General features: G+C 69.9%; 54 protein-coding genes (1 of these 54 running past the window's edge). 11 read left to right on the plus strand and 43 right to left on the minus strand.

The genetic code is table 11. The features are described from left to right. From VGB75_19165 to VGB75_19175, 3 genes are all read right to left on the minus strand, one after another. A partial coding sequence (locus VGB75_19165; protein ID HEY0169169.1) for a DNA translocase FtsK 4TM domain-containing protein occupies positions 1 to 1485 on the minus strand: 1485 nt, incomplete at its 3' end. A 296-nt stretch (positions 1486 to 1781) separates the two neighbouring features. Then, complete coding sequence (dapA, locus tag VGB75_19170) at positions 1782 to 2693, minus strand: 4-hydroxy-tetrahydrodipicolinate synthase (protein ID HEY0169170.1); 912 nt, start codon at positions 2691 to 2693, stop codon at positions 1782 to 1784. 95 nt (positions 2694 to 2788) lie between these two features. Further along, positions 2789 to 3433, minus strand: coding sequence for a nucleoside/nucleotide kinase family protein (locus VGB75_19175; GenBank protein ID HEY0169171.1), 645 nt, complete (start codon positions 3431 to 3433; stop codon positions 2789 to 2791). An 87-nt stretch (positions 3434 to 3520) separates the two neighbouring features. Between VGB75_19175 and VGB75_19180 the strand changes: the two genes are divergently transcribed. Together VGB75_19180 and VGB75_19185 are read left to right on the plus strand one after the other, a co-directional pair. After that, the gene (locus VGB75_19180) at positions 3521 to 3883 is read left to right on the plus strand and encodes a trypco2 family protein (protein ID HEY0169172.1); all 363 of its coding nucleotides are present in this window, start codon (positions 3521 to 3523) and stop codon (positions 3881 to 3883) included. 17 nt (positions 3884 to 3900) lie between these two features. After that, positions 3901 to 7908, plus strand: a complete 4008-nt coding sequence (locus tag VGB75_19185; protein ID HEY0169173.1) for a tetratricopeptide repeat protein — start codon at positions 3901 to 3903, stop codon at positions 7906 to 7908. On the opposite strand, the gene VGB75_19190 is transcribed toward VGB75_19185, so the two are convergent. Then, a complete protein-coding gene (locus VGB75_19190; GenBank protein ID HEY0169174.1) occupies positions 7905 to 9134 on the minus strand; it encodes a crosslink repair DNA glycosylase YcaQ family protein in 1230 nt (409 codons plus the stop codon). The two genes, VGB75_19185 and VGB75_19190, sit on opposite strands and share 4 nt — an antisense overlap. A gap of 79 nt (positions 9135 to 9213) precedes the next feature. On the opposite strand from VGB75_19190, the gene VGB75_19195 reads away from it, so the two are divergent. The 3 genes from VGB75_19195 to VGB75_19205 all read left to right on the plus strand — a co-directional run bounded on the left by VGB75_19195 (position 9214) and on the right by VGB75_19205 (position 10806). Then, on the plus strand, positions 9214 to 9768 hold the full coding sequence (locus tag VGB75_19195; GenBank protein ID HEY0169175.1) for a GNAT family N-acetyltransferase: 555 nt from the start codon (positions 9214 to 9216) through the stop codon (positions 9766 to 9768). Next, positions 9768 to 10424: a DUF2461 domain-containing protein gene (locus tag VGB75_19200; GenBank protein ID HEY0169176.1), complete on the plus strand. Its 657-nt coding sequence runs from the start codon at positions 9768 to 9770 to the stop codon at positions 10422 to 10424. The genes VGB75_19195 and VGB75_19200 overlap by 1 nt, the downstream gene beginning before the upstream one ends. Before the next feature lie 100 nt (positions 10425 to 10524). Then, entirely contained in the window at positions 10525 to 10806 is a 282-nt protein-coding gene (locus tag VGB75_19205) for a hypothetical protein (protein ID HEY0169177.1), read from the plus strand. Here VGB75_19205 and VGB75_19210 read toward each other — a convergent pair. The 18 genes from VGB75_19210 to aroC all read right to left on the minus strand — a co-directional run bounded on the left by VGB75_19210 (position 10803) and on the right by aroC (position 29448). Next, a complete protein-coding gene (locus VGB75_19210) occupies positions 10803 to 11288 on the minus strand; it encodes a hypothetical protein (GenBank protein ID HEY0169178.1) in 486 nt (161 codons plus the stop codon). The genes VGB75_19205 and VGB75_19210 overlap by 4 nt on opposite strands. Further along, positions 11285 to 12037: a 4-hydroxy-tetrahydrodipicolinate reductase gene (dapB, locus tag VGB75_19215; protein ID HEY0169179.1), complete on the minus strand. Its 753-nt coding sequence runs from the start codon at positions 12035 to 12037 to the stop codon at positions 11285 to 11287. Before dapB ends, VGB75_19210 begins: the two co-directional genes overlap by 4 nt. 26 nt (positions 12038 to 12063) lie before the next feature. Further along, on the minus strand, positions 12064 to 13374 hold the full coding sequence (locus VGB75_19220) for a pitrilysin family protein (GenBank protein HEY0169180.1): 1311 nt from the start codon (positions 13372 to 13374) through the stop codon (positions 12064 to 12066). Positions 13375 to 13383: 9 nt separating this feature from the next. Next, the gene (locus VGB75_19225) at positions 13384 to 13962 is read right to left on the minus strand and encodes an O-acetyl-ADP-ribose deacetylase (protein ID HEY0169181.1); all 579 of its coding nucleotides are present in this window, start codon (positions 13960 to 13962) and stop codon (positions 13384 to 13386) included. Then, a complete protein-coding gene (locus VGB75_19230) occupies positions 13959 to 14420 on the minus strand; it encodes an Rrf2 family transcriptional regulator (GenBank protein HEY0169182.1) in 462 nt (153 codons plus the stop codon). The genes VGB75_19225 and VGB75_19230 overlap by 4 nt, the downstream gene beginning before the upstream one ends. A gap of 131 nt (positions 14421 to 14551) precedes the next feature. Then, the gene (locus tag VGB75_19235) at positions 14552 to 15601 is read right to left on the minus strand and encodes a sulfate ABC transporter ATP-binding protein (protein ID HEY0169183.1); all 1050 of its coding nucleotides are present in this window, start codon (positions 15599 to 15601) and stop codon (positions 14552 to 14554) included. Between the two features lie 3 nt (positions 15602 to 15604). Next, positions 15605 to 16516: a sulfate ABC transporter permease subunit gene (locus VGB75_19240; protein HEY0169184.1), complete on the minus strand. Its 912-nt coding sequence runs from the start codon at positions 16514 to 16516 to the stop codon at positions 15605 to 15607. Continuing rightward, a complete protein-coding gene (gene cysT / locus VGB75_19245) occupies positions 16509 to 17369 on the minus strand; it encodes a sulfate ABC transporter permease subunit CysT (protein ID HEY0169185.1) in 861 nt (286 codons plus the stop codon). Before cysT ends, VGB75_19240 begins: the two co-directional genes overlap by 8 nt. After that, a complete protein-coding gene (locus tag VGB75_19250) occupies positions 17362 to 18387 on the minus strand; it encodes an extracellular solute-binding protein (protein ID HEY0169186.1) in 1026 nt (341 codons plus the stop codon). Before VGB75_19250 ends, cysT begins: the two co-directional genes overlap by 8 nt. Before the next feature lie 942 nt (positions 18388 to 19329). After that, positions 19330 to 20166 carry a HipA domain-containing protein gene (locus VGB75_19255; protein ID HEY0169187.1) on the minus strand — a complete coding sequence of 279 codons (837 nt, stop codon included), beginning with the start codon at positions 20164 to 20166 and terminating at the stop codon, positions 19330 to 19332. Further along, positions 20163 to 21779: a DUF262 domain-containing protein gene (locus VGB75_19260; protein ID HEY0169188.1), complete on the minus strand. Its 1617-nt coding sequence runs from the start codon at positions 21777 to 21779 to the stop codon at positions 20163 to 20165. Before VGB75_19260 ends, VGB75_19255 begins: the two co-directional genes overlap by 4 nt. A 309-nt stretch (positions 21780 to 22088) precedes the next feature. Beyond that, complete coding sequence (locus tag VGB75_19265; GenBank protein HEY0169189.1) at positions 22089 to 24341, minus strand: polyribonucleotide nucleotidyltransferase; 2253 nt, start codon at positions 24339 to 24341, stop codon at positions 22089 to 22091. A 335-nt stretch (positions 24342 to 24676) separates the two neighbouring features. Next, the gene (gene rpsO / locus VGB75_19270; GenBank protein HEY0169190.1) at positions 24677 to 24946 is read right to left on the minus strand and encodes a 30S ribosomal protein S15; all 270 of its coding nucleotides are present in this window, start codon (positions 24944 to 24946) and stop codon (positions 24677 to 24679) included. 135 nt (positions 24947 to 25081) lie between these two features. After that, complete coding sequence (locus tag VGB75_19275) at positions 25082 to 26032, minus strand: bifunctional riboflavin kinase/FAD synthetase (GenBank protein ID HEY0169191.1); 951 nt, start codon at positions 26030 to 26032, stop codon at positions 25082 to 25084. Positions 26033 to 26042: 10 nt separating this feature from the next. Then, positions 26043 to 26531: a type II 3-dehydroquinate dehydratase gene (gene aroQ / locus VGB75_19280; GenBank protein HEY0169192.1), complete on the minus strand. Its 489-nt coding sequence runs from the start codon at positions 26529 to 26531 to the stop codon at positions 26043 to 26045. Between the two features lie 96 nt (positions 26532 to 26627). Next, on the minus strand, positions 26628 to 27716 hold the full coding sequence (aroB, locus tag VGB75_19285; protein HEY0169193.1) for a 3-dehydroquinate synthase: 1089 nt from the start codon (positions 27714 to 27716) through the stop codon (positions 26628 to 26630). Next, positions 27713 to 28231 (minus strand): shikimate kinase, encoded by a 519-nt coding sequence (locus tag VGB75_19290; GenBank protein HEY0169194.1) that lies wholly within the window; start codon positions 28229 to 28231, stop codon positions 27713 to 27715. Before VGB75_19290 ends, aroB begins: the two co-directional genes overlap by 4 nt. Next, positions 28231 to 29448: a chorismate synthase gene (aroC, locus tag VGB75_19295; GenBank protein HEY0169195.1), complete on the minus strand. Its 1218-nt coding sequence runs from the start codon at positions 29446 to 29448 to the stop codon at positions 28231 to 28233. Before aroC ends, VGB75_19290 begins: the two co-directional genes overlap by 1 nt. A 74-nt stretch (positions 29449 to 29522) precedes the next feature. Between aroC and VGB75_19300 the strand changes: the two genes are divergently transcribed. Beyond that, positions 29523 to 30635, plus strand: a complete 1113-nt coding sequence (locus VGB75_19300; protein HEY0169196.1) for an NTP transferase domain-containing protein — start codon at positions 29523 to 29525, stop codon at positions 30633 to 30635. Here the strand turns inward: VGB75_19300 and VGB75_19305 are convergent. The 6 genes from VGB75_19305 to VGB75_19330 are packed head-to-tail and all read right to left on the minus strand — an operon-like array spanning position 30559 to position 35331. After that, a complete protein-coding gene (locus tag VGB75_19305) occupies positions 30559 to 31410 on the minus strand; it encodes a shikimate dehydrogenase (protein HEY0169197.1) in 852 nt (283 codons plus the stop codon). The genes VGB75_19300 and VGB75_19305 overlap by 77 nt on opposite strands. After that, a complete protein-coding gene (gene mltG, locus VGB75_19310) occupies positions 31411 to 32568 on the minus strand; it encodes an endolytic transglycosylase MltG (GenBank protein ID HEY0169198.1) in 1158 nt (385 codons plus the stop codon). It abuts the gene before it with no gap. Between the two features lie 23 nt (positions 32569 to 32591). Next, the gene (gene ruvX, locus VGB75_19315; GenBank protein ID HEY0169199.1) at positions 32592 to 33098 is read right to left on the minus strand and encodes a Holliday junction resolvase RuvX; all 507 of its coding nucleotides are present in this window, start codon (positions 33096 to 33098) and stop codon (positions 32592 to 32594) included. A gap of 11 nt (positions 33099 to 33109) precedes the next feature. Further along, positions 33110 to 33499 (minus strand): hypothetical protein, encoded by a 390-nt coding sequence (locus tag VGB75_19320; GenBank protein ID HEY0169200.1) that lies wholly within the window; start codon positions 33497 to 33499, stop codon positions 33110 to 33112. Between the two features lies 1 nt (position 33500). After that, a complete protein-coding gene (locus VGB75_19325) occupies positions 33501 to 33911 on the minus strand; it encodes a DUF948 domain-containing protein (GenBank protein ID HEY0169201.1) in 411 nt (136 codons plus the stop codon). A 52-nt stretch (positions 33912 to 33963) separates the two neighbouring features. Continuing rightward, positions 33964 to 35331, minus strand: a complete 1368-nt coding sequence (locus VGB75_19330; GenBank protein ID HEY0169202.1) for a replication-associated recombination protein A — start codon at positions 35329 to 35331, stop codon at positions 33964 to 33966. Positions 35332 to 35503: 172 nt separating this feature from the next. Between VGB75_19330 and VGB75_19335 the strand changes: the two genes are divergently transcribed. After that, a complete protein-coding gene (locus tag VGB75_19335) occupies positions 35504 to 36361 on the plus strand; it encodes a formate dehydrogenase accessory sulfurtransferase FdhD (protein ID HEY0169203.1) in 858 nt (285 codons plus the stop codon). A gap of 93 nt (positions 36362 to 36454) precedes the next feature. Here the strand turns inward: VGB75_19335 and VGB75_19340 are convergent, their stop codons facing one another. Continuing rightward, positions 36455 to 36655 (minus strand): helix-turn-helix domain-containing protein, encoded by a 201-nt coding sequence (locus tag VGB75_19340; GenBank protein ID HEY0169204.1) that lies wholly within the window; start codon positions 36653 to 36655, stop codon positions 36455 to 36457. 402 nt (positions 36656 to 37057) lie between these two features. Here VGB75_19340 and VGB75_19345 point away from each other — a divergent pair, with 402 nt between their 5' ends. Then, complete coding sequence (locus tag VGB75_19345) at positions 37058 to 37597, plus strand: helix-turn-helix transcriptional regulator (protein HEY0169205.1); 540 nt, start codon at positions 37058 to 37060, stop codon at positions 37595 to 37597. Between the two features lie 28 nt (positions 37598 to 37625). On the opposite strand, the gene VGB75_19350 is transcribed toward VGB75_19345, so the two are convergent. From VGB75_19350 to VGB75_19385, 8 genes are all read right to left on the minus strand, one after another. Beyond that, positions 37626 to 37814 carry a hypothetical protein gene (locus tag VGB75_19350; GenBank protein ID HEY0169206.1) on the minus strand — a complete coding sequence of 63 codons (189 nt, stop codon included), beginning with the start codon at positions 37812 to 37814 and terminating at the stop codon, positions 37626 to 37628. Positions 37815 to 37839: 25 nt separating this feature from the next. After that, positions 37840 to 38847, minus strand: a complete 1008-nt coding sequence (gene bioB, locus VGB75_19355; protein ID HEY0169207.1) for a biotin synthase BioB — start codon at positions 38845 to 38847, stop codon at positions 37840 to 37842. After that, on the minus strand, positions 38844 to 39626 hold the full coding sequence (locus VGB75_19360) for a dethiobiotin synthase (protein ID HEY0169208.1): 783 nt from the start codon (positions 39624 to 39626) through the stop codon (positions 38844 to 38846). Before VGB75_19360 ends, bioB begins: the two co-directional genes overlap by 4 nt. Continuing rightward, positions 39623 to 40789, minus strand: coding sequence for an 8-amino-7-oxononanoate synthase (locus VGB75_19365; protein ID HEY0169209.1), 1167 nt, complete (start codon positions 40787 to 40789; stop codon positions 39623 to 39625). The genes VGB75_19360 and VGB75_19365 overlap by 4 nt, the downstream gene beginning before the upstream one ends. Positions 40790 to 40795: 6 nt before the next feature. Further along, positions 40796 to 42094 carry an adenosylmethionine--8-amino-7-oxononanoate transaminase gene (locus tag VGB75_19370; protein HEY0169210.1) on the minus strand — a complete coding sequence of 433 codons (1299 nt, stop codon included), beginning with the start codon at positions 42092 to 42094 and terminating at the stop codon, positions 40796 to 40798. Then, entirely contained in the window at positions 42091 to 43884 is a 1794-nt protein-coding gene (aspS, locus tag VGB75_19375; protein ID HEY0169211.1) for an aspartate--tRNA ligase, read from the minus strand. Before aspS ends, VGB75_19370 begins: the two co-directional genes overlap by 4 nt. A gap of 62 nt (positions 43885 to 43946) precedes the next feature. Next, a complete protein-coding gene (hisS, locus tag VGB75_19380; protein ID HEY0169212.1) occupies positions 43947 to 45335 on the minus strand; it encodes a histidine--tRNA ligase in 1389 nt (462 codons plus the stop codon). Next, positions 45332 to 46021 (minus strand): MBL fold metallo-hydrolase, encoded by a 690-nt coding sequence (locus VGB75_19385; GenBank protein ID HEY0169213.1) that lies wholly within the window; start codon positions 46019 to 46021, stop codon positions 45332 to 45334. The genes hisS and VGB75_19385 overlap by 4 nt, the downstream gene beginning before the upstream one ends. Positions 46022 to 46254: 233 nt before the next feature. Between VGB75_19385 and VGB75_19390 the strand changes: the two genes are divergently transcribed. Both VGB75_19390 and VGB75_19395 read left to right on the plus strand, forming a co-directional pair. Further along, complete coding sequence (locus VGB75_19390) at positions 46255 to 47139, plus strand: peptidylprolyl isomerase (GenBank protein ID HEY0169214.1); 885 nt, start codon at positions 46255 to 46257, stop codon at positions 47137 to 47139. A gap of 375 nt (positions 47140 to 47514) precedes the next feature. After that, complete coding sequence (locus VGB75_19395; protein ID HEY0169215.1) at positions 47515 to 49557, plus strand: M4 family metallopeptidase; 2043 nt, start codon at positions 47515 to 47517, stop codon at positions 49555 to 49557. A gap of 209 nt (positions 49558 to 49766) precedes the next feature. Here VGB75_19395 and VGB75_19400 read toward each other — a convergent pair whose 3' ends face one another. Further along, positions 49767 to 52076, minus strand: a complete 2310-nt coding sequence (locus VGB75_19400) for a bifunctional (p)ppGpp synthetase/guanosine-3',5'-bis(diphosphate) 3'-pyrophosphohydrolase (protein HEY0169216.1) — start codon at positions 52074 to 52076, stop codon at positions 49767 to 49769. On the opposite strand from VGB75_19400, the gene VGB75_19405 reads away from it, so the two are divergent. Continuing rightward, a complete protein-coding gene (locus VGB75_19405) occupies positions 52075 to 52488 on the plus strand; it encodes a hypothetical protein (protein ID HEY0169217.1) in 414 nt (137 codons plus the stop codon). The two genes, VGB75_19400 and VGB75_19405, sit on opposite strands and share 2 nt — an antisense overlap. Positions 52489 to 52682: 194 nt before the next feature. On the opposite strand, the gene VGB75_19410 is transcribed toward VGB75_19405, so the two are convergent. From VGB75_19410 to ruvB, 5 genes are all read right to left on the minus strand, one after another. After that, positions 52683 to 53228 (minus strand): adenine phosphoribosyltransferase, encoded by a 546-nt coding sequence (locus VGB75_19410; GenBank protein ID HEY0169218.1) that lies wholly within the window; start codon positions 53226 to 53228, stop codon positions 52683 to 52685. Next, the gene (gene secF / locus VGB75_19415) at positions 53225 to 54325 is read right to left on the minus strand and encodes a protein translocase subunit SecF (GenBank protein ID HEY0169219.1); all 1101 of its coding nucleotides are present in this window, start codon (positions 54323 to 54325) and stop codon (positions 53225 to 53227) included. Before secF ends, VGB75_19410 begins: the two co-directional genes overlap by 4 nt. Further along, a complete protein-coding gene (gene secD, locus VGB75_19420) occupies positions 54325 to 56466 on the minus strand; it encodes a protein translocase subunit SecD (protein ID HEY0169220.1) in 2142 nt (713 codons plus the stop codon). Before secD ends, secF begins: the two co-directional genes overlap by 1 nt. 155 nt (positions 56467 to 56621) lie before the next feature. Further along, positions 56622 to 57020 (minus strand): preprotein translocase subunit YajC, encoded by a 399-nt coding sequence (locus VGB75_19425; protein HEY0169221.1) that lies wholly within the window; start codon positions 57018 to 57020, stop codon positions 56622 to 56624. Positions 57021 to 57132: 112 nt separating this feature from the next. Continuing rightward, on the minus strand, positions 57133 to 57671 hold the 3' portion of the coding sequence (gene ruvB, locus VGB75_19430) for a Holliday junction branch migration DNA helicase RuvB (GenBank protein ID HEY0169222.1). Its footprint extends 496 nt past the window's final position; 539 of the gene's 1035 nt are visible here — the last part of the coding sequence; the start codon falls outside the window, past its right edge; its stop codon occupies positions 57133 to 57135.

The raw sequence follows: 57671 nt of genomic DNA on the forward strand, positions 1-57671 counted from the left end.
CAGCGCCTCGGCGGCCTTCTTGGGGCTGGTGATGATCGGCGTGATCAGGTGCGGGATGCCCTCGTAGATCGTCAGCTCGACCCGCTGGGGGTCGACGAGCACCAGCCGCACCTCCTCGGGCGTCGAGCGCAGGAGGATGGAGACGATCATCGAGTTGACGAAGCTGGACTTGCCGGAACCGGTGGCCCCGGCGACCAGCAGGTGTGGGGTCTTGGCCAGGTTGGCCACCACGAAGCCGCCCTCGACGTCCTTGCCCAGCGCGGCCAGCATCGGATGGTGATCGCGCAGCGCCACGTTGGAGCGCAGCACGTCGCCCAGCATCACGATCTCGGGATCGGTGTTGGGGATCTCGACGCCGACGGCGGACTTGCCGGGGATCGGGCTGATGATCCGGACGTCCGGGCTCTTCACGGCGTAGGCGATGTTGCGGGCCAGCTGGATGATCCGCTCGACCTTGACGCCGGGGCCCAACTCGACCTCGTACCTGGTCACGGTCGGCCCGCGGCTGAAGCCGGTCACCGCGCAGTCGACGTTGAACTCCTCGAACACCTGCGACAGCGAGGCGATCACCTCGTCGTTGGCCTTGGTGTGCTCCAGGTGCTGGGAGCCGACGCCGAGGATGTCGGACGGGGGCAGCGTGTAGGCCGCGCCGCCGTGGAGCTCCAGCTGGGTGGGCCGGGTCACCGGCGGCAGGTCATCGACCTCGGCCGGTTTGACGACCCGGGGCTTGCGCGGCTTGCGGGCCGCCGCGATCGGCTCGGCGTCGTCGCCGAAGGCTGCGGGGTCCGGGACGGGGAACGGGTCGTCGAGGAACAGATCGACCTCGCCGTCGGCCGGGGCTGCCTCGGCGTCCGGCGCGGGCGCCCGGCCCCGGCCGGTGGTCGGGGCCGTCTCCTCCCCGGGAGCGAACAGCTCGCGCACCAGGCCAGGCAGTTGGTTCAGCGGGGTGGCGGTCACCACGAGGGCGCCGAACGCGCCGAGCAGGAAGAGGACCAGGACGACCAGGCCGGCCGGCAGGACCCGCTCGAGCTGGCCGGCCAGCATTCCGGTCACCCCGCCGGCAGCCGACCAGCCGGTCTCGTCGGTGGGCGAGCCGGCCCCCAGGTGCAGCATGCCGGTGACGGTCACCAAGATCGCCAGTCCGCCCACCAGCAACCGGCCACGGCGCTCAGGATGGGGCTGCTGGCGCAGCAGGTGCACTGCCCAGACGATCAGCAGCGGCGGAAGCAGCAAGGCCAGGTCGCCGACGAGCAGCCGAAACAGGCCGGTGATCGCGGCGCCGAGCGGGCCGGCCGCGGCGAACCACAGCGCGATCGCTGAGATCAGGCCCAGTGCCAGGACCGCCAGTCCCGCGCCGTCCCTGCGGTGCGCCGGGTCCAGCTCGCGGGCGGTGGCCGCGTTGCGTCCCACCGCGCGGGCCAGCGTTCCGGCGGCTGCGCTGAGCACTCGCCAGAGCTGGGCGACCAGTCGGCCCAGAGCGGCCAACGCTGGCTGCTGCCGAGCCGGCTGCTGCCGGCTGGGCCGTGGCGCCGCCCGACCGGTGGACCGGGCGCGGCCGGCTGGGGCCGAGCTGGCGCCGCGGGCACGTCCGGGCCCCGACGCCTTTTTCGATGCCGGCTGTCGGGTCCTGGTTCCAGGTGTCGCTGCCACCTGGCAACGGTAACGCTCAACTGCAAGTTGAGGGCGCATCGACACCGAAGCGGGCGGCAGCGGCCTCGGCCGGTTAGCTCGGGCGGTTAGCCGCCCGGCCGGTTAGCTCAGGCGGTTAGCCGCCCGGCCGGTTAGCTCAGGCGGTCCCCGCCCAGGCCAGCGTCGATGAGGTCCTGGCGCAGATGGCTCAGCTCGTGCTCGGTGGCCTCGACCATCGGCAGCCGGACCGGCCCCGCCGGCCGGCCCAGCAGCGCCAGACCGGCCTTCACCAGGATCACGCCCTGAGTGCGGAATATGCCGGTGTAGATCGGCAGCACCTGCCGGTACAGCCGCAGCGCCTCGGCCCTGTCACCCCGCTCATGGGCGTCGAGCACCTGCTTGGTCACCGCGCCGGAGAAGTGGGTGGAGGTGCCGACCACGCCGACTCCGCCCACCGCCAGCAACGGAAGCAGCATCGCGTCGTCACCGGCGTAGTAGGCAAGCTCGGTCTCGGCCAGCACCCGGGCCGAGGCCGTCGGCTCGCCGCGGGCGTCCTTGACCGCCACGACCTGCTCGTGGCGGGCGAGTTCGATGATCGTGTCGCTGGCCAGCTGCACCCCGCTCCGGCCCGGGATGTCATAGAGCATCACCGGCAGGGCGCTGGCGTCGGCGACCGCCCGGAAGTGCTGCAGCATCCCGGCCTGCGGGGGCCGGGAGTAGTACGGGGTGACCACCAGCAAGCCGTCGGCGCCGGCTTTGGCGGCCTGCTCGGCCAGCTGGATCGAGTGCACGGTGTCGAAGGTGCCGACACCGGCCACGACGCTGGCCCGGTCACCGACCGCGTCCACCACGGCGGCCAGCAGCTCGGCCTTCTCACCGTCGGAGGTGGTCGGCGCCTCACCGGTGGTGCCGTTGATCACCAGGCCGTCGTTGTGCTGCTCATCCACCAGATAGCGGGCCAGCTCGCGCGCCACTTGCAGATCCAGCTCACCGGCGACGGTGAACGGGGTGACCATGGCGGTGAGCAACCGGCCGAACGGGCGGGTGCGATCCTGACTCAACATGCCCATACGCTACCGCCGGGTCGGGCAGTACCGGGCGTTAACGCCCATGGTCGACCGGGATCGACAGGGTCGACGGGTCAGACGCCGCCCAGTCCTCAGTCAGCGGTCCAGCCCAGCACCCGGTCGGCCCGCTCCCGGCCGGCGGCGACCGCCTCGGCGTTGCGCTCGTCCGAGCCCAGCACCCAGTCCTCGGCCTCGGCCTCGCTCTTGCCGAAAGCCACGTGCCGGGCGATCAGGGCGTCCCGGCGGGCTTGGGCAGGCGGGTCGAGGTACCAGACCTGGTCCAGCAGCGGGCGGATCTCAGGCCACAGCAACAGGTAATTGCCCTCGGTGACGACCAGCGGCGCTTCTGGCGGCACCGCCACCGCCGCGGCGATGGAGTCCTCGATCGCACGGTCGAACGCAGGCGCGTAGACGGTTCCCGGCTCGCGGCGCAACCGGTCCAGCAGGGACGCGTAGCCAGCGCGGTCGAAGGTGTCCGGCGCGCCCTTGCGAGCCCGCCGGCCGGTGCGGCGCAACTCGGCGTCGGCGAGGTGAAAGCCGTCCATGCCCACCAGCACGGCCCGCTGCGGTCCGAGCGCGGCCACCAGCCGCTGCGCCAGCGTGGACTTGCCCGCTCCGGGTGGGCCGGTGATGCCGAGGATCTGCCGCCGGCCGGCGTCGCTGAGCCGCCGGGCGTCGTCGAGCAGCTCGGGAAAAGCCGTCATCGCCTGCCTCTCTTGCCGCCTAGCCGGGCACAGCTACCTCTTTGCCATGTGCATTGTGATGGACCAACCTGCCGATGGCATGATCAATTCGACGTTACCAAGGTCGCCTCGGGGGTCATTGTGGACATAACGCAGGAGCCAGTTCCGCTGGTCGACTTCATCTCCGCGCTGCGCGATCAACTGCGCGCCGCGCACGCCGAGCGTGATCCAGCCTTTCCGATTGAGGTCGGGCCGATATCGGTCGAGTTCACCCTGCTGACCCGCCGGGAGGCCGAAGGCCGGGCAGGGGTCAAGTTCTGGGTGGTCGACGCTGGCGTCAGCGGCAAGCACGCCGCCGAGTCGACCCAGAAGGTGACCATGCAGCTGACTCCGCTGGACCCCGCCGGCGGAAAGCTCAGGGTCAGTGACCAGGAAGTGCGCCAGAGCGGCTCGCTCCGAAGCGGCCAGGAAACCCAACGCGGCGACCGCGAAGAACGCCGCTGAGGGCCGGGCGCTGAGTCATGGTGGGTGTGCCGCCCGAGAGGGTGCTGCTGGTCAAGGCGGACCTGCCGGGCGGTGAGAAGGTGTCGGTCGGCTCAGCCACGTTGATCGCCGCCCGGCTGGTCCTCACGGCCGCTCATGTGGTGTTCGACGAGTCCTCCGGCGCGCCGTTGACCAGCATCGTCGTCGGGCCGCCGGAGGCGCCTCGACTTTTCGAGGCACGAGTCTGCTGGCCGGCTGAGCACCGCAGCAGCGCCAGCGCAGCCGATCTGGACGTAGCCCTGCTGGAGATCATCGACCGGGACTGGTCACCGCCTCCGATGGGACCGGTGCGATGGGGCCGGCTGACCGGCCGATCCCCCGACGTGCGGTGCGAGGCTACCGGCTTTCCGCGGGTGCAGCGCGAGCCCAACGGTGTCCGGGAATCCGATCAGATCAGCGCCACCATCAATCCGGCAGGCGGAGTGGTAACCGGACGCCATGATCTGAACATCACCTCCGCTGCGCCGGTGCCCAACGACAAGTTTCCATCGCCGTGGTCGGGCTCGTCCGGAGCTGGGGTGTTCTGCGACGGGTTGCTCACCGCGGTCCTGGTGATCGACACCGACGGGTACGGTCACGGCCGGCTCACCGCGATCCCGGCCTACCGCTTCATGGCCGACGAAGGGTTCCGCACGCTGCTGATCCAGCACCAGGTGCCCGCTGTGCTGGATTCTGTCGAACTGGCTCCCTTGCTGACCACGGCCGCCCAGCAGAGCCAGATCCGCCGTCGCCGTCCGGAGCGGACCTCACCGGCGATGCTGTTGCGCGCGGACTACGAGACCGTCGACTTCTACGGCCGCACCGAGCTGCTCACAGAGCTCGTCGAGTGGTGCACCGACTCCCACGCGGACATTGACGTCCGGCTGATCACCGGGCAGGGCGGGCTCGGCAAGACCCGGCTGGCCCGCCAACTGGTGACGGCTGTCAACGGCCGGCCCAGCGCCCATGGCCAGCACAGTGCCACCCAGCACGCCGGCCGAGCCTGGCTCGCCGGTTTCCTCTCCGAACCCACCGCCCAGAACCAGCTGCCGGTTGATCGGCTCGCCGACACGGCCGCGCCGGTGTTGCTCGTCATCGACTACGCCGAGACCCGCGCCGCCGAGATCGCTGACCTGCTGCGCCGCTTGTGGGCAGGTGATGGAGCGCCGGTCCGGCTGCTGCTGCTGGCCCGCGCCGCCGGGGAGTGGTGGGATCAGCTTGCCCGTGACCTGGCCGGCCCTGTCGGCGCCACCGAGCAGCTCGCGCCCCTGGACACCACTGCGACCGCCCGGGCAGCGGCGTTCGAAACCGCGGTGTCCGCGTTCGCGACCCGCCTTCCCACGCTGCCCACGATCGTTCCTGGCGTGGACTGGGCCGCTCACGCCCAGGCCCTGACCCCGCCATCTGACCTGGACGATTCGGGCTACGGCAGCCCGCTCACACTTCAGCTGGCGGCCCTGCTCCGTCTGCTGGCCACCGCAGACGCCAACCCACCTGCCAGTGGGTCACCCGGGAGCGTGGCCGCCGAGCAGGAGCTGATCAGTCGGCACGAGCAGAAGTACTGGGCTGCGACCGCCCCCGCCCGGCTAGGCCTGCACCGGGATAGCCTCGCCCAGGCGGTCACCGTAGCGACTCTGTGCGGTGCCGCGAGCCGCGATGAGGCGCTGGCGGTGCTCACCCCGCTACCGGGGATGCAGCAGCGGACCGAGGACGACCGCAAGGCCGTCGCGGACTGGCTAAGCGAGCTCTACCCCGCCGCGTCCGGCCATGAGTGGGGCGGCCTGCAACCCGACCGGATGGGTGAGCACCTCGTTGCCGACATCCTCAGCCGCCGACCGTCACTGCTCCTCCAACTCATGAACGCAGCTAGTCACGCCCAGCAACACCAGGCGCTGACTGTGCTCGCTCGAGTCCTTGCCAACCCCACCGTCAGCGACAGCACCAAAGATCAGCTCCATCAGCAGCTGATCGACCTGTTCAGCGGCAGCGACCTCGGCCTCGCTCTTGCCGGCCTTGCCCTGCAGGTAATCACCGAAACGGCGGAACCGCAGCCGTTGCTCGCCGCAGTCACCACCGCAGCTGACACGTTCGGCCCCCGCCAGCTCAGTTCTTTCGCCAACCAGATGCCCGACCAGAGTCTCATCCTCGCTGAAGCCGCCGTACACCTGTCCGCAGCCCTCGTCCAGGCACTTCGAAGGCTTCCAAACAGCGACACCAAGCCTCATTTGTCCTCTGCCTTGAACAACCTCTCCATCCGGCTGGCGGATCTGGGCCGCCGCGAAGAGGCCCTGATCGCGATCACCGAAGCCACCGACCACTACCGCGCCCTGGCCACCGCCCAGCCCGAGGCGTTCACCTCTGACCTCGCCACCTCGCTGAACAATCTGTCCAATCGGTTGGCCGATCTGGGCCGCCGCGAGGAGGCCCTTACCACGATCAACGAAGCCGTCCGGCTGCGCCGCGCCCTAGCCGACGCCCAGCCCGACGCGTTCACCCCCGAGCTCGCCACCTCGCTGAACAACCTGTCCAATCGGTTGGCCGATCTGGGCCGCCGCGAGGAGGCCTTGACGGCGATCACCGAAGCTGTTCAGCTGCGCCGCGCCCTGGCCACCGCCCAGCCCGAGGCGTTCACCCCCGACCTGGCCGGGTCGCTGAACAACATGTCCATCCGGCTGGCCGACCTGGGCCGCCGCGAGAAGGCCCTCGCCGCGATCACCGAAGCCGTCCAGCTGCGCCGGGCACTAGCCACCGCCCGACCCGACTCGTTCACCCCCGACCTCGCCACGTCACTGAACAACCTGTCCAATCGGCTGGCCGCCTTGGGCCGCCGCGAGGAGGCCCTCGCCGCGATCACCGAAGCCGTCCAGCTGCGTCGGGCACTAGCCGCCGCCCAGCCCGAGGCGTTCACCCCCAACCTCGCCGCCTCACTGAACAACCTCTCCAACGGGCTCGCCGGCCTGGGCCGCCACGAGGAAGCCCTGGCCGCGATCACCGAAGCCGTCCAGCTGCGCCGCGCCCTGGCTGCCGCCCGGCCCGACGCGTTCACCGCCGACCTGGCCATGTCGCTGAACAACCTCACCGGCGGGCTGGCCGACCTGGGCCGCCACGAGGAAGCCCTGACCGCCATCACCGAAGCCACCGACCTCTCCCGCGCCCTGGCCGCCGCCCGGCCCGAGGCGTTCGCCCCCGACCTGGCTGGGTCGCTGAACAACCTGTCCAACGAGCTGGCCGACCTGGGCCGCCACGAGGAAGCCCTGACTACGATCACCGAAGCCACCGACCTCTACCGCGCCCTGGCCGCCGCCCGGCCCGAGGTGTTCACCCCCGACCTGGCCAGGTCGCTGAACAACCTGTCCAACGGGCTCGCCGACCTGGGCCGCCACGAGGAGGCCCTGACCGTGATCACTGAGGCCGTCCAGCTGCGCCGCGCCCTGGCCGCCGCCCGACCCGAGGCGTTCACCCCCGACCTGGCCAGGTCGCTGAACAACCTGTCCAATCGGCTGGCCGATCTGGGCCGCCGCGAGGAGGCCCTGACCGCGATCATCGAAGCCACCGACCTCTACCGCGCCCTGGCCACCGTCCGGCCCGACGCGTTTACCTCTGACCTAGCCACCTCGCTGAACAACCTGTCCAACGGGCTGGCCGCATTGGGCCACCGCGAGGAGGCTCTGACCGCCATCACCGAAGCCGTCCAGCTGCGCCGCGCCCTAGCCGACGCCCAGCCCGACGCGTTCACCCCCGACCTCGCTCAGAGTCTCGTTAGACTCGGCATCTACCTGTCAGCGCTATCTCAACACGTAGCCGCCAGAGATGCCGACGAGGAAGCAGCCACGTTGTACGTGCGGTTGGCGGCGGAGTTGGACCACTTTGAGGAAGCAGCCACTCGGGCGTTGAAGAACCTAGCTATCGACCTTCGCGAGCTTGGTATGCCGCCCGACGAGATCACGAAGTACCTGGAACGGGTCATCCGAGACGCTGGCGACGGGCCGAGAAGGTCAGCCGGCTAGCCGACCGTGGCGCTTAACGCGGCCGCCAGCGCCGGCGCCAGGTCGCCCGGGCCGGTGACCTGCACGCCGTCGAGCCCGAGCCAGGCCGCCAGCTCGGCCAGCTCCGCGGCCAGCTCGACGGCGACCTCATCGTGCTTGACGTCGGGCTCGCCCCAGGCCGACTGGACCCTGAGCACGCCGGCCTGCCGGTCGGCCTTGAGGTCCACCCGGCCCACCAGAGACTCGCCGAGCAGGAACGGCAGCACGTAATAGCCGTGCACCCGCTGCGCGGCCGGGGTGTAGATCTCGATCCGGTAGTGGAAGCCGAACAGCCTCTTGGCCCGGTCCCGGAACCAGATCAGCGGGTCGAACGGGCTGAGCAGCGCCCTGGCCCGCACCTGGCGGGGCCGGCGCGCCGCCGGCCACAGGTAGCCGGGGGCGTTCCAGCCCGCGACCGTCACCGGCAGCAGCTCACCGGCCTCGACGAGTTCGGCGACCCGCAGCTTCGACTCGGCCCGGGGCAGCCGGAAGTAGTCGCCCAGGTCCGGCTCGGTGGCCACGCCGTAGGCCCGGGCGGCGATCCTGACCAGCTCCCGCTGGGCGTCGGCCCGAGCCGGCGTCGGCTGGCTGTGAATGTGCGCCGGCAACACCCGCTCGATGAGGTCGTACTGCCGTTCGAAGTTCACCCGGCGGGCCGCGCCCACCTCGCCCGCCCAGAACAGGTATTCCAGGGCCACCTTGCCGTCGTTCCAGTTCCACATCTGACCCGGCGTGCGCGGCCGGCGCTCCTGCGTCACGTCGGCGCTGCGGATCGGCCCCCGCTCGGCGATCAGCCGGCGGATCTCGTCCAGCAGCTGCGGCTGCTCCTTGGCGATCCGCTGCATACCGCCCCAGGACTCGTCGTGGGCCCGCGCCATCCGCCAGCGCAACAGCGGGTGGGTGGCCAGTGGGATCAGCGACGCCTCGTGCGCCCAGTACTCGACGTACTCACGCTGCAACCGGCCGGCGGTGTGCCCGGTCAGCCGGTCCAGGATCTCGCGAGGGTAGGGCCCGAGCCGGGCGAACACCGGCAGGTAGTGCGACCGGGACAGCACGTTGACCGAGTCCAGCTGCAACAGCCCCATGGTGTCGACCACCTTGCGGATGTGCCGGGCGGTGACCGCCCCGGCAGGCCGCGGTGAGCCGAAGCCCTGGGCCGCCAGGGCGATCCGCCGCGCCGCCGCGGCGGACAGGTCAGCTGAGGGCATGCCCCATTTGACCATGTCGGTCTGACAGCGGCTTGGCCACGCCGACCGGCGTAGGACCGAGTCGCCTAGGCTGTCTGGCGTGGCAGATGTGAGTGTTCGGCCGGCAAGCGCGGACGACGTGGCCGACCTGGCCCGGATCCAGCTCGACACCTGGCGGCTGGCGTACCAGACAGTGCTGCCCGCCGAGATCCTGCAGGCGCTGAGCGTCGAGGACGTCGCGGCCAGTTGGCACGCCGCGATCACCGCGCCGCCGTCGTTGAGTCACCACGTGCTGGTGGCGATGGAAGGTGAGTCCCGGGTCGGCTTCACCGCCTTCGGCCCGGACGCCGACCGCCAGCCACAGGACCCCGACCCCGACACGACCGCCGCGATCAGCATGCTGCTGGTCGAGCCGCGCTGGGGCCGGCGCGGGCACGGCTCACGGCTGCTGGCGGCGGTGGCCGACACCGCGCGGGCGGCCGGCGCCAGCCGGCTGGTGGCCTGGGTGCCGGTGGCCGACGCCGTCTCGCTGCAGTTCTACCGCTCAGCCGGCTGGGAGGCCGACGGCCTGCGGCGCGATCTGGACACCGGCGCCGGCTCGGTCACCGAACTGCGGCTGCACGCCTCGCTTGCTGAGGCAGAAGAGACGCCCTGATGAGCTTCGACGGGATCTCCTTCGCCGCGCTGGACTTCTACGAAGACCTCGAGGCTGACAACTCCAAGTCGTTCTGGACGGCGCACCGCCAGGTCTATGACGAGCAGGTCAAGGCGCCGCTGCAGGAGCTGGCCGCCGAGCTGGGTCCGGAGTTCGGCACGGCCAAGTTCTTCCGGCCGTTTCGCGACGTCCGGTTCTCCAAGGACAAGACGCCGTACAAGACCCACCAGGGCGTCTACTTCGCCGAGTCCCGGCGCTACCTGCAGGTCTCGGCGGCGGGCCTGTACGCCAGCGGCGGCTTCTACGACATGGCCTCTGACCAGCTGTCCCGCTACCGCCGGGCGGTCGCCGAGGAGCTGCCGGGCCAGGCGCTGACGCAGGTGATCGCCCTCGCCGAGAAGGCCCGGCTGGTGATCAACGGCGAGCAGCTGAGCCGGATTCCGAGCGGTTACCCCAAGGACCACCCGCGCCAGGACCTGCTGCGGCGCAAGTCGATCTACGCCACCCGCGAGTTCGGCTCCCCGGACTGGCTGCGGACCCCGCGCGTGAAGGCCGAGGTGGTCAAGGCCTGGCGCGCGATGCAGCCGCTGATCGACTGGCTGGAGAAGAACGTCGGCCAGTCCGACATCCCCGTGGTGCGCCGCGGCGAGCGCTAGGCAGCCGCGCAATCCCACACCGCGGCGAGCGCTAGCGAGCCGCTGTCAGGGCGTGAGGAGGTCCCACGATGCGGGGGCATCCGCATTACCCTCCGGTCGTGTGAGCGACGACCTTGAGCGAGAACTCGCCGCTGCGGCCGCGGCGTTGAACGAGCGGCATCAGGCGACGGGAATCGAGGTCCTGGTCGAGCGGCGCTGGCGCGGTGTCCTGCGCGCGCACGGACTGTGCGCCTACGACCTCTGGACTGACGTCTTCGAACCGGTGCGTCAAAGGTGGGCGTGGAGTCGCCGATGGCGTTGCTGTCAAGCGCCGGAGGACGCTGCTCGCAAGATCGACTGGTTCCTGACGCACCGGCCGGATCTGCCGCCCGGCGCTGGCTAGCTGCCCTGCCCGGCCTTGTCGATGGCGGTGCGCAGCGCCTCGCGGGCCCGCTTGCGGTCCCCGGCCAGGTCATAGGCCTGGGCCAGCCGGAACCAGGCCCGCCAGTCCTGCGGAGCGCGCTCGACCACAGACCGCTGCTGGTCGAACCAGCCGTCGGCCGCCGCGCGGTCCAGCCGGCCCGACGGCAGCCTGGGCAGCGCCGGCAGCGCGGTGGACTCCCCCGCCTCGCGCATCCGGCGCTCCAGCCGCTGGCTGGCCAGGCCGAAGCGCAGTTCGGCGACCACCACCCAGCCGCCGACCACCGGCAGCACCAGGACGGCGGCCCCCAGCGCCTTGAGGACCCAACGGTCCTCGCCCAGCAGGTACAGCCCGCGGTAGCCGATCAGCGCGAAGTAGAACGCCATCGCCGCCACCAGCACGGCGACCACCGCCAGCGGGTTGACCCGCCTGGCGCGCGCCGGTTCGCCTTCGGCCCCGGTCACAGCCCCAGCAACGAGTCCAGGCCGACGGTGAGGCCCGGCCGGTTGCCGACCTCGCGGACGGCCAGCAGCACCCCGGGCATGAACGAGGACCGGTTCAGCGAGTCGTGCCGGATCGTCAGCGTCTCGCCCTCGGTGCCGAACAGCACCTCTTGATGGGCGACCAGGCCGGTGGCCCGGACCGAGTGCACCCGCACCCCGTCGATGTCGGCGCCCCGGGCGCCGTCGACCTCGGCCGTGGTCGCGTCCGGCGGGGCGCTCATGCCGGCTCGGCCGCGGGCCGCCGCGATCAGCCGCGCGGTGGAGGTGGCGGTGCCCGACGGCGCGTCCACCTTCTGCGGATGGTGCAGCTCGATGACCTCGGCCGATTCGAAATAGGGCGCTGCCAGCTGGGCGAACTTCATCGCCAGCACCGCGCCGATGCCGAAGTTCGGCGCCACCAGCACCCCCAGCTCGGGCTTGTCGGCCAGCCATTGCGCCACGGTGCTCAGCTTGTCGTCGGTGAATCCGGTGGTGCCCACGACGGCGTGCATGCCGTGCTCGACCGCGAAGGCCAGGTTGTCCATCACACCGTCGGGATGGGTGAAGTCCACCAGCACCTTCGCGCCCGACTCGACGGCGGCCGAGATCGGATCGCCGAGGTCGATCGAGGCCACCAGTTCCAGGTCTGCGGCCGCCTCCACCGCGGCGCAGACCTGCTGGCCCATCCGGCCGCGCGCGCCCAGCACCGCCACCGCAATCAGTTCGCTCACTTTCCAGAGTCCCTTCTGCGACCGCTCTAGACGGCAGAGTCGAAGTCGTGCTCGCCGAACGGGCCCACCACGGTCAGGCAGGTCGGCTGGGCGGCCAGCTCGGCGGCCAGCTCGTTGACCTGATCGAGGGTGACCGCCTCGACCAGCCCCAGCAGGTCATCCAGGCCCAGCACGTCGCCATAGGTCAGCTCTGCCTTGCCGATCCTGGTCATCCGCGATCCGGAGTCCTCCAGGCCCAGCACCATGCCTCCGCGCAACTGGCCCTTGCCGCGCTCGATCTCGTCGGCGCTGAGGCCGTCGGCGGCGACCGAGCGCAACACCGACGTCATGATCGAGACCACCTCGTCAGCCTTGCCGGGCTGGCAGCCGGCGTACAGGCCGAACAGCCCGTCGCCGGCGTAGGAGGAGGTGAAGGAGTAGGTGGAGTAGGCCAGGCCCCGCTGTTCACGGATCTGCTGGAACAGCCGCGAGGACATGCCACCGCCGATCGCCGTGGTCAGCACTCCCAGGACGAAGCGGCGCTCGTCGAAGCGGGACAACCCCATCGACCCCAGGACGATGTTGGCCTGCTCGGTGTCATCGGCCACGACGCTGACCGGCCGGACCGGCGCGGTGTGCAGCCGGCGGTCCGGACGGGGCTGGGCGCCGGCGTCGCCGTCGAAGAGCCGACCGGTGAAAGCGGCGCGCACCAACCGGACGACCTCGGCGTGGGAGATGTTGCCGGCGACCGAGACCACCATCTCCGAGGGCCGGTAGCGCCGCGAGTAGTAGCCGTGGATCTGCCTCCGGCTCAGCTGGTTGATCGAGTCCTCGCTGCCCAGGATGGACCTGCCCAGCGGCGAGTCTCCGAACAGCGCGGCGGAGAACTCGTCGTGCACCAGGTCCGAGGGGTCGTCATCGCGCATCGAGATCTCTTCCAGCACCACGGTGCGCTCGACGTCGACGTCGGCGGCGGCGATGGTGGCATTGAGCACCACGTCGGCGATGATGTCGACCGCGATCGGCAGCTGCTGGTCCAGCACGGTGGCGTAGAAGCAGGTGTGCTCCTTCTCGGTGAAGGCGTTGAACTCACCGCCGATGGTGTCCATCGCCATCGCGATGTCCAGCGCCGACCGTTGCCGGGTGCCCTTGAACAGCAGGTGCTCCAGGAAGTGGCTGGCGCCGGCGACCGAGGGCGACTCGTCACGTGAGCCGACGCCGACCCAGATGCCGACGCTGGCCGAGCGCACGCCTGGCATCGCCTCGGTGACGATGCGCAGGCCGCCGGGCAGCACGGTCCGTTTGATCACGCCACCGCCTGAGACGGGCAGGGTCCGGGTCTTCGCACGGGTGCTCACGCTGACAGCCTAAGCGGTGCCGCCCGCTGACCCGGTGGCAGCGGCCAGCACCTCGCGCGCGATGTCGAGCGTCTCGGGCTGCCAGAGCACCAACCGCGCTGTCTTGACGGACGTGCCTGGCGGCCGTGCCGAGCGCAGCACGTCCACGGCCACCTCGACGGCGCTGCGCACCGGCCATCGGTAGGCCCCTGCCGAGACGAGCGGAAACGCGACCGAGCCGGCGCCCAGCTCGTCAGCCACCTGCAGCGACCGGCGGTAGCAGGAGCGCAGCAGGTCGCCGCGGTCCTCGGTGTCGGAGTAGACCGGCCCGACGGTGTGGATCACCCAGCGGGCCGGCAGCCGGCCGGCGGTGGTCGCCACGGCGTGGCCGGTCGGCAGCCCGTGCGGATAGGCGTCGGCGCGCAGTGCCCGGCAAGCCCGGACGATCTCCGGCCCGCCCCTGCGATGTATGGCCCCGTCCACTCCCGAACCGCCGAGCAGGCTGGAGTTCGCGGCATTGACCACCGCATCGACGTGCTGCTCGGTGATGTCGCCGAGAACCAGCTCCAGTCGCATCCGCTCGCCCTCTTGATCGGCTCGCGCCGTCACCGGGCGCGCCGGGCCCAGGCCTGCGGGTCATCCACCATCTTGCGCACGTGCGGCGGCAGCTTGCCGGTGAGCAGTTGCTGCAGCGAGGTCTCGTCCAGCACCTTGCGCAGGCTGGCCCGCACCGCCACCCACAGGCCGGGCAGGTGCTGGGCCAGGCCGGTGTAGTTCATCTCGTCCGGACGCAGGCCCCGGACTTCGGCCAGCGGTCCGTCGACGGCTCGGATCACCGAGCCGATCGAGATCTCGCTGGCCGGCCGGGCCAGGGCGTAGCCGCCCTCGGAGCCACGCATCGACCGGACGATGCCGGCCCGCCGCAGGTCGCCCAGAATCGCCTCGACGAACTTTCGGGGCAGCTGCTGCTCACCCACCACGACGTCGATCTTGACCAGGTCGGGCGCCCGGGCCGCCAGGGCCAGCAGTGCCCGCACCGCGTAGTCACTCTTCGCTGAGATCTCCACCCGCGCATACTCTCAAACCCGGTGGGAAAAGGAGGAAAGCTCGCCCACGCCCCGCCCACGCCCACGCCCCGCCCAGCCCCGCCCCGCCTGGCCGAGCAGCCCGGTCGCGCCCGGCTCAGCCGAGCCCTCGCTCAGCCAGCCGTCAGCACGCTGGCGTGCGGCGAGGGCCGCAACCACACCCGGCTGCCGACCCGCAGGCCCAGCGCGTCGGCCTGGCCGCGGGTCAGCTGCACAGCGGTGGCGAGCTCGTCGGAAGCAGGCCCGCCGAGCTCTGATCCCTGCGTCGCCGATCCGCCGGGTGCCGATCCGCCGGGCGCCGATCCACCCAGCCCGGGCCCGTCCGCGCGCAGTTCGGCCCGGACCTGAAAGCCCACCCGGGTGAGCCGTCGCACGCTGGCCGGCACCGCTCCGACGCTGTCGGCGGTCAGCACCTCGATGTCGTGGGGGCGGACCAGGTGCTCGCCCAGCCGGGTCACCGGGCCGAGGAAGCCCATCACGAAGTCGTTGACCGGATGGTCATAGAGCTCATTGGGGCTGCCGACCTGCTCGATCCGGCCGTGGTTGATCACCACGAGCGAGTCGGCGACCTCCAGCGCCTCCTCCTGATCGTGGGTGACGAACACGGTGGTGACGTGCACCTCGTCGTGCAGCCGGCGCAGCCAGTCCCGCAGCTCCTTGCGCACCTTGGCGTCCAGCGCGCCGAACGGCTCGTCCAGCAGCAGCACTCTCGGCTCGACGGCCAGCGCCCGGGCCAGCGCCATCCGCTGCCGCTGCCCGCCGGAGAGCTGGGACGGCAGCCGGTCGGCGAACTGGTCCAGGTGCACCAGTTCCAGCAGCTCCTGCACCCGCTGCCGGATCTCAGCGGTGGGCCGCTTGCGGATCTCCAGGCCGAAGGCGACGTTCCGGTAGACCGACAGGTGCTTGAAGGCCGCGTAGTGCTGGAAGACGAAGCCGACGTTGCGGCGTTGAGCGGGGATGTCGGTGGCCTCCACGCCGTCGATCACCACCGACCCGCTGTCGGCCTCTTCCAGGCCGCCGATGATCCGCAGCAGGGTGGACTTGCCGCCGCCGCTGGGACCGAGCAGCGCGGTCAGCTGACCGCTCGCGACGTCGAGGTCGATGTCCTCCAGCGCGACGAAGTCGCCGAAGCGCTTGGTGATACCCCGGGTCTGGATGCCCATTGCCTACTTCTCACTCTGCTCGCGAGGACGGATTATCGAGATGATCACGATGCTCAGCGCGGCCACCGCGATCAGCACCACCGAGAGCTGGTACGCGCCCGGCTCGAACTGCTCGGCGCGCTCGTCGACCAGCAGCGTCACCGTCTGGGTCTGGCCGCCGACGTTGCCCGAGACCACCCGGACGGCGCCGAACTCACCCAGCGCTCGGGCGACGCTGAGCACCACGCCGTAGGCCAGGGCCCACTTGATGGTGGGCAGGGTGATCCGGCGGAACCGTTGCACGGCGTTGGCGCCCAGGGACCGGGCGGCCTGATCCTGCTCCAGGCCGGTCTCGGTGAGCACCGGCAGCACCTCGCGGACCACCAGCGGCAGTGACACGAACGCGGTCGCCAGCACCATTCCCGGGGTGGCGAAGATGAGCTGCACGCCGGCGTCCTGCAGCGCCGGACCGAACCAGCCGGTGGTCCAGCCGAACGCCAGGATCAGCGCCAGCCCCACGATGATCGGCGACACCGAGATCGGCAGGTCGATCAGCAGGTCCATCAGCCGCCGGCCACGAAACTGGTAGCGGGCCAGCAGCAGCGCCGCGCCCACCCCGAAGACGGTGTTGATCACCACCGCCGACCCGGCCACGATCGCGGTCAGCCGGAAGGCGGCCATCGCCTCGGGACCGCTGACGGCGTCGACGAAGGCGCCCGCGCCCTGGTCGACGGCGCGCCACAGCACCAGTCCCACCGGCAGGGCCACCAGGATGCCCACGTAGCCCACCGCCACCAGGCGCAGCGCCCACCGACTGCGGCTGGTCCGCCGCCGCCGGGCCGGCCGGCCGGTCACCGGCCGGGACTGCGCTGTGACCGCTCGCTCAGCCCCTGACCGCTCGTCCCCCGCCCGCTCGGCCACTGCTCGCTCAGCCACGGCGCGCCGCCCAGCGCTGCAGGCCGCGCAGCGAGGCCAGCACCAGCACGCTGATCAGCAGCAGCACGGTCGCCGTCGCCGCGGCGTCGGGCAGGTAGCCGCTCTCGATCTGCTGGAAGATGTACTGCGAGGCGACCTGGGTCCGGGGCAGCTGGCCGGAGATCAGGATGACCGCGCCGTACTCCCCCATCGCCCGGCCGAACGCCAGCGAGGCCCCCGCGGCGATCGCCGGCACGATGGCGGGCAGCACGATCCGCGTGAACGTCCGGATGGGACCTGCGCCGAGCGAGGCGGCGGCCTGCTCGGCGTCGGTCTCCAGCGACAGCAGCACCGGCTCGACGGTGCGCACCACGAACGGCAGGGTCACGAACAGCAGCGCCACCAGCACACCCGGCCGGGTGGCGTACCAGTTCACCCCGATCGGGCTGTGCGGGCCGTACAGGGTGTTGAGCACCAGCCCGGCGACGATCGTCGGCAGGGCGAACGGAATGTCGATCAGCACCTCGAGCACCCGCTTGCCGGCGAAGTCCTCGCGCACCAGCACCCAGGCGATCAGGGTGCCCATCACCGCGTTGATCAGGCTGACCGCGACAGCGGCCAGCACGGTCAGCCGGATCACCGACAACGCCTCTGAGGTGGTGACGGCGGCCCAGAAGTCATCCAGCCCGGCGCCGGCTCCCTTGGCCACCACCGCGGCCAGCGGCACCAGCACCAGCAGGCTCAGCCAGAGCACCGCCAGCCCCAGGCCCGCGCCCGAGGCGGCGCCCAGTCGCTGCCGCTCCTCCGAAGGTCGGCTGGCCTGTCTCCGCGGCGCGGGCCTCAACCCGGCCGGCGCGACCCTGAGCTCAGCCACTGGCGCCGCTGATGATCCGGGTCACGATTCCGGTGGTCTTGTCGAAGTACTTCTTGTTCACCGCGCTCCAGCCACCGAGGTCTGCGATGGTCTGCAGCTTGGCGACCTCCGGAAACGGGTTGGCCGGGTCGTTGGCGCCGGCCACGCTGCCCACCGCGACGTCGGAGATCACCGGCCGGAAGCCCTTGGCGATGAAGACCTTCTGCCCCGCCTCGCCGCGCACGAACTCCAGGAAGTCCTTGGCCGATTGCGGCGCGGTCTTGGTGACTGCTCCCGGGTTCTCGATCAGGATCGACTCGGCCGGAACCACGTAGTCCAGCGGCTGGCCCTTCTGCCGCGCCGCGATGGCCTCGTTCTCATAGGACAGCAGCACGTCACCGGTGCCGTTGAGGAACGTCGAGGTCGCGTTGGCGGCGCTGGAGGGCTTGCTGACCACGTTGGCGAAGAACGCCTTGAGGTAGTCCTGCGCCTGCGCCTCGGTCCCGCCGTGGGCGAGGATGTGGGCGTAGGCGGCCAGGACGTTCCACTTGGCCCCGCCGGAGGAGCCGGGGTCGGGCGTGACGATGTCGACATCGGGCTTGATCAGGTCGTCCCAGCCCTTGATCTGCAGCGGATTGCCCTTGCGCACCGCGATCACGACGACCGAGCTCGACACCATGCCTTTGGTGGGGCCGGTGTTCCAGCTCGGATCGACGAACTTAGGCACCAGCTTGGTCATGTCCGGCTCAAGCGAGAGCGCGACGTAGTCGGCTTTCTGGCCGTTGCTGACCGACTGGCTCTGGGTGCCGCTGGCGCCGTAGGAGGCGGCCCAGCTGACGCCCTTGCCCTTGTCGGTGGCCGAGAACGCCGCCGTGAGCGCCTCGTAGGCGGGCTTGGGCACCGAGAACGCGACCAGGGACAGCTGGCCGCCGGCCGAGGCATTGGACGACGAGCAGCCGGTCAGCGCCAGCAGGACAGACACTGCGGCTGCGACTAACGCCGCACCCCTGCGGGAGGTGGCGTGGGTGGTCGTTCTCATCCAAACTCCTATTGGCTCTGTCTTTCCGATCGGACTACAAGACAATACTGCGATCCTCCCCGACAACCAACCGCTCTGCGCGCCCATTCCCGACGCCCTGCATCGGACGGCGGAATGAGCGGCCAACCGGTCAACGCATGCAGTGCCCGTGTCAGTCCAGCCGTGGCTGGCACCGAGCGTGTGCAGCAACCCTCGATGCTTGGCCGCTGGCCGGCTTCGAGTTCCGTTGCTGACACGGGTCCCGCGCTCCAGCCGACCCAGTCAACTAGGACCACCGGCGAGCCGTCCGGGTAGCGGGCCTCTATGCGGTCTGCCTCGTTGTCGGCGGCCATCGACCCGTCCACCGAGCCGAGGCCGTCGCCCGCCGAGTATCAGCAACGCCACTGGAATCGCTAAGCCGCGCACTTCAGAGATTGAAGTTGGGGCGACCGGCTACAGCATGGTGTTCAGCTTTGCGTAGGCTCGCAATGCTTCTGCCGGCAGCACGTTCGCATTGTGGCAATCAATAATTTCGGTACTATAATAAGTACACTTATTCCTTACGTAGTCCAGCGAGTGGAAGCGTTGTGAGACGGCGCGTCAGATGCTCGTACTGTGGCGTTGGCAATGTATCTTTGAGTAGTGACCATGAGTCAAGGACGCGCTCAGCAGCGTTAGTCGCCCTTGAAATTGCGTTAGCTACGCCGTACTCAGTGACGGCACCCATTCGGTAAAAACTCCCGGGAGTCACTTCTTCGAACCCTTTTGAGCCATTTAAATTAAGCCCTAAGTTGTCTGCCTTCATATATAGTACCGTAGGAACAACATCGTACACTGGGCTCAACCGAGGATTCATTCCATCGGGGTAGGTCATTGCCCAATTTTTGAGGTGGGCATCACCGTTGCCAACGAGAACATTAAGAACGATCCGATCGATTACTTCGCTTACAGTTTCTAAGCCTGCTAGCCCTGCGGCAACGTTAGCAATCGCTTCAAAATGGTATAATCATACTTCGATCGCTCCCGCGCTGGAGGTATATCGAGAATTTGTGCAAACTCTTCTGCGTGTACTCGCCGCCCATCTTCTGAACGGTCGAATCGAGCCACCGCAAACGACAGCCGGTTGCTTACTTCCGCCCACTCTCCGAGACCCTTGACCTCACGTGCAGATAACAGCTGTACCTGTGGAATTTGAATACCAACTGCCCCAGCAAGCGTCATAGCAGCGAACTCTGCTTCGGGGACGCCTTGAAAGCCAGGTCGACCATCCGGAAGCTTCAGAATCATATTGCCAGCCGTACCAGAAACCGGAACGGTTAAGCCACGTGCAGATTTATGGATCGAAAATTTCATCTGTAAGCCGGCGAGACTAAATTTAAGCACAGGATCAACGCCCAGTGCCTCTTCATCCTCAGCTTGAACTGCCGGGGCCTCTGTCGCAGAATCCGAGTTCCAAGGAGCTACACGGACAGCTCCCGGCAAGTCTTCACTTCCAAGCGTTGCTAGGAGTTGCCACTCTCTCGTTTCATGGATTCCAGCTGCATTGGCTACCGCATGTCGGAGCTGGCCTTCTGGCAGGAGGTGGGAAAACCACCGAGGAAGTGCCACGTGACTACTTGGCCTCCAGCTAACGGGGCGATCCTCAAAAATCTGTCCAAGAACTGGACGTCGGGGCTGCGCCCAGTAGGAATCGTCTACCTCAAACCAGTTAGTGTTCTCGCGAGATCGAAGGATTCCGACGTCTATCCATTCGCCCGTAGGGCGCTGAAGTTGGACTAACAGCGCATCGACCTTAATCATGCAGACTCAGACTTAGGGTCAGGAACGAGAAGACTCGAAAGCGGTGGACGTGCATTCATGCCACTAGCGAGCTTGCTGTTCACCCTGGCAACGGTGAGGTCCTGCACATGTGCAGCCCGGTCAGCCAGGAAGCTGGTTATATCTCCAGCACGCAAAAAGGCTGCGGCCTCCCGAGTAATCGCGTGACTCGCTAGAATTGCATCATCTTCAAACCCAGAGAGAGGCTCCCAGTCCGGAAGCCAAAAGCCCCGAGCCCCGACATCAGATCGTTTTCGGGGAACCAGGTCACCAACTGCATCTACGCCATACTTACCGAGTGCCGCTGCAACGTCAATTGGCTTCCCTGTCGCTGGATCAAGCGGCTTAAGGGACGCTAACGTGATCAGTACCAAACGTGCATTCGCGTTGTCGGTTCTAAAGGGGGATAGCCCCAGCTCCTCAATTTCCTGATCGCGGATAGGCTCCAAAAGAGCCTTAACAGCTGTGAACTCATCCGGAGCCAAGTGAGGAAGTTTTTTCTTCGGATTTATTGTTCTTACTGCACGCCTGAGTGTAGGGGTTTGACCACCTTCGCGACCGAAGCCGTGAACCCATCCGCGCCATAACCACCGGGAAAGAAGTTTTTCCACCGACGGCTCTGGTTCTGAGTGCAAATGGAAGAACGCGGCAAGCACAGGAAGGGGAAAACTTGAGGGCAATAGAAGCTGGTGCACAACACCCTCTGCTTTAAGGAACTGAATGCTTCTATCCAGGGCATGTTCGGTCTGTTCATACCAATCCGCTGGATCTTCATCGTCCGCGAACTCTTCATGGATGTCGCGCTGAACGTCTCCTCCACGCATTGCCAGAAGACTTTGCACTACACGGCTTTCAGGGATCTCACCGAATCCGGTGCGCTGCAGTTCCTGCACAACCGTGGCAGGACTACCCGGCTGAGACTCGTTAGCAAACAAAGCATGAAATACTTGAGCGCGAGTGATCGGTTTGCCTGCGCTATTCACTCGATCAAAGACTTCGCGGAGCAGCCGCTCGTCGTTCCCCTCGACGATATAAGCAGGCACTCGATAATCCCGAAGGGCACCGCCTAACTCGTCAGCAAGTTCTAAGTCGCTTTCCTCTAGTTGATCGCCGTGACCTCTTAACCAGGCAAGTAGGCTGCGCGATTCAAGGGTCTCGCGTACAGGGATTGAGCGCGGAGGGGGCATCCCCCGGTTCGATCCGACAAACCGCCTGCGCGCCAAGTCGAAAAACACCTCAAAGCGCTCATCTACGAATAGGGGATCTGGAGAAAGCGCCGCTACTAGAGTTGTGATGCGCTGCTGGCCATCCACGACCATGAGTGCGTCACTTGACGCTGGAGCTCTAAGCTGCACACCTCCAAAGGCAATGGACTCAGCCGGCACCTGCTGACGCCATAGCAATAGCGTCCCAATCGGAAAGCCGCGGTAGATACTGTCGAAGAGACGGCGAACGTCGGCCGCGTCCCACACAAACGATCGCTGAAATCGGGGGACGCGCAGCTTGCCGGTCGAGGCTAGGTTCAGCAGCCGCGGGATGTCGTACGTCGCCGAGCTCGACATCGACCGATCGAGTGGTGGCGTCGCTACGCTCATAGCTCATCCCTTCATCGTCAACACGTAAGTCTAGTGTTTCACGCCCGCTTGGCGTGGCTTGGGAAGCGGCTACGGGTCAAGCGCCGGCCCTTGCCATAAGCGCTCCCCGGCATGCGCTGCGATCAGTTGCAGGGCGTCGGGACAAGAACACGCAACATCACAGCTCGATGACCATAAATCTCTCTGAACCGATCTGAGGCTTCGCATAGGTGACTCGATCAATCGAGCTCGTACAAAACGGGTGCCGGACCGAAGTCCGACACCCGCTTCTATGTAAATCAGATCGTAAGACAGAACAGGCAGCGCTGGTTACTCCTCGGTGGCGCCCGATCCGGCCGGAACCGTCTCGCCGGCGTTGGCGGCGTCATCGGCCACCGGCACCAGGCTGATCTTGCCGCGCTGGTCGATCTCGACGATCTCCACCTGCAGCTTGTCGCCGACGTTGACGACGTCCTCGACCTTGCCGATCCGCTTGCCGTTGCCCAGCTTGGAGATGTGCACCAGGCCGTCCTTGCCCGGCAGCAGCGAGATGAAGGCGCCGAACGCCGCGGTCTTGACCACGGTGCCCAGGAACCGCTCGCCCACCTTGGGCATCTGCGGGTTGGCGATCGCGTTGATCCGGTCTACCGCGGCGGCCGCGGCCGGCCCGTCCGAGGCGCCGACGTAGATGGTGCCGTCGTCCTCGATGCTGATCTGGGCGCCGGTCTCGTCCTGGATGGCGTTGATCATCTGCCCCTTCGGGCCGATCACCGCGCCGATCTTGTCCACCGGGATCTTGACCACGGTGACCCGCGGGGCGTACGGGCTCATCTCGTCGGGCCGGTCGATCGCCTCGGCCATCACGTCCAGGATGTGCAGCCGGGCGTCGCGAGCCTGGGACAGGGCCGCGGCCAGCACCTCGGACGGGATGCCGTCCAGCTTGGTGTCCAGCTGCAGCGCGGTCACGAAGTCCTTGGTGCCGGCGACCTTGAAGTCCATGTCGCCGAAGGCGTCCTCGGCGCCGAGGATGTCGGTCAGCGCCACGTACTCGGTCTTACCGTCGACCGTGTCGGAGATCAGGCCCATCGCGATGCCCGCGACCGGCGCCTTGAGCGGCACACCGGCGTTGAGCAGGCCCAGCGTCGAGGCGCAGACCGAGCCCATCGACGTGGAGCCGTTGGAGCTCAGCGCCTCGGACACCTGCCGGATCGCGTACGGGAACTCGTCGCGGCTGGGCAGCACCGGGATCAGGGCACGCTCGGCGAGCGCGCCGTGCCCGATCTCACGCCGCTTGGGCGAGCCCACCCGGCCGGTCTCGCCGGTGGAGTACGGCGGGAAGTTGTAGTTGTGCATGTAGCGCTTGGTGCGGCTCGGGCTCAGGGTGTCGAGCTTCTGCTCCAGGCCCAGCATGTTCAGCGTGGTGACGCCCAGGATCTGGGTCTCGCCGCGCTCGAACAGCGCCGAGCCGTGCACCCGCGGCAGCACCTCGACCTCGGCTGACAGCGTCCGGATGTCGGTGAGGCCCCGGCCGTCGATGCGGATCTTGTCGCGCAGCACCCGCTGGCGGATCAGGCTCTTGTTCAGCGACCGGTAGGCGGCGCCGATCTCCTTCTCGCGGCCGGCGAACTGCTCAGCCAGCTCGGACCTCGCCTGCTCCTTGACGCGGTCCAGCTCGAGCTCGCGGTCCTGCTTGTCGGCGATGGTGAGCGCCGCGGCGGTGGCGTCGCTGTAACCGGCCGTGACCGCCTCGAGCACGTCGTCCTGGTAGTCCAGGAACACCGGGAACTCCCGGGTCTCCTTCGCGGCCGCGGCGGCCAGTTCGGACTGCGCCTGGCACAGCGTGGCGATGAACGGCTTGGCTGCCTCGAGCCCGGCCGCGACGACCTCTTCGGTCGGCTTGGTCGCGCCACCGGCGACGAGGTCGATGGTGTTCTCGGTGGCCTCGGCCTCGACCATCATGATCGCGACCTCATCGGCGGCGCCGTCGGCGCCCTTGACGACTCGGCCGGCGACCACCATGTCGAAGGTGGCCCGCTCAAGCTCGGTGTGGGTCGGGAAACCCACCCACTGGCCCTCGATCAGCGCGACCCGGGTGGCGCCGATCGGGCCGTTGAACGGCAGGCCGGAGATCTGGGTGGATGCCGAGGCCGCGTTGATGGCCAGCACGTCGTAGGCGTGGTCGGGGTTGAGCGCCATCACCGTGATGACGACCTGGACCTCGTTGCGCAGACCCTTGATGAAGGTCGGGCGCAGCGGGCGGTCGATCAGCCGGCAGGTGAGGATCGCGTCCTCGGACGGGCGGCCCTCACGCCGGAAGAACGATCCCGGAATCCGGCCGGCGGCGTACATCCGCTCCTCGACGTCGACCGTCAGCGGGAAGAAGTCGAACTGCTCCTTGGGGCTCTTGCCGGCCGTGGTGGCCGACAGCAGCATGGTGTCCTCGTCGAGATAGGCCACCACCGAGCCCGCGGCCTGCTTGGCCAGCCGGCCGGTCTCGAACCTGATCACGCGGGTGCCGAAGGATCCGTTGTCGATGGTGGCCACGGTCTCGGTGATGCCGTTTACGGCGTCGTTTTCGGACATAGGAGTCCGCCTCTCTGTTGGCAGCGCGGTGCGCTGTTACGAGCCGGGCGGAGCGAGTCACGCGCACATCGGTGAGCCGAGGGATCTCGGCGGGTGCGGTGCCGGTCTTCGATCGAAGCGCCTGAGCGATGAGGGCCTAGCCCTGGGTTCAGGACGCCACTACCGAGGACCGACCTCGTGGAGCCGCACTGTCTTCGGCGCCAACGTGCGGTTGACGCGAGCGCTCAGCTCCGGCATGGGATTCAGTTGTCAAGATCGCGCAGAGCGGCATTCGGTTGAAGGCGCCCCGCACAACGAGAACGGGAGCCCTGCGATGCGCAGGGCTCCCGGCGGCGCTATCGGCGCAAGCCGAGCCGCTCGATGATCGAGCGGTAACGGTTGACGTCGGTCTTGATCAGGTAGTTCAGCAACCGGCGGCGCTGGCCGACCAGCAACAGCAGGCCACGGCGGCTGTGGTGGTCGTGCTTGTGGCCCTTCAGGTGCTCGGTGAGGTCGGCGATCCGACGGCTGAGCATGGCGATCTGCACCTCGGCCGACCCGGTGTCGGTGTCAGAGGCGCCGTACTCGGTGATGAGCTGCTGCTTGACGTCCTTGGTTAGCGGCACGACGCTTCTCCTCGATCTTATGCAGGAACGCCCCGTCGGTTTGACTCACGACAGGTGATGAACGCAGCTGCTGGCACTCGGCGGCGCGGTGGCCGTCCTAGCGGTGCAAAGTTTAGCAGCCGGGCGCAGGCGCTCCTAACCCAGCAACTGCCGGGTCTGGACGACGTCCTCGGCCATCTGGGCGACCAGGTCCTGGACCGAGTCGAACTTGATCATGCCGCGCAGCCGGCGGACGAACTCCACGCCGAGGTTCTGGCCGTACAGATCGCCCTCGAAGTCCAACACGAACGCCTCGACCGAGCGGTGCCGGCCCTCGAAGGTCGGGTTGCTCCCGACCGAGATGGCCGCCGGCAGGGCCGGCATGCCTGCCCTGGTGTTGCCCCACTCGTCGATCTGCACCACCCGGCCGGCGTAGATGCCGTCGGCGGGCACCGCCGCGAACGACGCCGTGCGGACGTTGGCCGTCGGAAAGCCCAGGCCCCGGCCACGCTGGTCACCGCGCACCACCACGCCGTCGAGCCGGTGCGGCCGGCCGAGGGCGTGCGCGGCGGCGCCCAGGTCACCGGCCTCGACGCAGGAGCGGATGTAGGTCGAGGAGATCGGCCGGCCGGCCTCGGCCAGCAGCGTCACACCCTCGGCCTGGAACCCCCAGCGACGGCCCAGGTCTGCCAGCATCGCCACATCGCCGGCGGCCTTGTGGCCGAAGCGGAAGTTCTCCCCCACCACCACCGCGTCGGCGTGCAGCTCGGCGACCACCGCCTCGTGGATGAACTCCTCAGGGGTGAGCTTGGAGAACTCCAGGGTGAAGGGCAGGAACACCACCACGTCGACGCCGGACTCGGCCGCGAGCTCGGCCTTGCGGGTGTTGGTGGTCAGCTGGGGCGGATGGCTGCCGGGACGCACCACCTCCGACGGATGCGGCGTGAAGGTCACCAGCACCGTCGGCAGCGACCGCTCCTGCGCCAGCTGCCGGGCCCGGGCGATGATCTGCTGATGCCCGCGGTGCAGGCCGTCGAAGACCCCGATGGTGGCCACACAGCGACCCCATCCGGCAGGAATCTCTTCTAGACCACGCCAGCGTTGCACGCAGCGGAGTCTATTGGCTCGGCTGCGGCCGGTCAGCGGCGGTCGAGGAAAGCCAGCTCAACGCCAGCACGTAGCCTTCCACGCCCAGGCCCGCGATCACCCCGGAGGCCACCGCTGAGACGTGCGAGTGGTGTCGGAACTGCTCCCGGGCGTGGATGTTGGAGATGTGCACCTCGACCAAGGGCGCGGTGCGGGCCGCGACGGCGTCGCGCAGCACTATCGAGGTGTGGCTCAGGCCGGCCGGGTTGAGCACCACCGGCAGGCGCTGGTCGGCGGCCTGGTGCAGCCAGCCGATCAGCTCGGCCTCGGCGTCGCTCTGATGGACCTCGACGGCCAGCCCCAGCTCGGCGCCGGCTCGCACGCACAGCGCCGCGAGCTCCGGATAGGTGGTGCTGCCGTAGATCTCCGGTTCCCGCGATCCCAGCCGGCCCAGGTTGGGACCGTTGAGCACCAGCACCCGGACCGGACCCGCTCCTTCGTCGCTGCGGTCCTCACTCATCGCTGTCACCCGCTCCGGTCCTCGCTCCTTCGTCGCTGCGATCCTCACTCATCGCTGTCACCCGCTCCGGTCCTCGCTCCTTCGTCGCTGCGATCCTCACTCATCGGTTCCAGCCACCTCCGAGTACGCCGCGGCCAGCACGGCCGGGTCCGGGTCATCTACCGTCACCGGCCGGGCGAGGCCGTCCAGCAGCACGAACCGCAGCCGATTGCCGCGGGCCTTCTTGTCGACGCGCATGGTCTCCAGCAGGCGTCCGAACTCCCCGGCCCGGTAGGACACCGGCAGCCGCAGCGCGCTGAGGATCGCCCGGTGCCGGTCGGCAGTCGTGTCGTCGAGCCGGCCCAGCGCTCGGGACAGCTCCGCCGCGTAGACCAGCCCGATCGACACCGCCGCGCCATGGCGCCAGCTGTAGCGCTCGGCCTTCTCGATGGCGTGGGCCAGGGTGTGCCCGTAATTGAGCACCTCCCGCGGGCCCTGCTCGGTGAGATCGGCCGAGACCACCCGCGCCTTGACCGCCACCGACCGCTCGATGAGCTCACGCTCGCGCTCGTTGCCCGGCGTGGTCACCCGCTGCGGGTCGGCCTCGATCAGGTCGAGGATCGCCGGATCGGCGATGAAGCCGCACTTGACCACCTCAGCCAGGCCGGCGATGTAGTCGTTGACCGGCAGGGTCTTCAACGCCGCCAGGTCACACAGCACCCCGACCGGCGGGTGGAAGGCCCCGACCAGGTTCTTGCCGCGGTCGGTGTTGACCCCGGTCTTGCCTCCGATCGCCGCGTCGACCATTCCGGCCAGTGTGGTGGGCACCTGCACGATCGGCACGCCGCGCAGCCAGGACGCGGCCACCCACCCGGCCAGGTCGGTGGTGGCGCCGCCGCCGAGCCCGACGATCGCGTCGCTGCGGGTGAAGCCGATCTGGCCCAGCACGTCGAAGCAGAACCCGGCGACGGCCAGCGTCTTGGCGTCCTCGGCGTCCGGGACCTCGATCAGGTGGGCTTGGAAGCCATCCCGAGTGAGGTCTTCGCGCACCGCCTCCGCAGTGGCCAGCAGGGTCGGCGGGTGGATCACCGCGACCCGCTGGGCGCCGCTGAGCAGCCCGGCCAGCTCGCCGAGCAGGCCGGTGCCGATGACGACCTCGTAGGACCGGTCGCCGGTGACCTGGATCCGGGTGTTCGGCTCGCTCATGACGGCTGCCCGACCAGCTGGCGGTGCAGGGTGGCAGCCACCTCGGCCACCGACCGGCCGCTGGTGTCGATGCTGAGCGAGGCCACCTGCGCGTACAACCCGGCCCGCGCCTTGGCCAGGTCGGCCAGTCGAGCCGCGGGATCGCCGGCCAGCAGCGGCCGGTCGCCGCTGCCTGCCATCCGGTGCAGCAGCTCCTCATGCCCGGCGCCCAGCCGCACCACCGGCGCCCCCGAGGCGAGCAGGTCCTGCCTCACCGACTCAGTGGTCACCGCCCCGCCGCCCAGGGCCAGCACGCCGTCGAAGCTGACCAGCGCCTCGGCGATCAGGTCGGCTTCGAGCTGCCGGAATGCCGGCTCGCCCTGGGAGGAGAAGATCTCACTGACCGAACGCCCGGTCTGCTGGGTGATCAGCTCGTCGGAGTCGGCGAAGGCCACCTCGAGCCGGCTGGCCAGCGCGGCGCCGACGGCGGACTTGCCGCTGCCCGGCAGCCCGACCAGCACCACCCGGGGCGGCATCAGAACCCGGTCTCGGCGCCGTCGGGGACCGGCTCGCCCGAGGTGAGCTCGCGCTCGGCGAGGCGGTCGAGGTAGGAGCGCACGTTGCGGCGGGTCTCGGTGACCGAGTCGCCGCCGAACTTCTCCAGCACCGCCTGCGCCAGCACCAGCGCGACCATCGCCTCGGCCACCACGCCGGCGGCCGGCACAGCGCAGACGTCGGAGCGCTGGTTGATCGCCACCGCCGGCTCGCCGGTGGCGACGTCGACAGTGGCCAGCGCCCGCGGCACCGTCGAGATGGGCTTCATGGCCGCTCGGACCCGCAGCACCTCACCGGTGCTCATGCCGCCCTCGATGCCGCCGGCTCGGCCCGACCGGCGTCGGACCGCGCCATCGGAGTCGCGCGCGATCTCGTCGTGCGCGCGCGAGCCGGGGGTGCGGGCCAGCTCGAAACCGTCGCCCACCTCGACGCCCTTGATCGCCTGGATGCCCATCAGCGCGGCGGCCAACCGGGAGTCCAGCCGGCGGTCCCACTGGATGTGGCTGCCCAGTCCCGGTGGCAGGTGGTAGGCCACCACCTCGACCACGCCGCCGAGGGTGTCACCGGCCCGCTTGGTCTCATCGATCAGCGCGACCATAGCGGCGCTGGCCTCGGCGTCCAGGCAGCGCACCTCGGAGGCGTCGATCCGGGCGGCGTCCTCGGGTCGCGGCAAGGTGTCCCAGGACGCCGAGACCGAGCCGATCGAGGTCACGTGGCTGACCAGCTCGGCGCCGAGGCACTGCCGCAGGAAGTTCTTGGCGACCACGCCCAGCGCCACCCGCGCCGCGGTCTCCCGGGCGCTGGCCCGCTCCAGGACGGGCCGGGCGTCGGTGAGGTCGTACTTCTGCATGCCGGCCAGGTCGGCATGGCCGGGCCGGGGCCGGGTCAGCGGCTCGTTGCGGGCCTGGGCTGCCAACACGTCGGCGTCCACCGGGTCCGCGGCCATCACTGTCTGCCACTTGGGCCATTCGGTGTTGCCGACCCGGACGGCCACCGGGCCGCCCATCGTCACGCCGTGCCGGACGCCGCCGGTCAGCTCCACCTCGTCCTGCTCGAACTTCATCCGGGCGCCGCGGCCGTAACCTAGCCTGCGGCGGGCGAGGTCCAGGCCGATGTCGGCCGTGGTTATCCGCACTCCGGCGGGCAATCCTTCGAGGATCGCCACCAGGGCCGGGCCATGGGACTCTCCAGCAGTCATCCAGCGCATCACCCGCGAATTGTGTCACCCCGGGCGATGCGGCTCTTCCGGGGTCCGACCAGCATCATGATGAGGTGGGCGAGCAGACCGGCTGGGCTATCGATCCGTCCAGCCTGCGTGAAGTGCTGGTCGACCGGCGTCGCGTCGAGCAGTCCTTGCCTGGCGCCGAGCCGTTGCAGCGGCTGTTCCTGCTGGGCTTGTTGGGCCAGGCCGAGCAGGGACTGGCCGAGGGCCGGCGCTTGCTGGACGAGCCTGCGGTCAGCGCCGACCCGTGGCGCGTGCTGCTGCGGCTGGCCGACCTGCACTGCCTGCTCTCCGACTTCGCGGCGGCTGAGCGCTACCACCAGCAGGCTTGGCGGCATGCCCTGGGACGTGAGCGGCAAGCCGGCACCCTGCACTCGATCGGCGTTCGCCAGTTCGAGCAGGGTGACCGCGACGGCGCGGCGGCCAGCTTTCAGCTCGCCCTGACCCTGCTCAGCCTGTTCGGCGACACCCCCGCTCGGGCCCGGACGGCGGCCGCGCTGGCCCTGGTCCGGGCTGGCGCCGGACTCGACTCGGCCTTCGACGCGCTGATCCTGGCCGGTGGCCGGGGCAGCCGGATGGGTCCTCCGGCCAAGCCGCTGCACAAGCTGGCCGGCTGGCCGATGCTCGATCACGTGGTGCTGGCCTGCAGCGCCGCCAACCGCCAGATAGTGGTCGGCCCGAGCCGGATCGGGATCGGCGAGCCGCTGTTCTGCCGGGAGCAGCCGGCCGGCAGCGGTCCGGTCGCGGCGATCAGCGCCGGGTTGCGGCATGTCACGCAGCCGGTCGTGCTGGTGCTGGCCGCGGACCTGCCGTTCATCGCCGGGGCGCTGGGACCGCTGCGAGCGCTGCTGGCCAGCGGCTCGGCCGAGGCCGCCGCGCTGGTGGAGCCGACCGGCCGGGTCAACCACCTGGCCGCCGCGTGGCGGACGGCAGCGCTGTACGCGGCTCTGGACCGGCTGGGTGAGCCGGCCGGCCGGCCGGTGCGGGCGCTGTATGACTCGGTCGAGGTCGGTTACCTGCCGGACTTCGACGCCTTCGGCGCGGACTGCGACACCCCGGTGGACCTGCGGCTGGCCGAGAGCCGGATCAGGCGAGGCGGCCCGGGACGGCTGCCAGCAGCGCAGCTCGCATGGCCTCGACTGGAGCTGCACTCCCCGTCATGAGCTCGACCTGGCGGGCGGCCTGGTAGAGCAGCATCGCCGCGCCGCTGACGACCGGAGCGCCTGCGGCGGTCAGCGCGGCCGCCAGCGGGGTCGGCCACGGGTGGTACACCGCCTCCAACAGCGCCTGGCCGCGGTGAAACGGCAGGTCTGCGAACTGGTCGGCGGCGCCGGCCGGCAGGGTGGCGATGATCAGGTCTGCGTCCAGCCAGTGCCGCCGCTCGGACAGCGACGCCAGCGTGACCGGCAGTTCCAGCCGCTGGGCGCTGGCCAGCAGCGGCCCGGCCCGGGACGGCTCGCGGACCAGCACGGTGACCTGGCCGGCAGCCGAGCCCCCCGACCCGGCCGGCCCGGCGCGCGCGGCCAAGGCGGCCAACGCGGCCTGGGCGGTGCCGCCGGCCCCCAGGATGGTGACCGCTCCGTCGATGGGCGCCGAGCCGGCGGCCAGCGCGTCGCGGATCCCGATCCAGTCGGTGTTGTCCGCATGCCAGCCCGCGCCCCGGCGCAGCAGGGTGTTGCCGGCGCCGATGGCGGCGGCCTCGGGGCTGACCGAGCTCGCCACTCGCAGCACCTGCCGCTTCAACGGCATGGTGCACGAGTAGCCCACCACCTGCTCGTCCGAGCCGGCGAGCAGCCCGGCCAGGCCCTGCTCGTCACACTCGATCGCGGCGTAAGCCCAGCCGGTCAGGCCGAGCGCGCGATAGGCCGCGCGATGCAGCACCGGTGAGAGCGAATGCTCGATGGGCTTGCCCAGCACCGCCGCCGAACGGGGCGGCAACTAACAGCCCCAGCCGTTCGCCTTGCACTTGGCCACCGCGGCTGTGAACACGTCCTCGTCGGCGGTGAAGACGTGATGGCCGGCCGAGTCCGAGACCACGTAGTAGAGCCAGTCACCGGCCGCCGGCTGGATCGCCGCCCGCAGCGAGGCCTCACCCGGGTTGGACACCGGGGTCGGCGGCAGGCCGGGACGGATGCGGACGTTGTAGGGCGAGTCCTCGGTGTAGGTCACCGAGTCCGGGTCCTTGCCGGTCAGCCCCACCCCGTACCTGTTGGCCGCGTCGATGCCGATCGGGGTGCCCTTGGCCATCCGGTTCAGGATCACCCGGGCCACCTTGGGCCGGTCCTCAGGGAACTTGGCCTCGGACTCGATCAGCGAGGCGATGATCAGCGCCTGGTAGGTCGTCAGCCGCAGCGCCTTGGCCCCGGCTGCGAAGCCGAGCTTGCGGTACTCGGCGCTGAACTGGCCGGCCAGCTGCTGCACGACCTCGTCAGCGGACTGGTCGGGGTCGAACTCGTAGGTGGAGGGGAACAGGAAACCCTCGGCGGTCTTGGGGTTGAGCCCCTCGGGCAGGCCCAGGTTGGAGATCCTGCCGGCGGCGGCGCGCAGCTCGGCCACCGGAAGTTCGGTCTTCTCCGCCAGCAGGGTGAGCACTTGGCGTTCGGTGTAGCCCTCGGGGATGGTCACCTGCGACACCAGGCGGTTGGCCGGGTCGAGGATGGCGGCCATCGCGGCCTCGCCGGAGGAGCGCAGCGGCACCCGGTACACCCCGGCCTGGATGTCGCTGGCCCGGCCGGAGCTCTCCGCGGCGTTGACGAACGCCCGGCTGGACTTGACCACGCCGGCCTTCACCATCGCCGCCGCGACATCGCTTGCGCCGTCGCCGGGAGAGATCTTCACCCGGGTGAACCCCTGCCCGGCGCCGGCGTAGTCCGGGGTGGCGAACCGCTTGCTGACCGAGCTGACGATCTTGTAGCTGACCGCGATGAGGCCGAGGATGAGCACGATCGCCACGATCGGCGCGAGCCGGTGACGGCGACGGCGCTTCTGCCGCCGCCGCTGGGCCCGCTTGCGAGCGCCCGGGACGTGGGACGCGTCGTCGTCGGAGCCGAACAACGGATGATTGTCGTCCCGCAGCTCGTCGATCGAACCCTCCACCGGTTGTGACCCTTCCGAATCCGCTATTCAGGGGGTGCTGCTGGTCGATTCCCGCTATCTAGGGTGCTGCTGGTGGAACCGTCCAGGAACGACTGCAAGATCTCCACGGCCGCGGCCTGGTCCACCACGGAACGCTTGGCGCGGCCCCGAACACCGCTGGAATTGAGGTTACGCTGCGCCAGCACTGTGGTAAGCCGCTCGTCAACGTAAACTACCGGACGCGGAGCGATGCGCGCCGCAAGCGCCTGGCCATAGTCCTGGGCCTCGCGCACCGCCGGCCCGGCCCGGCCGGCCAGCGTCTGCGGCAGGCCGATCACCACCCCGACGGCTTCGTGCTCGCTCAGCAGCGCGCTCAACTCGTCGAGGTCGGCGCCCAGCCGCTGATCCCGGCGCAGGGTGGCGACCGGAACGGCCAGCACCCCTCGCGGATCGCTGCGGGCCACTCCGACCCGCACCGAGCCGACGTCGACCCCGAACCAGACGCCGGGCGCCCGTTCGGCCCGCTGCCGGCTCACCTCTGCACGGCTCACCGCAGGCTGGCTCAGGCGTCGGCCGAAGGGCGGTCGTCGAACGCGCGGCGCTCAGGAGCGCCGGCTGCCGGCCGGTCAGCCGTGGGGCTGACCGCCGCGGCGACGTCACCGGCCGGGCCGGGCGCCACCGCGCCGGCTGCCGCCTCGGCGCCGCCGGGTGACAGGGAGCTCACCGAGCCCGAATCCAGTCCGGCCGCGGCACGCAGCGCCGCCTCCTGGCTGGACATGGCCTCCCGGATGTCGGCGGCGAACTCACGTAGCGAGTAGCCGAGTTCGGACAGCCCGGCCCCGATGCTGCCGGCGACGCCCTGCGGCGTCAGCTTCTGAGCCGCCCGGGACAGCTTGCGGAAGACCAACGCACCGAGAGTGGCGCCCAGGGCCACCCAGAACAGCCTGCGCATCTCAGCGCCCCCCGCCGCGCCGGCCCACTCGCCGGTTGCGCCTGGCCTCCGCGATGGCCTGGGTGTCGTGCCGCTTGCGCACGCTGGAGCGGACTCCGTAGGAGAAGGCCGCGACCTTGATCAGCGGGGTGCCGACGGTCGAGGACACGATCGCGGTCAGCGCCGCGGCGTTGGAGGTGATCGAGCTGACGCCGTGGGTGATGCCCTCCATCTGCTGGAGCTGGCTGTTCACATTGGCCACCGTCGTCTGAGCGCCGGTGAGCAACGGGGTGGCGCCCTCGTGCGTCTTGCGGATCGCCAGAGTCGCCTCGTCCAGCGTCCTGCCGAGTTTCAGCAGCGGGATCGCGAGCAGCAGGACCAGCAGGACGAAAGCGCCTGCGGCGATCAACGCGGCGATAGCTCCAGCGTCCACGAGCCCTGCCTCCTTCACCTCGGATGTCGAGTGGACCCTACCTGCTGACCGCTCAGCGCCGGATGCCGCGGATCATCGCGCGCAACTTGGCCAGCCGCTCGCCGATGGCGCGCTCGGCGCCACGCTGGCCCGGCAGGTAGTAGTCGCGGCCGACCAGCTCGTCCGGCGGGTACTGCTGGGCGGCCACGCCTTCGGGCAGATCGTGCGGGTACTGGTACTTCTGGGCGTGCCCGAGCTTCTTGGCGCCGGCGTAGTGCCCGTCTCGCAGCGGCGCGGGAACCGAGCCGGCCGAGCCGGCCCGGACGTCGCCGATGGCCGCGTCGATGGCCGTGATCACCGCGTTGGACTTCGGCGCCAGCGCCAGGTGGATGGTGGCCTGAGCCAGGTTGATCCTGGCTTCGGGCATGCCGATCAGGGCCAGCGCGTCGGCAGCCGCGGTGGCCGCCAGCAGAGCCGTCGGATCGGCCATGCCGATGTCCTCGCTGGCGTGCACGACCAGCCGACGGGCGATGAACCGCGGGTCCTCACCGGCCACGATCATCCTTGCCAGGTAGTGCAGGGCGGCATCGACGTCCGAGCCCCGGATCGACTTGATGAACGCGCTGACGACGTCGTAGTGCTGGTCGCCGTCGCGGTCATAACGCACCGCGGCGGTGTCGACGGCCTGCTCCAGGGCGGCCAGGCTGATCTCACGGCCCCCGCCGGACAGCACCGAGCCCGCCGCCGCCTCCAGGGCGGTGAGCGCTCGACGGGCGTCGCCTCCGGCCATTCGGAGCAGGTGGTCGCGAGCCTCCTCGCTCAGGCTCACCGCGCCGCCGAGGCCTCGCTGGTCGGTCAGCGCCCGGTCGACCAGCCGGCTGACGTCGTCGTCGGTGAGCGGTTGCAGGGTGAGCAGCAGGCTGCGCGAGAGCAGCGGCGCGACGAGTGAGAAGTACGGGTTCTCGGTGGTGGCCGCGACCAGGGTGACGGTCCGGGCCTCGACCGCGGCCAGCAGCGAGTCCTGCTGGGTCTTGGAGAAGCGATGGATCTCGTCGATGAACAGGACGGTGGGCCGGCCGCCGTGCTCGAGGGTGCGGCGGGCGGTGTCGATCACCGACCGGACGTCCTTGACACCCGCGCTCAGCGCCGACAGCTGCACGAAGCGCCGGTTGCCGGCCGTCGAGACGATGGTGGCCAGCGTGGTCTTGCCGGTGCCCGGCGGGCCGTAGAGGATCAGCGACATCGGCGCGTCCCCCTCGACCAGCCGGCGAAGGGGCGAGCCTGGGCCCAGCAGCTGCTGCTGGCCGAGCACCTCGTCCAGCGACCGCGGGCGCATCCGGACCGCCAGCGGGCTGTTCGGGTCATCGGCGCCACTGAAGCCATCCGACGGGCCGGCCGGCGGTGGCGCGCTGTCGGACTCCGGCTCACCGAACAGCGTCATGGCCGACGCCCGGCGGGCCGTGTCAGAACTGCTGGCATCACTCACTCCCCCGGCGTCATGTCCGGCCAACCCTAGCCCGCGGCGGCCGGCGCACCCGGCGCCCTGGCCTGCTCGCTAGATTGGACACCGCGCGGCCCGGACCGCGGGAGACGAGGCTGCTCAGATGGCTGTCATGACAGCGCGACGGCGGATCACCCGGGTCCTCAGCGCGCCGGACTCCGCGGGCAGTGTCGAGTCCGTCGGCGACGAGCTGACCGTCGAGGCGCCGCTGAACCTGATCGTGTCCGGCGAGTCCATCGCCACCTTGATGCGGACCCCCGGCCATGACATCGAGCTCGCGGCAGGTTGGCTGACCGTCGAGTCAGGGGTCCGCTCGGCATCGGACCTGCTGGGCCTGCGGCAGTGCCGCACCTCCGACGACCTCGAGCTGCGCGCAGCGGACGGGGTCAGCGGCCGGGGCGTCGACCAAGTGCACCTGGCTTTGGCCGCCGGCGTCCAGGCGCCCCGGCCGCGGGCCTGGGTGACCGGCGCGGCGTGCGGGGTCTGCAGCGCCGACGTCCTGGATCTGAGCCCGCTGCGCCGGTGGGCGGCCCACACCGAGGGCTGGACGGTGCCGGCCGAGGTGCTGCAGGGGCTGCCGGAGCAGGTGCGGCAGCGGCAGCGGACCTTCCAGCGGACCGGCTCGCTGCACGCCGCCGCGCTGGCCACGGCGGCCGGTGAGCTGCTGGTGGTCCGCGAGGACGTCGGGCGGCACAACGCGGTGGACAAGGCGACCGGGTGGGCGCTGTTCGCCGACCGGCTGCCGGCTGCGGATCTGCTGCTGGTGGTCAGCGGCCGGGTGTCATTCGAGATCATCCAGAAAGCGGTGGCCGCCGGGGTGGCCGGCGTGGTGGCGGTGTCGGCGCCCTCAGACCTGGCGGTGGACCTGGCCCGCGATCACGACCTGGTGCTGGCCGGCATGGTGCGTCCAGGCCGGATGAACATCTACGCCGGCGGCTCGCTGGTGACCGGGCTCGATCAGGCCGGCTGACCGCCCAGCCGGGCCGGGACGGCCTCACACGAGCGACCGGTACGGCCTCACACCAGCGACCGGGACGGCCTCACCCGAGCGACCGGGACGGCCTCACACGAACAGCTTGCCCTTATCGAGGTCGAGCGCGTGTTCGATCGCGCCGGCGCTCTGCGCAGAGCAGGAGTCACGGCGGCCGGTGCACAGGTGATTGACCGTGGAGTGGCTCAACCCGGCGCGTCGAGCGAGCTCACGTTCGCTGATGCAGGCCAGTTCCAGGCACTCGACGAGGACCTCTCTGCTGCGTAGGCGCATGGCAGCTATCCCCGGCGCCTGGTGGCAGTCCAGCGCGGCGCTCGGCGCCGATGGACACCGTGTCCAGCATTGTCGGACTTGACAGGCATGACAAACCTCCAGCATCGCTCGGCTGGGGAAGGTGTAGGAAGAATCCTGCGGTGCAGCAGGCTTTCTTATGTGCAGCTGAGCCCTTGAGCATTGCTCCCTAAAGCCCGATTTGTCAAGCACTGTCGGACCTTGCGTCTGATAGTGTAGAACTGGCGTTAAGGCAGCGGGTCTGCAGCTTGCAATCTCCGGGGGGGCCCGCCGTCGCCAGTAAAGTCGGCTAGAAAGTGAACCCCCGCTTCCTCTTGTCCCGTGCAGGCATCTCGATCACGGCACGGCGCCTATTGGAGTGGCCGAAGGGCAAAGGAACTCGGTATGCACGCGTTTCGCAGGCTGATCCAGCAACGCATGGACGAACGCGGCTACCGGCCGGCCGACGTGGTCCGCCTGTCAGGACTGTCGAGGCAGACCTTGCACTCGATCCTCAGCGATTCGCGGGACACGATCAGAGAGATGCCTTCGCGCAAGACCGTGCTGGTTCTCGCCGAGGCGTTGCGGATGCCCGCTGACCAGTTGCTCATCGCCGCGGCCGAGGCCTACGGCGTTCCGGTGACCGCACCCGTCCTGGTTCCCACGGTCACCGACGTGTCCGACTCCGAGCTCGCCCGTGAGCTGCTGCGCCGGGCTGCCGCCCGCGAGGGCGACGACGATCCGGGCCCGGCGACGCTGGATCTGTCCGACATCGACGGCGAGTCGGTCCTGGCCGTCGTCGACCTGCGCAGGCGCCTGCTCGCCGAAGCCGCCGCGGAGGCACAGGACCGGCCCGGACTGGCCAAGACCCTTGAACACCTGGCCCTGGTCATCGCCGCCGCGCTCGACCAAGCCGCCAACGCCACCGACCAAGGCGGTCGATGAGGGGTTGAGGACGCGCTGAAGGCGCCTCTCAGCCGCGCAGCTCACCGTGACGGGAACAGGCCGCCCGCCAGCCCATCGGATCGACCTGCACCACCATTCGACGGGCGCACTCGGGGCAGTAGCGCGGCGGCTCCAGAGTGGCGCGGGCAGCGCAGTCTGCGTGCTCACCCCGCGCGGACTTGCCGCACTGGCCGCAGTAGAGCGCGCTGGCAGTCATCAGCGAGCCGCCGCCAGAGCCTTGGTCACAACGTCGCCGAGAGCGCCTTGATCGGCATCTTCAGCTCGGCCAGCAACTCCAGGTCGGATTCGGCCCGCCGCCCGAGCGTGGTCAGGTAATTGCCCACGATGACCGCGTTGATGCCGCCGAGCATTCCCTGCCGGGCGCCCAGGTCGCCGAGCGTCAGCTCACGCCCGCCGGCAAAGCGCAGGATGGCGCGCGGCATCGCCAGCCGGAAGGCGGCGATGGCGCGCAGCGCGTCCTTGCCGTCCAGCACCGGCAGGTCGGCGAACGGAGTCCCCGGTCGCGGGTTGAGGAAATTGATCGGCACCTCGTCGGGCTGAAGCTCAGCCAGCTGCACCGCGAACTCAGCGCGCTGCTCGAGGGTCTCGCCCATGCCGAGAATGCCGCCGCAGCAGACCTCCATGCCGGCCTCGGCCACCATCCGCAGGGTCTGAACCCGCTCCTGCCAGGTGTGGGTGGTGACCACCTGGCCGAAGTGCGAACGGGCCGTCTCCAGGTTGTGGTTGTAGCGGTGCACCCCGATCGCGACCAGCTGGTCGACCTGGTCCTGGCTGAGCATGCCCAGCGAGCAGGCGATCTGGATGTCGACCTCGGCCCGGATGGCCTTGACTCCTTCGGCCACCTGGTCCATCAGCCGCTGGTCCGGCCCGCGCACCGCCGCCACGATGCAGAACTCGGTGGCGCCGGTCTTGGCAGTCTGCTTGGCCGCCTCCACCAGGCTCGGCACGTCCAGCCAGGCCGAGCGCACCGGCGAGGAGAACTGGCCGGACTGCGAGCAGAAGTGGCAGTCCTCGGGGCAGCCGCCGGTCTTGAGGCTGATGATCCCCTCGACCTCGACCTCAGGCCCGCACCAGCGCATCCGGACCTCGTGAGCCAGCGCCAGCAACGCCTCGAGCTGGTCATCGGGCAACCGCAGCACCTCGATCAGCTCGGACTCCCCCAGGCCTGTCCCGGCCTCTAGCACCTGCGCGCGGGCGCGGCTCAGCACGGAGGTCTCGATCACGGTCATCGCGGGCTCTCATCTCTGGGGGGTGGCGCGGCGTGGGCTCGCATGAAGTCTGGTGCATCCAAGACGCCGCCGAGCGCGGGGGTCAGCTGGGCCATCGCCAGCTCGGCGAAGGCCGCCTCTGCCAGCTCGGCCGCGCCGTGCGGGAGCACGCCCTCGACCGGCGCGCCCCCGTAGCCGGCGAGGTCGATCAGGTTGCACCGCTCAGCCAGCCCCGGCTCGGCCGGCCAGTCCCCCACCACCAGCGCGTGCGGGCCCAGCGACCAGCCGGCCAGCGCCGCCGCGGTCGCCGCCGCGTCGTGCAAGGCGCCCAGGCGCGCGCCGGTCACCAGCACGACCTGGCACCGCGGCGTGTGGCCCTGGCCACCGGGCGGACGCATCAGCTCCCGCAGCGCGCTGGCCAGCTCGCAGATGCCCTCGTCTCGGTCGTTGAAACGGACCAGCGCGCCGCCGGCGCCCTCGACCACCACCAGATCGCGGTCGGCCAGTCCGGCGATCCGGCGGGCCAGCTCGGCGATGTCCGGGCCGGCCTGGCCCAACCGGCGCGCTGCCGTGGCCGGCGCCAACGGCTCGGCGTAGCGCGCGTACTCGTGCAGGTCGGTCAGCCCGGTCAGCCGGCCCACCTCGGCAAGGTCGCCCGGCTCACCCGGCCGCACGCCGGTCTGGATGGGCTTCACCACCGCGACGCGAAGCCCGGCCCGCATCGCGCAGGCCGCCAGCGCGGCTGTCACGACAGTCTTGCCCACCCCGGTTCCGGTGCCGGTCACCACCACGATGTTCACGACGGCGACACCGACTGCCAGGTCTGGCAGAACCGTCGCAGGTCCGCGTCGCTCAGGTCGGCCCGCGCGCTCAGCCGCAATCGGGCGGTTCCCGGGGGCACCGACGGCGGCCGGAAGCAGCCCACGCGCACACCCCGCTCGCGCAGGGCGACCGAACGCTCGAACGCCGGCAGGGCCTGGCCGATGATCACCGGCACCACGGCCGAGTCGGTGGCCGGCACCCCGCAGATCGCCGCCAGCTCCCCGGCCCTGACCAGCGCCGAAGCGGCCAGCGCCGGCTCGGCGGCGATGATCCGCACCGCGGCCAGGGCCGCGCCGGCCGCCGCCGGGTTCAACCCGGTGTCGAAGATGAACGATCGGGCCCGATCGATCAGCTGGTCGATCACGGCCTGCGAGCCGACCACCGCGCCACCTTGGGAGCCCAGCGCCTTGGACAGGGTGAGAGTGGTGATCACATTCGGCTCGGCCGCGATGCCCGCCTCGGCCACCGCGCCCCGTCCGGCGCCCCGCACCCCCAGGCCGTGCGCGTCGTCGACCACCAGCAGCGCGGCAAACCGGACGGCCAGCGCATGCCAGTCAGCCAGCGGCAGCAGGTCGCCGTCGGTGGAGTTGACGGCCTCGAGCACCACCATGGCGCGTGGTTCTCGGCGCTGCGCCAGGGCGCGGGCCGCGGCGTCGCGGTCACCGTGGGAGACCACCACCACCGGTGACCGGCTCAGCCGGCAGGCGTCGATCAGCGAGGCGTGGTTGCCGGCGTCGGAGACGATCAGGCAGTCCGGCCCGGCCAGCGCGGTCACCGCGCCCAGGTTGGCCAGGTAACCGGAGGAGAACACCAGCGCCGCCGGCGCCCCGGTCAGGCCGGCCAGCGCCTGCTCGAGCTCGGCGTGCAGCTCGGTGGTGCCCGTCACCAGCCGCGAACCGGTCGCCCCCGCGCCCCAGCCGGCCAGCGCCGCTGCCGCGCCGGCCAGCACCCGCTCGTCCCGTGCCAGGCCGAGGTAGTCGTTGGAGGCCAGGTCAAGCTCGTCGCACTGGCCCGAAGGCCGGGGCCGCAACGTCCGGTGCAGGCCGGCCGCGGCCCGCTCGGCGGCCGCGACGCCCAGCCAGGCCAGCGGATCGGGCCAGCGGCCCTCTCCAGCAGGCAGGTCCTCAGCTGCGGTCGGCATGGGCGCTCACGCTACGTCAACCGCGCAGGCCTCAACCGCGGCCTGCATCGCCACACCGATCGCGCTCAGGTCCTCATCACCCATCAGGTAGGCCGGCATGGTGTAGATCAGGTCCCGGAACGGTCGCAGCCAGACGCCGCGCTCGACGGCCGCCGCGGTGGCTGCCGGCACGTCCACCGCGCCGGTCAGCTGCACCACCCCGATCGCGCCCAGCACCCGGACCTCGCGAACCCCGGGCAGCGCGCCGATCGGGGCCAGCGCACGCCGCAGGCCGGTCTCGATCCGGCGGACCGAGGCTTGCCAGTCCTGCGACAGCAGCAGCTCGATGGAGGCCAGTGACACCGCGGCGGCCAGCGGGTTGGCCATGAACGTCGGGCCGTGCGCCAGCACCGGGACCGGCCCGCGAGCGATCTGCTCGGCCACCGCGCCGGTGCACAGGGTGGCCGCCATCGACAGGTAGCCGCCGGTCATCGCCTTGCCCAGGCAGCAGATGTCCGGCGCCACCCCGGCGTGGTCGGCGGCGAACAGCGCGCCGGTCCGGCCGAAGCCGGTCGCGATCTCGTCGAAGATCAGCAGCACCGAATGCCGGTCGGCCAGCTCGCGCAGCGCCGTGAGGTAGCCGGGGCTGCAGAAACGCATGCCGCCGGCGCCCTGGACGACCGGCTCGACGATGATCGCGGCCAGCGAGGCGGCGTGCTCGGCCAGCGCCTGGTCCCACTGCCGCAGGTAACCCTCGTCCGGCTCGGCGTCGAAACCGGCCGGCGGCGGGTCGGTGAACACCTGGGCCGGCAGCGTCGGCTGCCACAGCGAGTGCATGCCGCCGACTGGGTCGCAGACGCTCATCGGATGAAGGGTGTCGCCGTGGTAGCCGCCGCGCCAGGTGATCAGCCGGCGCTTGGCCGGCCGGCCCGCCGACGCCCAGTACTGCAGCGCCATCTTGGCCGCCACCTCGACCGCCACCGAGCCGGAGTCGCTGAAGAAGACATGGCGCAACGGCTCGGCGGTGATCGCGACCAGCCGGCGGGCCAGCTCGATGGCCGGCTCGTGGGTCAGCCCGCCGAACATCACGTGGCTCATCGAGTCCAGCTGCCGGCGCGCGGCCGCGTCCAGCACCGGGTGCCGGTAGCCGTGGATCGCCGCCCACCAGGACGACATCCCGTCGATCAGCTCGCGGCCGTCGTGCAGGGTGAGCCGGACGCCGGACGCCGAGCGCACCAGCAGCGGCTGGACCTCTCCCGGCATCGGCCCGTACGGGTGCCAGACGTGGGCCCGGTCCGCGGCCAGCAGCTCAGCCTCCTCGGTCACTCCCCGGTCTGGGAGGGCTCGGGCTGCGCGGGCGCCTTCGGCGTGGCGTCCACGCCGGCTTCCCGGCGCTGCTCTGCGGTGATCGGCGCCGGCGCCTCGGTCAGCGGGTCGTAACCGCCGCCGGTCTTGGGGAACGCGATCACGTCGCGGATCGAGTCGGTGCCCGACAGCAGCGCGCAGATCCGGTCCCAGCCGAAGGCGATCCCGCCGTGCGGCGGGGCGCCGTAGGCGAAGGCGTCGAGCAGGAAGCCGAACTTCTCCTGGGCCTGCTTCTCATCCAGCCCCATCATCGCGAACACCCGCTCCTGGATGTCGCGGCGGTGGATACGGATCGAGCCGCCGCCGATCTCGTTGCCGTTGCAGACGATGTCGTAGGCGTAGGCCAGCGCGTTGCCGGGATCGGTGTCGAAGGTGTCGAGGAACTCGGCCTTCGGGCTGGTGAAGGCGTGGTGCACGGCCGTCCAGGCGCCTGAGCCGACCGCGACGTCGCCGCTGGCGGTGGCCTCGGAGGCCGGCTCGAACAGCGGCGCGTCGACCACCCAGAGAAACGACCAGGCGGTCTCGTCGATCAGGCCGGCCCGCCGGCCGATCTCCAACCGGGCCGCGCCCAGCAGGGACTGGGTGCTCTTGCGAGCGCCGGCGGCGAAGAACACGCAGTCCCCCGGCTGGGCGCCGACGAACTCGGTCAGGCCGGCCCGCTCGGACTCCGACAGGTTCTTGGCCACCGGGCCGCTCAGCTCGCCGTCGGCGCCCACCAGCACGTAGGCCAGGCCGCGGGCGCCGCGCTGCTTGGCCCACTCCTGCCAGGCGTCGAGCTGGCGGCGGGGCTGAGCCGCCCCGCCGGCCATCACGACGGCGCCGACGTAGGGCGCCTGGAACACCCGGAACGGCGTGTCGGCGAAGTAGGAGGTGCACTCGGTCAGCTCGAGGTCGAACCGCAGGTCCGGCTTGTCCGAGCCGTAGCGGTCCATCACCTCGGTGTAGCTGTAGCGCGGGATGTCGGCGGGCACCTCGTGACCGATCAGGGCCCACAGCGCGCGCAGGACGTCCTCGGCCAGGGCGAGCACGTCATCCTGCTCGACGAAGCTCATCTCGATGTCGAGCTGGGTGAACTCCGGCTGCCTGTCAGCGCGGAAGTCCTCGTCGCGGTAGCAGCGCGCGATCTGGAAGTAGCGTTCCATGCCGGCCACCATCAGCAACTGCTTGAACAGCTGCGGCGACTGCGGCAGCGCGTACCAGGAACCAGGCTGCAGCCGGGCCGGCACCAGGAAGTCGCGAGCCCCCTCAGGGGTCGAACGGGTCAGCGTCGGCGTCTCGATCTCGACGAAGTCGTGGGCGTAGAGCACCTCGCGGGCCGCCCGGTTGACCTTGCTGCGCAACCGGATAGCCGCCGCGGGCGCCGGTCGGCGCAGATCGAGATAGCGGTACTTCAGCCGGGCCTCTTCTCCGACCTCGGTGTGCTCGTCGATCTGGAACGGCAGCGCCGCGGCCTCGCTGAGCACCTCGAGCTTGTCGGCGACGATCTCGATCTCGCCGGTGGCGATGTTGGGGTTGACCCGCCCTTCCAGCCGCTGCCGCACAGTGCCGGTGACCTGGATGCACCACTCGTTGCGCAGGTTGTGAGCGACCTCGTCGTCACGCAGCACGACCTGGATGATTCCGGAGGCGTCGCGCAGGTCGATGAAGGCGACTCCGCCGTGATCGCGGCGGCTGGCCACCCACCCGGTGAGCGTGACGGTCTCGCCTGCCTGGGTAGCTCTCAGCGTCCCGGCTTGATGCGTGCGCAGCACAGAAAGTCCTCTCAGTTCGTAGAAGGCAAGTCTTTCACGCCGACAGGACCGGTTCTGCGGCCTCAGGCTTGCGAGCGCACCACCTGCGGGCGCAGATCTTCAGCAGGCGGCCGCCAGGTCACCGGATCGGCCAGCTCCTGGGCGCCGGTGCGGATGTCCTTGACCTCGTGCGGAGTGTCCGGGCCGGCCGGGAACCAGACGAACGGGATGCCGCGGCGTTCGGCGTAGCGGATCTGCTTGCCGTAGCGCTGCGCCCCCGGCGACACCTCGGTGGCGACGCCGTTGGCCCGCAGTTGGCCGGCGATGGCGTCGCTGATGGCGCGGGAGTCCTCATCCGGCAGCGCCACCAGCACCGCCGAGGGCACTGAGCGGCTGGCGGTCAGCTTCTTGCGGTTGAACAGCGGCAGCAGCATCCGGGTGACGCCGAGAGAGATGCCGACGCCGGGGTAGCTGGTCCGGCCGTCGCTGGCCAGGGAGTCATAGCGCCCACCCGAGCAGATCGAGCCCAGGCTCTCAAAGCCGGCCATCCGGGTCTCGAAGACCGTTCCGGTGTAGTAGTCCAGGCCGCGGGCGATCCGCAGGTCCGCCTCCACGCTGAACCGGTCGCTGTTGAGCCCCGCGCAGCCGTCGATGACCGCCGACAGCTCGGCCAGGCCCTCCGCCAGCAGGTCGTCGGAGACGCCGAGCGCCTGGACCCGGGCCACGAACGAGCTGTCCGCGGCCCGGATCTCGGCCAGCGCCAGGCACAGCTCGGCCTGGCGGGCGTCCAGGCCGGCCTCGGACACCAGCATGCTCGCGATGATCTCGGCCGGCACCTTGTCGATCTTGTCGATCACCCGCATCACAGCCGGCACGTCCGGCGCGCCGATCCCGCCGAAGAAGCCCTCGATCAGCTTGCGGTTGTTCACCTGCAAGGTCAGCGCCGGAACCGGCAGCGCCGACAACGCCTCGGCCATCACCCGGGCGATCTCGACATCGTGGTGAAAGGGCAGGACGTCGCGGGCGACCACGTCGATGTCGGCCTGGGTGAACTCCCGGTAGCGCCCCTCCTGCGGCCGCTCGCCCCGCCAGACCTTCTGGATCTGGTAACGCCGGAAGGGGAAATCCAACTTGCCGGCGTTCTCCAGGACGTAGCGGGCGAAGGGCACCGTCAGGTCGAAGTGCAGGCCCAGCGTCGAGGCCTGCGACGCTTGGCCGTCAGCGCTGCCCTCGCCGGACTCGGCGGGCTCGTCCTTGCCGGCCTGCAGCCGGCGTAACAGGTAGACCTCCTTGTCGATCTCGCCCTTGCGCAGCAACTGCTCCAGCGGCTCGGCAGCCCGGGTCTCCACCGGCGCGAAGCCGTGCAGCTCGAAACTGGCCCGCAAGCTGTCGAGCACCCGCAGCTCGACGAACCGCTCGGCGGGCAGCAGCTCGGGAAACCCGCTCAGCGGGGTCGGCCTGTCGGCAGTCACATCAGGTTCCTCAGAAAGGGGTTGGTCAGCCGTTCGCGGCCTATCGTGGTCTGCGGGCCGTGGCCGGGGCAAACGATTACCTCATCGGCCATCGGCAGGATCACCGAACGCAGCGACTGCGTCATATCGGCCATCGAGCCGCCGGGCAGGTCGACTCGCCCGATCGAGCCCGCGAACAGCACGTCACCGGAGAACAGCACCTCGCTGAGCTCTGCGGCGGGGTCCTCGCTGGCGACATCGAGGCTGAACACCACCGAGCCGCGGGTGTGCCCGGGAGCGTGCCGCACGGCAAGGTCCAGGCCGGCCAGCTGGAGACGGGTTCCGTCGGCCAGCTCCCGCACGTCGTCGGGTTCGGCGAACGTCAACCCGGTGGCCCCGAAGATCGGCTCCCCGGGTCGCAGTCCGAGAGTGGTCCAGGGATCGGCCAGCGCGAAGCGGTCCTCGGTATGGATGTAGGCCGGCACGTCGCGCGCCTGGCAGACCGGCAGCACCGAGAAGGTGTGGTCCAGATGCCCGTGGGTGAGCAGCACCGCCACCGGATGCAACCGGTTCTCGGAGATGACCTCGTCCAACTGGCCGGTGACCCCCACCCCCGGGTCGACGATCACGCACTGCTCTCCCGGCCCGGCGGCGATCACGAAGCAGTTCGTCCCGGCCACTTGGGCGGGGAAGCCCTCAATCAGCACAGCTTGCTCTCCGGCTCTTTCGAAGGCGACGGGCCCGGCTCAGGTCCCAGCCGAGCCTACCCAGACCCGGCCGTGGCGCGATCGTGACGCCTGCCAGGCGACGCCGGTTCACGCCGCCGCCCCGCGCTGGGCGGGTTCACAGTCGACACCTGATCAGGTTCTCTACAATTCGCCCTCAAGTCGCCGTCACCAGCCGGGGCAGGACAAGCCGCGCCCCACCGGGAGGACCACCAGTGCCCAACAGCAAGCAGCGCCGTGACCAGGCTCGCCGTCATCTCGAGCGCCAACTGGTCCGACGGCAGCAGCGTGACCTGCGCCGCCGCAAGATGAGCCTGATCGGCACCGTGGTGGGCGTCCTGGCGCTGTTCGCGGTGGTGATCACCACCGTGGTGATGCTGTCGAATGAGAACAAGGCCGACAGCGCCGACCCGGCGGCCAGCGCCTCGCCGTCGGCCAGCGCCTCGCCGAGTTCGACCGCCGCGCCGCTGCCCAGCCGCAAGGCGAGCCCGATCGCGGCGCGGGCGGCGAAGAAGACCAGCGGCCCCTGCAAGTACGCCGAGGACGCCTCGAAGCTGCCCGCCGGCAACCTCTTCGACGTGGGATTGCCGCCGGACCCCGCGCCCACCCCGACCGGCGACGCGACCGCGCTGTTCAGCACCAATCAGGGGCTGATCACCGTGACCCTGGACGGCGCGTCGGCGCCCTGCAACGTGCAGAGCATCAAGTACCTGATCAGCAAGAAGTTCTACGACAACACCGCCTGCCCCCGGTCGGTGAACTCCGGGATCTTCGTGGTGCAGTGCGGTGATCCCTCCGCCACCACCTCAGGCGGGCCGACCTACACCACCAAGGACGAGAACCTGACCAAGGTGAAGTACACCGAGGGCACCCTGGCGATGGCCAACTCCGGGCCGAACACCAACGGCAGCCAGTTCTTCTTCATCACCAAGGACTCCAACGGCGCGCTCGGCAAGAACTACAGCGTGATCGGCCACGTGACCGGCGGCCTGGACATCCTCAAGAAGGTGGCCACCGGCGGCGACGACGGCTCCAACCAGGCCGGCGGCGGCAAGCCGAACGTGCCGCTGTGGTTCAAGACGGTGACCCTCAAGGCCTGAGCCGGACGGGTCTGGTTGGCCGCGTGAATCCGGAGTCGCCTCCGGAGCGTCGCGGCGTGGTCGTCCTGGTGGTCTGCATCGAGATGGCGGTCTCGGCCAGGTCCTCAGTGGCGCCTTAGACCCCGCCCCACGAGGCGACCAGCTTCTGCACGATCGACTGTCATGAGTGGCCTCATGTGGTGCTGGATGCGGGTGTCCGGTTCCCAACACCTGTGAGGCACGAAAGCGCCGAGGCCAACGCCTGCCCGAGGCTCCTGGGGCAAACCGTCTCATCCCTGAACCGGTGCCAGGACGAAACGGACATATTTCTAGTATTCGGGCGAAATTTATCTTATGGTGCAGCGACTCTTCCCATAAATGTAAATGGAGGCTTACATGCTGAGTCCCGCTTTTGCTCGTCGTCGCACCGCGACCTTGGCCGCTGCGCTCGGTATGGCGGCGTCGGCCGTCACCGGAATCGCGCTCACCACTGGTCCGGCTACTGCGGCGCCGAGTCCCAAGGCGTCACCGAGCGTGCTGGCCGCGCAATCGGCGGCCAGCCTGGTCGCCTCGCGGGCGGCCGCCCTGCACGCCAGCAGCAACGACGCTTTCATCCAGCATTCGGTGATCTCTACCCGCGAGGGCTTGCAGTACGTGCCCTATGACCGCACCTATAAGGGGCTGCCGGTAGTCGGCGGCGACTTCGTGGTGGTCACCGACGCCACCGGTCAGGTGCTGTCGACGTCGGTGGCCCAGGCCAAGGTCATCAACGTAAGCACCGTCACCACCCACACCGCCGCCCAGGCCGCGGCCGCCGCCCGGGCTCACGCCAAGTACAAGAACCTCGATAAGGTCGCCGGCACCCGCAAGGTGGTCTTTGCCCTGGGAACGCCGCGGCTGGCCTATGAGACCGTGGTCTCCAGCCACTCGGGCAACACGGCCAGCAAGCTGCATGCGTTCACCGATGCCCACACCGGCGCGCTGGTGCACTCCTATGACGAGGTGCATGAGGGAACCGGCACCGGCAAGTGGAACGGCCCGAGCCCGCTGACGATCGACACCAGCCACCCGACCAGTACCACCTGGACGATGACCGACCCGATCCGCTCGGGCATCTCTTGCCGCAACTTTTCCGGCGGAGCGGTGCTCTCGGGCAGCGATGACGTGTGGGGCAACGGCGTCGGCACCCGCATCGAGACCGGTTGCGTGGACGCCTTGTACAGCGTGCAAAAACAGTGGAGCATGCTGTCGTCCTGGCTTGGCCGTAACGGCATCGACGGCTCCGGCGCCGGCCTGCCGATCTACGTGGGCCTCAACGAGAACAACGCCTACTACTACCACGGCACCAGGGTTGAGATAGGCCGCAACCCCTCCGGCGAATGGGTGTCCTCACTCGACATAGTCGGCCATGAGTTCGGCCACGCCCTCGACGACTTCACCCCCGGCGGCATGGGCTCCAGTCAGGTCAAGGAGTTCACCGGTGACGTCCTCGGCACGATGACCGAGTTCTACGCCAACCAGTCCGCCGCCTACGACCCGCCGGACTACACCATCGGCGAAGAGGTCAACCTGGTCGGCAACGGCCCGATCCGCAACATGTACAACCCGTCACTGGCCGGCCACCCGAACTGCTACTCCAGCTCCATCCCCACCACCGCGACCCACGCCGCCGCCGGCCCGGGCAACCACTGGTTCTACCTGCTCGCCGAAGGCACCAACCCCGCCAACGGCCAGCCGACCAGCACCACCTGCAACGGCTCCACCGGCTTGGTCGGCATCGGCATCCAGACCGCCGGCAAGATCTTCTACCACGCCATGCTGGCTAAGACCACCAACATGACCTACCTCCAGTACCGCACCGCCACCCTCAACGCCGCCATGAACCTCTCCCCCGGCAGCTGCGCCAACTTCAACAAGGTCAAGGCGGCCTGGGACGCCGTCAGCGTCCCAGCCCAAACCGCAGACCCCACCTGCAGCGCCAACGTGGCGGTCAATGGCGGGTTCGAGGATGGTCCGAGTCCGTGGACGATGATGCCGGGCACGGGCACCAACTATCTCGCTTACCAATCCGGTCAGGTCTGGGGCGAGTCGGCCCGCAGCGGGCAGTACTATGCCGCGACCAACGCCGCCCAGGACGGCGGCGGCATCTATCAGGACCTGCCGGTGTCGACGGTGGCCGGCGATGTGTACTGCGGCTCGGCCTGGGTGCGCACCCAATACCCCGAGACCGGGGCGAGCGGAACGTTCGTGCTCTGGTTGCTAGGTGGCGATTCCACCGAGAACGGCAACGTCAAATTCAACAGCCTGGGTAACGGCGCCGACTGGCGGCAGGTGCAAACCTGCGTGACGGCCACCACCAGCCACCACCTGTTGCGCATCCAGTTCTACCCGGACCCCTACAACCCCACCCTCGAAATCGACGACGTCGACGTGCGCTGACTTTCTCTTGGACCAGTCACGCTGGCCCAGCGGTCTTGACCACGTGCGTCCAAGACCGCTGGGCCACCAGGTTGTCCGGCCGCAGCGTCGGCCCGCTTGACCGAGATACCGCACTTTCCTCGGTCAGCCGACCGATGTGTCCCGGCACATGCCGGCCACGCTGCTGAGACATTCAGCCCCCGCGAGGACTCATCCTCGCCGTCGCGTTCTCAGTTGGCCGCGTGCACCCGGTAGACGTCGTAGACGCCCTCGACGCCGCGCACCGTGCGCAGCAGGTTGTCCAGGTGCTTGGCCTCGGCCAGCTCGAAGGTGAACCGGCACACCGCCACCCGGTCCCGGTTGGTGGTCACCGAGGCGGACAGGATGTTCACCCGCTCGTCGGACAGCACCCGGGAGACGTCGGAGAGCAACCGGTGCCGGTCCAGGGCCTCGATCTGGATCGAGACGACGAAGACCGAGTCCGCCGAGGGCGCCCACTCGACCTCGACCAGCCGGTCCCGCTGCTCCTCCAGTGACCCGGCGTTGGTGCAGCTGCGCCGGTGCACCGACACGCCGCCGCCACGGGTGATGAATCCGAGGATCTCATCGCCGGGCACCGGGGTGCAGCAGCGGGCCAGCTTCACCCAGACGTCGGTCATCCCCGACACCATCACACCGGCGTCACCGCCGGAGCGCCGCGGCGTGGTCGTCTTGGTGGCGGTCTGCATCGGGATGGCGGTCTCGGCCAGGTCCTCAGTGGCGCCTTCGACCCCGCCGAGCGAGGCGACCAGCTTCTGCACGATCGACTGGGCCGAGACATGGCCCTCGCCGATCGTCACGTAGAGCGCGGTCACGTCGGCCAGGTGCATGTCGCGGGCGATGGTGACCAACTGGTCACCGCCGAGCAAGCGCTGCATCGGCAACGAGGACTTGCGCATCGCGCGGGTCAGCGCGGTCTTGCCGGCCTCCACCGCGTCCTCGCGGCGCTCCTTGGCAAACCACTGCCGGATCTTGGTCTTGGCCCGGGGCGAGGCGACGAAGGCCAGCCAGTCACGCGAGGGCCCCGCGGTCTCGGACTTGGAGGTGAAGATCTCGACGGTCTCGCCGTGGTCGAGCTTGGTCTCCAGCGCCACCAGCTTGCCGTTCACCCGGGCGCCGATGCAACGGTGCCCGACGTCGGTGTGCACCGCGTAGGCGAAGTCGACCGGCGTGGAGCCGGCCGGCAGGCCGAACACGTCACCCTTGGGCGTGAAGACGTAGACCTCGCCGGTGCCGAGGTCAAAGCGCAGGGTGTCCAGGAACTCGCCGGGCTCCTGGGCCTCACGCTGCCAGTCCAGCAGTTGACGCAGCCAGACCATCTCATCGCTCACGGAGGCCGGAGTGGCGGTGGCGACGCCGACCTCCTTGTACTTCCAGTGCGCCGCGATCCCGAACTCGGCCGTCCGGTGCATGGCGTGGGTGCGGATCTGCAGCTCGACCGGCTTGCCGCCGGGGCCGATCACGGTGGTGTGCAGCGACTGGTACATGTTGAACTTCGGCATCGCGATGAAGTCCTTGAACCGGCCCGGCACCGGCTGCCAGTTGGCGTGGATCACCCCGAGGGCGCCGTAGCAGTCGCGTTCGGACTCCACCAGGACCCGGATGCCGACCAGGTCGTATATGTCGGTGAACTCCCGGCCACGCACGATCATCTTCTGATAGATCGAGTAGTAGTGCTTGGGACGGCCGTAGACGGTGGCCTTGATGCCGCCTGCTTTGAGGTCGCGGTTGACCCGCTCGATGACGTCGTTGAGGTAGACGTCGCGCTGCGGCGCCCGGTCGGCGACCAGCCGGACGATCTCGTCGTAGCGCTTGGGGTAGAGGGTGGCGAACGCCAGGTCTTCCAGTTCCCACTTGACGGTGTTCATGCCGAGGCGGTGCGCCAGCGGAGCGAGCACTTCCAGCGTCTCGCGGGCCTTGCGCTCCTGCTTGGCCGGCGGCAGGAACCGCAGCGTGCGCATGTTGTGCAACCGGTCGGCCAGCTTGATCACCAGCACCCGGGGATCGCGGGCCATCGCCACGATCATCTTGCGGATCGTCTCGGCCTCGGCCGCATCGCCGTACTTGACCTTGTCGAGCTTGGTGACGCCCTCGACCAGGTGCGCGATCTCGGCGCCGAACTCGACGGTCAGCGCCGGGATCGTCATCCCGGTGTCCTCGACGGTGTCGTGCAGCAAAGCCGCCACCAAGGTGGTGGTGTCCATGCCCAGCTCGGCCAGGATGGTGGCCACCGCTAGCGGATGGGTGATGTAGGCGTCGCCGGACTTGCGCAGCTGGCCGCGGTGGCATTCCTCGGCCAGGTCGTAACCACGCTGCAGCAGCCGGGCGTCGACCTTGGGGTGCGCGGCCCGGTGCACCGCCAGCAACGGCTCCAGCACCGGCTTGACCGCGCTCTGGCGGGGGGTGGTGACCAGCCGGCGCGCGATCCGGTCCCGCACCCGGCGGCGGTGGGCGCCGTTGGCCACCTCGGTCGGCGACGCGGCGACGGGTTCGGTGACCATGGGATGCGCTGCCCACCCGGTGGCCGCCGGGGCGCCGGAAGGGGGTGCGGCCGGCGTGGGCGCGGCCGGGTGCGCCGGGGCGCCGGCGCCCGGTGGGCCGGCATGTCGAGGCGAGCCCACCACCGGTGCGGCGGCTCGCGCAGTGGCCGGCGCCGCTGACGGCGCTGCGGACTGCGCCGGCGTCGACTGCGCGGGCGTCGACTGTCCGGCCGCCGGCGGTGCTGGCGTCGACTGCGCGGGCGTCGACTGTCCGGCCGCCGGCGGTGCTGTCCTGCCTGCGCCGTCCCTGCTGATGACCGCTGCGCCGGCCCGGTGGGTGGCGCGCGTCCTCACCGCGCCGGACGCCGTGGCGGGCGGCTGCGCCGGCGGATTCGCCGCGCTCGGGCTCGCGCTTGGCGCGATCGGGCGCTGAGCGAGCCCGCTGCCGGAGAGTGGGGTGCCGGCGGCCGATGGGTTCGAGGGCGCGATGGCAGCCGCCGCCGAGTCACCGGTGGCCCCTGGGTCTGCCTCGGTGGTCAGGGAAACCTCCATGGCTGAGCCGAAATCGTTACCGGGTCCAGTCTAGGCCCGACCGGCGCCGATTGCCGATCCGGTCCGGTGGGTTCATCAGAGCCGCAGCAGGGCGGTCAGCTCGTGCCCGGCGAGCCTGGCCCGGCCGGCCAGGAACTCCAACTCGATGAGCACCCCGATGCCGGTCACGGTCGCGCCGGCCCGGGACAGCAGCTCCAAGGAAGCCGCCAGGGTGCCGCCGGTGGCCAGCACGTCGTCCACCACGTACACCCGCTTGCCCTCCAGCAGCCCCACCGGCACCTCGATCTCGGCGCTGCCGTACTCAAGCTCATAGCGGGCGCTGACCGTCGGCGGCGGCAGCTTGCCTGCCTTGCGGATCGGGACCACGCCGGCGTCCACCGCGCGAGCCAGCGCGGCCGCCACCACGAAGCCCCGGGCCTCGACACCGGCGATCAGGTCGGACTCGTAGGCCGCGGGCAGCTCGGCGAACTCGTCTATGCACGCGCCGAACGCGGCCGCGTCGGCCAGTAACGGCATGATGTCCTTGAACAGCACGCCTGGTTGGGGAAAGTCCTGCACGTCCCTCAACCGACTGGCGATGATCTCGCTGATCGCCGGTCGGGCGCCGGCCGGTGAGGTCACGGACGCTTGCGAGCGGGCCGGGTCGCCGGGCGGGCGCCGGGTCGGGGGGCCGGCGCGGGGGCGCCCCGCCGAATCGCCGGAGCGGCGGCGCCGACCACAGCCGGCTCCTCAGCAGCCACCCGGGCCGAAGCCCGCTTGGCCTGGACCCGCTTGGCCAGGGCCCGGTGCTGCGGGTCCCGCTCCACGAGGTCGACCACCACCGGCGTGGCCAGGAACAGCGAGGAGTACATCCCGACCGTCAGCCCGATGAACAGGATCAGCGCGAGGTCCTTGATGGTGCCGACCCCGAGCATGCCGGCGCCGACGAACAGCAGCCCGCCCACCGGCAGCAGTGAGATCACCGAGGTGTTGACCGAGCGCATCAAGGTCTGGTTCACCGCGCGGTTGGCGGCCGTGGCGTAGGTCTCGCGCCCGGTCGACAGCAGGTCCCGGGTGTTCTCGGCGACCTTGTCGAACACGACCACGGTGTCATACAGCGAGAATCCGAGGATGGTCAGCAGACCGACGATGGTGGACGGGGTCAGCTCGAAGCCGACGAGGGAGTAGATGCCCGCTGCCACCACCAGGTCGTGCAACAGGGCGACCATCGCCCCCATCGCCATCCTCACCTCAAAGCGCAACGCTATGTAGGCGAACACCACCACCAGGAAGACCAGCAGCCCCTGGATGGCCTTCTTGGTGATCTCGCTTCCCCAGCTGGAGGACACCGAGTCCACCGAGATCCCGTTCTTCGGGTCGACTCCGAGCGTCCTGGCCAGCTCCCGCTGGGTCTCTGACTGCTCGGCCAGGCTCAGCTCGGCGGTCTTGATCACGATCTGCCGGGTCGCGCCGGAGCCCACTTCCTGGGCCGCGCTCTCGGACGGGTGGCCGGTCTCCTCAAGCGCGCGCTCGACCTGCTGGGTCGTGAGCGAGGTGTTGGAGGCCTTGATCTGGAACTGCGTGCCGCCCTTGAAGTCGATCCCGACGTTGAAGCCGCGGACGGCCATGCTCAGCACGCAGATGATCAGCAACACCAGCGAGGCGAAGTACCAGCGCTTGCGGGTGCCGATGAAGTTGAAGTTGGTCTCGCCCCGGTAAAGCCGAGTGAGGATGCTCATCAGCTGTCGTCCCGCCCACTCTGGTTGTCGGCTTGTCGTTGCAGGCCTCGTCGAGCCGCGGCGCGCTCGGCCGCGGTGGCGCCGGTGGCCGTGGTGGCGCCGGTGGCGCCGGTGGCCGGCTTGACGCCTCCGGCCGGCGCCTGGGACCGGCTCGGCCCGGCTTGGGTGGCGGGCACGGCCGGCGGTCGGTCCTCGGTCTCCATCGCGGTGGCGGTGCGCGCCGGCTCGGCCGCGCGACGACCGCCGCCCTTGGTCAGGGTCACCGGAGCGGCGCCCGCTCCGGCCATGGCCAGCTGCGGCTCGGGAAGGTTGCGGGTCGCGATGCCGCCGGAGCGCGCCTGGTCCAGGCCGGTGAACTTGGCCGAGCCGAACGCCGAGCTACGGGAGAACAGCGACACCAGCGGATGGGTGAAGAGGAACACCACGATCAAGTCGATCACCGTGGACAGGCCGAGGGTGAACGCGAAGCCCTTCACCTCACCGGCCGCGAAGTAGTAGAGCGTCGCGGCGGCCAGGAAGGAGACCGTGTCGGCCGACAGGATGGTGCGCCGGGATCGGTCCCACGCCCGCGGAATCGCGGTCCGGGCGGTCCTGCCTTCGTGCACCTCGTCCTTTATTCGTTCGAAGAAGACCACGAACGAGTCGGCGGTGATGCCGACCGCCACGATGAAGCCGGCGATGCCGGCCAGGGTGAGCGTGAACCCGATCTGCTCGCCCAGGATCACCAGCATCGCGTAGGTCAGGCCGCCCGAGACCGCCAGCGAGACGATCGTGACCAGTCCCAGCGCCCGGTAGTAGAGCAGCGAGTAGATCACCACCAGGAACAGCCCGATCCCGCCCGCGAGCAGGCCGGCCTTCATCTGGTCGGTGCCCAGCGTCGGCGAGATCGAGGTGGCGGACTGCTGGACGAAGTTCAGCGGCAGCGCGCCGTACTTCAGCGAGTTGGCCAGGTTGGTCGCCGAGGTCTCATCGAAGTTGCCGCTGATCTCGGTGGTGCCGGCGATGGTGCTCTGGATGGTGGAGGCGACGATCACCTTGGTGTCGAGGGTGTCGGCGACCTGGTTGCCGATGTCGTTGGGGCTGACCGTCACGTTGTGCTTGGCGGTGTAGGCAGCCCAGGCCGCCTGGCCCTTGGGCTTGAGGTCCAGGCTGACCGTCCAGCTCAGCTGGCCCTGGGTGGTGCCCGGGGCCTGGGCGGCCGCGGTCTTGACCTCGGTGCCGGCCACGATCACCGGGCCGAGCAGGTACTTGGTCTGGTTGGCCTCGTCGCAGGTGATCACCGGCTTGGCCGGCACGTCCAACGGCTTGGTGGTGTCGTTGCAGGGCCAAGCGTCGATGGCGGCCCTGAGCTTGGCCTGCTTGTCGGCAGGCAGCGCGGCGAGGGCCTGCGGGGTGACCGGCGGGGTGAAGCCGAGCTGCTTCCACTGGTCGACCGGCGCGGTCGGGTCTGCCGGGGCGGCGCCGGACCCGGACGGCGACGGCGCGGCCGATCCGCTCGGCGACGCCTGGGAGGACGGGGTGGCCGAGGGCGCCGACGCGGTGGCCGAGGGCGCCGGTGAGGTGGTGGCGGCGGCGCGCGGCACGATCCGGCCGCGCGGCGAGGGCGAGGTGGAGGCCGAGCCTGATCCGGCCGGCTTGGCGGTGGTGCTGGGCTTGGCGGTGGTGCTGGGCTTGGCGCTGCCGCTCGGGGCGGCGCTGCCGGAGGCCGACGCCGACGGGGTGGCCGAGCCGGAGCCCGACGGCGGGGTCGCGGGGGCGGCCGGAACCGGCTCCATCAACAGCGGGCGCATCTGCAGCAAGGCGGTGCCGCCGACGTCTTTGATGTCATTGGCGCCGGCGCCGGGCACCGAGACCACGATGCGGTCGCTGCCCTGGGTGACCACCTCGGCTGACGAGACGCCCAACCCGTTGACGCGGTTGGAGATGATCTGGCGCGCCTGGTCCATCGACGCCTTGGTCGGGGGTTTGCCGTTGGTGGTCTGCGCCTTCAGGATGACCTGCGCGCCGCCCTCCAGGTCGAGCCCCAGCTTGGGCGTGCGGGGCTGGTTGGGCAGGAAGACGACGCCGTAAAGGACGACGAACAAACCCAGGAGCACTGCGAAATAACGCCCGACGCGCAGCGTTCCGGCCGATGGTGCCACGGAAATTGATCTCCTCATTCGTAACCACACGCCTGCCGAGCCCCCTCACGGGTGCAGGCGCCTCAGCCGATCACCGGTATTCTCCCCGGTTCCGGACTCGGCCGATAGTATGACCGATCGTCTTGCCGATTGCTCACCGCGACCGGCATATCGGACTAACTCGGGCTTGCGCCGTCTGCGCCGGGCGTGCGCCGCGGCTCCTTCTTCAACGACGGCCGCGCCGTGGCGCTGGCGTCTGAGGACCCGCGCTGCTGCTCCTCGGCCCCGACGATCGGCTCGCGGTACTGCTCGGGAAGCTCGCTGACCTCGCGCAGCGCCGCGATCTGCCAGCGCACCTCGACCCCGGGCGCGACGGACAGCAGCACGGTGCCGTCGGGGTTGACTGAGACAACCGTCCCGTACAGGCCGGAGGTGGTCATCACGTCGGTCCCGGCGGTGATCCGTTCCCGGCGGAGGTTGTCCGCCGCCGCGAGCCGCCGCTTGTTGCGGCGGGAGAACATCATCATCGCCAGGAACAGAAGAACCAGCAGGAGCAGGGGAAAGATCTCGGTCACTGTGCGAAATCCCAACTAGGTGGAGCCGGCCAGCAGGCGGTCTTGACTGCCTGGACGGCGGACTGAACGGTGAACTCGGACAGCATTCGGACAGGGTCTGCCCACTCCAACGTCACAGGTCGTCGAAAAGTGTCGCAGAGGCAGCGGTCGGTGGCCGCAGGCCGAGGTGGCGCCAGGCTTGCGCCGTGGCGACCCGGCCCCGGGGCGTGCGGGCCAGCAGCCCGGCTCGCACCAGAAACGGCTCGGCGACCTCCTGGACCGTCTCGATCTCCTCACCGACCGCGACCGCCAGGGTGCTCACGCCGACCGGGCCCCCACCGAAGCGGCGGACCAGCGCGTTCAGCACAGCCTTGTCCAGCCGGTCCAGGCCCATCTCGTCGACGTCGTAGACCCTCAGCGCCGCGTGGGCCACCTCGGCGGTGATCAGCCCGTCGGCGCGCACCTCGGCGAAGTCGCGCACCCGGCGCAGGAGCCGGTTGGCGATCCGGGGGGTGCCCCGGGACCGGCTGGCGATCTCGGCCCCGCCCTCTGGTGTGAGCCGGACGTCGAGCAGCCGGGCGGACCTGCTCAGCACCTGCTCCAACTCCAACGCCTCGTAGAAGTCCATGTGACCGGTGAAGCCGAACCGGTCCCGCAGCGGGCCGGTCAGCA

Origin of the sequence: Jatrophihabitans sp., assembly GCA_036399055.1 — a bacterium.
Lineage (GTDB): Bacteria > Actinomycetota > Actinomycetes > Mycobacteriales > Jatrophihabitantaceae > Jatrophihabitans_A.

Bases quoted from the DNA above. Each gene is read 5' to 3' on its own strand.
- dapA (HEY0169170.1), bottom strand. From the start codon at position 2,693: ATGTTGAGTCAGGATCGCACCCGCCCGTTCGGCCGGTTGCTCACCGCC.
- VGB75_19185 (HEY0169173.1), top strand. From the start codon at position 3,901: ATGGTGGGTGTGCCGCCCGAGAGGGTGCTGCTGGTCAAGGCGGACCTG.
- VGB75_19190 (HEY0169174.1), bottom strand. From the start codon at position 9,134: ATGCCCTCAGCTGACCTGTCCGCCGCGGCGGCGCGGCGGATCGCCCTG.
- VGB75_19200 (HEY0169176.1), top strand. From the start codon at position 9,768: ATGAGCTTCGACGGGATCTCCTTCGCCGCGCTGGACTTCTACGAAGAC.
- VGB75_19235 (HEY0169183.1), bottom strand. From the start codon at position 15,601: ATGGGCATCCAGACCCGGGGTATCACCAAGCGCTTCGGCGACTTCGTC.
- VGB75_19250 (HEY0169186.1), bottom strand. From the start codon at position 18,387: ATGAGAACGACCACCCACGCCACCTCCCGCAGGGGTGCGGCGTTAGTC.
- VGB75_19255 (HEY0169187.1), bottom strand. From the start codon at position 20,166: ATGATTAAGGTCGATGCGCTGTTAGTCCAACTTCAGCGCCCTACGGGC.
- VGB75_19260 (HEY0169188.1), bottom strand. From the start codon at position 21,779: ATGAGCGTAGCGACGCCACCACTCGATCGGTCGATGTCGAGCTCGGCG.
- VGB75_19265 (HEY0169189.1), bottom strand. From the start codon at position 24,341: ATGTCCGAAAACGACGCCGTAAACGGCATCACCGAGACCGTGGCCACC.
- aroQ (HEY0169192.1), bottom strand. From the start codon at position 26,531: ATGAGTGAGGACCGCAGCGACGAAGGAGCGGGTCCGGTCCGGGTGCTG.
- aroB (HEY0169193.1), bottom strand. From the start codon at position 27,716: ATGAGCGAGCCGAACACCCGGATCCAGGTCACCGGCGACCGGTCCTAC.
- VGB75_19290 (HEY0169194.1), bottom strand. From the start codon at position 28,231: ATGCCGCCCCGGGTGGTGCTGGTCGGGCTGCCGGGCAGCGGCAAGTCC.
- aroC (HEY0169195.1), bottom strand. From the start codon at position 29,448: ATGACTGCTGGAGAGTCCCATGGCCCGGCCCTGGTGGCGATCCTCGAA.
- VGB75_19320 (HEY0169200.1), bottom strand. From the start codon at position 33,499: ATGCGCAGGCTGTTCTGGGTGGCCCTGGGCGCCACTCTCGGTGCGTTG.
- VGB75_19330 (HEY0169202.1), bottom strand. From the start codon at position 35,331: ATGACGCTGTTCGGTGAGCCGGAGTCCGACAGCGCGCCACCGCCGGCC.
- VGB75_19335 (HEY0169203.1), top strand. From the start codon at position 35,504: ATGACAGCGCGACGGCGGATCACCCGGGTCCTCAGCGCGCCGGACTCC.
- VGB75_19340 (HEY0169204.1), bottom strand. From the start codon at position 36,655: ATGCGCCTACGCAGCAGAGAGGTCCTCGTCGAGTGCCTGGAACTGGCC.
- VGB75_19345 (HEY0169205.1), top strand. From the start codon at position 37,058: ATGCACGCGTTTCGCAGGCTGATCCAGCAACGCATGGACGAACGCGGC.
- VGB75_19350 (HEY0169206.1), bottom strand. From the start codon at position 37,814: ATGACTGCCAGCGCGCTCTACTGCGGCCAGTGCGGCAAGTCCGCGCGG.
- bioB (HEY0169207.1), bottom strand. From the start codon at position 38,847: ATGACCGTGATCGAGACCTCCGTGCTGAGCCGCGCCCGCGCGCAGGTG.
- VGB75_19365 (HEY0169209.1), bottom strand. From the start codon at position 40,789: ATGCCGACCGCAGCTGAGGACCTGCCTGCTGGAGAGGGCCGCTGGCCC.
- VGB75_19395 (HEY0169215.1), top strand. From the start codon at position 47,515: ATGCTGAGTCCCGCTTTTGCTCGTCGTCGCACCGCGACCTTGGCCGCT.
- VGB75_19405 (HEY0169217.1), top strand. From the start codon at position 52,075: ATGGGATGCGCTGCCCACCCGGTGGCCGCCGGGGCGCCGGAAGGGGGT.
- VGB75_19400 (HEY0169216.1), bottom strand. From the start codon at position 52,076: ATGGTCACCGAACCCGTCGCCGCGTCGCCGACCGAGGTGGCCAACGGC.
- secF (HEY0169219.1), bottom strand. From the start codon at position 54,325: ATGAGCATCCTCACTCGGCTTTACCGGGGCGAGACCAACTTCAACTTC.